This window comes from Actinomadura sp. B10D3 (genome assembly GCF_039871695.1).
Classification (GTDB): Bacteria; Actinomycetota; Actinomycetes; order Streptosporangiales; family Streptosporangiaceae; genus Spirillospora; species Spirillospora madurae.
In genome coordinates this window covers 1-57,459 of the sequence record NZ_JBDPLY010000011.1, presented here as the reverse complement: position 1 = coordinate 57,459, position 57,459 = coordinate 1, and the positions used below count along the sequence as shown (strand labels likewise).

Sequence of the window (57,459 nt, the reverse complement as noted above, 5' to 3'; positions counted from 1 at the left end):
CGAGCACCTGCACCATGCCGCGGTGGTTGCGGCAGAGGACGGCCACGCGCGGGGCGTCGCCGAACCGGCCGAGCGCGGCGGCGAGGCGGTCGGTGCGGGCGTCGAGCTCGCCGTAGGTCAGCTCCCCGGCGTCGTCCACGACCGCGACGGCGTCCGGGTCGCGGGCGGCGGCGGAGGCGACCGTCCCGCCGAGCAGGGTGCCCCACCGGCGGAGCGCGCCGAGCTGGCGGGCGACCTTCAGCGGCGGCCCCGGACGCCACAGCCCGCTCCGGGCGAACATGCCGCCCACCCGCGCGACTGACGCCGCGCGGCGCCCGAACTCCGTGCCTCCACTCATGTGACCGCCTCCGGTGCGAGGTTCCGGATACGAACGGTACGGAGGCCGGGCGCCGTCCTCTGCTGATCCGCGCCACCTCTTCGGCCGGTCGATTGTCAGGGAGATGACAACGGGCGGCCCTGTGCGGCGGGGACCGTCCCGGCGTCCTCGTCGCTCGCGGAGGCCTCCAACCCCGGCACGCCCAAATTCATTCCCAATGAGCAACTTTTTCCGGTACGCAGCCCGCCTTCTCGGTAGGCTGGCCTGACCATGGAGAGGACCGGCGGGCTGCGCGAGCGCAAGAAGGAGGCGACCCGCCGCGCCCTGCACGAGGCCGCGATGCGGCTCGCCGTCGAGCACGGCCTGGACGCGGTCACGGTCGAGGCCATCGCGGACGCCGCCGGCGTCTCCCGCCGCACGTTCTCCAACTACTTCGCCGGCAAGGAGGACGCGCTGCTCTACGGCGCCGAGCAGCGCATCCGGTCCCTGGTCGGCACGTTCGAGGCCCGCCCTCCCGAGGAGTCGTCCTGGACGGCGCTGCGCGCGGCGTTCGGCGCCGTGCACGACCAGTTCGGCGAGCCCGACCCGCGGTGGGCCGCGCAGATGCGCCTCGCCCGCGAGCACCCGTCCGTCCTCGCCCGGCAGCTCGCCCAGTACGCCGAGTTCGAGCGCAGCCTCGCCGACCTGATCGCCGCCCGCGACGGCCTGCCGCCGCTGCGCGCCCGCGTCATGGCGGGCGCGTTCATCACCGCGCTCCGCATCGGGACCCTCACCTGGATCGAGCAGCAGCCGCCCCACTCCATGAGCGAGACCGTCGAGGCGGCCCTCGCCGAGATAGCCCGCGAGTTCACCTGACCCCGCCTCCTCCTCGCTCATGGGCGGAGGATGTTGCGGAGGTTGCTGCGGGCCAGGTCGAGCATCTTGCCGACGCCGCCGGTCAGCATGGTCTCGTTCGCCCCGAGCGCGAAGCCTCGGCTGCCGACTGGCGCCAATCGCCGATCGTGAACGTTAGCCGTCCCTCGACGTCGCGCGCCCCACGGGTGGTTTGCCCAACTACTACGCGCACGCCCGCATTCAGCAGCATTTGGCGCCTTTCGGCTGGCTCGGCACCCGCCCACTTCTCGGCATGATCGACCCCCGTGCGTATGCGCTTGGTCCGGGCGGAGACGACCGGCGTTGCGCGCAGCCGTTCGAGGCGATCAGATCGGCTCTGCAACATCCCGGCGACGGCGTCCGCCGCCGGGCCTCGGAGCTTGCTGAGCCGGGCCGCCAGTTCCCGTACCTCGTCCTCCAGTTCGGCGATCTCCCCAGTGTGATCGATCGCAGGAATCGACACCACCTCGATGATCTCCCGGTTCCCGGCGGTGGCGAGGAACTCGCGCTCCACGTAGGCGTCGACAGGCTTTGCAACGACGTACGCCGGTTTGACACATGCTCGCCCATGGGCTTTAGCTGCGCACCTGTACTGCCGCACCGGCGCCTTCCTGTTCGGACCGGGTGATAGCCAGGCCTGGTATAGGCGCCCGCCACACGTGCCGCAGAAGAGGACGCCGAGGAGGGGATGAGCACCCGACCGTCGCCCAGGACCACTCGTCGCACGGGAGTCCATTGCGGCTTGAAGTCGATGCCATACATCGTCATTGAGCAACGCGTCACCCTGGCGCACGACCTCGCCGTCCTCGTTATGAACGGGTCGGCCGTCTTCAAGCACGAGGCCACGCAGCGTCTGTTGGCGAAGCAGCGTCGACACCATTCCCGGATTCCACCGCGCGGCAGGGTTCGTCGGCCGGCCGGCCAGGAGGGCACGATGGTTCGCCGGAGTGACGCCGGGGTGCTCGGCGTTCAACCACGCCGCGACCGCATGATACGACTTCCCAGCGATCACCAGGTCGGCCATGGTCCGGATGATGTCGGCGGTTGCCGGTTCCTCGGCAAGCCACCAACCGGCGGGGCCACCTTCCCGGTTGAGCTCCGTCGGGTGCGGCGCCGGCCGCGTACCGAATGGAACTCGCCCCCCGGACCAACGGCCGACTGACCGCAGGTACGCCGATGCACCCGCAGTGCGATCCCGGATGGCCTGGCCCTCCATCTGCGCGGCGAACGCCAAGATCATCAAAATGAGTTCGGATATCGGCGACCCCATATCCAACTCCAGCCGACCGCCACCGGGTCCTTCAGCGAAGATCAGCCGCTTTCCATGGTCCTTAGCCCAGCCAGCAAGATCGGCCATATCCCGCATTGATCGGACTGCCCGGTCGAGCCGCCACCAGGCGATGGCGTCGAAATCGGACGGCCGTCGAAGCCACGCTCCCAGTTCCGGACGGTCGGACGCCCGGGCCCCAGAGGCCGAGACGTCCATGTCCCGCGCCCATCCGATGACGAAGCCGCCGATGGACGCGGCCACACTCTCGACGGCCGCCTCCTGCCGTTCCGGTGAAGTGCTGCTATCGCGATACCGGGACAACCGGGTCGCGCCGAGGACCCGCACCCCGCAGCGGGCTGACATTGCCATAGCGGCATGCTACATATGCAGGTACGGCGGTATGGAGATTCGAATCATATCCACTCCACGAGTTCAAATCTCAGTGGCGTCCCGCTCGAGGCACGCCCCGGTGGGCAACGCCTGACACCCGCGGCCCGGCGGGGTTAAATAGTCAATCTATGAACCATCGTGGGGAGCGCCGCGTGAAGGATGACGAACTGGACTTCTGGTCGTTCGTCGATCTCGCCGGGGAGCGGCTGGCGGAGGAGTTCGGGTTCCCGCACCGCCTGGCGACGCGGCTGCTGCTGACCCTGAACCGCGCGTCGGCGATCGTCACCTACGACCTGGAGTCCACCGTGCACCGGCCGCGCGGGCACTCGTGGGCGGGCTTCCGGCTGCTGTTCGTGACCTGGCTCGCCGGGCCGCTGGAGCCGGGACGGGCCGCCACGCTGGCCGGGATGAGCCGCGCCGCGGTGTCCAACCTGGCGAAGACGCTGGTCGCGGACGGGATGATGACCCGGACGCCGGGCGAGCGGGACGGCCGGTCGGTGATCCTGTCGCTGACCGAGCGGGGCCGCGCCGCGATGCTGGAGATCTTCGCCGGGCAGCACGAGCGCGAGCGGCGGTGGGCGGGCGCGCTGACCGAGACCGAGCAGCAGATGCTGATCATGTTGCTGGACAAGCTAATCGAGGGCCGGCACCGGTTCGACGTGCGCGAACGGAGCTGACCGCCGGTTCGCCCCCGGATTCTTCCTGACCGGATTGGGCCCTTCCCTGGATGGGAGAACAGTCGTAGTGTCGGCAGAAAGTAGTTAATGCATTAATCATCGGAGGCGATGGACCGTGACCCACTACCGCCGGGTCGGCCACGTGCCGCCGAAGCGCCACACCCAGCACCGCCACATGGACCACGGGGACGGCGCGGAGCGGCTTCTCTTCGAGGAACTGATGGGCGAGGAGGGCTTCTCCTCCGACTCGTCCCTGCTGTACCACCGGGAGATCCCGTCGGCGATCGTCGACTCCCAGCCGTGGGACGTCCCGGACCTCACCACCGCGCCCAACCATCCGCTCAAGCCGCGCCACCTCCGGCTGCACGAGTTGTTCCCGAAGGAGACGTGGGCGGAGACCGACGCCGTCACCGGGCGCCGCGTCCTCCTCGCGAACAACGACGTCCGGCTCTCCTACGTCGTGTCCGCCGCCGACTCGCCGCTGTACCGCAACGCCACCGGCGACGAGATCGTCTACGTCGAGTCCGGCACCGCCACCGTCGAGACGATCTTCGGGACGCTCACCGCGGAGCAGGGCGACTACGTCGTCATCCCGACGTCCACCACGCACCGGTGGCTGCCGACCGGCGACCAGCCGCTCCGCGCGTACGCGATCGAGGCGACCGGCCACGTCGCACCGCCGAAGCGGTACCTGTCGCGCTACGGCCAGTTCCTCGAGAACGCCCCGTACTGCGAACGCGACCTGCACGGCCCGGACGAGCCCTTCACCCTGGACGGGACGGACGTCGAGGTCCTGGTGAAGCACCGCGGCTCGCGCGGCATCACCGGCACCCGCATGACCTACGCCCGGCACCCGTTCGACGTCGTCGGCTGGGACGGCTGCCTGTACCCGTTCACGTTCAGCGTCCACGACTTCGAGCCGATCACCGGCCGCGTCCACCAGCCGCCGCCCGTGCACCAGGTGTTCGAGGGACACAACTTCGTGGTGTGCAACTTCGTGCCGCGGAAGGTCGACTACCACCCGCTGTCGATCCCGGTGCCCTACTACCACTCCAACGTGGACTCCGACGAGATCATGTTCTACTGCGGCGGCGACTACGAGGCGCGCAAGGGCTCCGGCATCGGCCAGGGGTCGGTGTCGGTCCACCCCGGCGGGCTCGCGCACGGCCCGCAGCCCGGCGCCTACGAGCGCAGCATCGGCGTCGACTTCTTCGACGAGCTGGCCGTCATGGTGGACACCTTCCACCCGCTCGAACTCGGCGAGGGCGGGCTGGCCTGCGAGGACGAGGCCTACGCCTGGACCTGGGCGAGGCGGTCGTGATCCCCGCGTTCGCCGCCCGGCTCTGCGACGACGCCGCCGTCTTCCCGCCGGGCCTCGCGCCGCTCGCCGAGGCCGTCCCGGCCCACCGCGGCCACCTGTCCGCGCCCTACGCGGAGCTGGTCGGCCCGCTCGTCGTCCCGGCCACCGCGCTGGACGAGCTGTACCCGCTGCTCGGCCGTGAACCTCTCGGCGTGGAGCCGCTCGACGTGTCGGTCACCGCGCCGAGCGGGCCGTGCCAGGCGGCGAAGGGGGTGGTCGCCGCCGCCGACCTGCCCGTCACCGTGCGCGGGCTGGAGGTCGCCGTCCCGCCGAGCATGGAGCCCGACGAGTTCTTCCGCGTCCTCGGCCGCGTCGAGGCGCCGGTGTACGTGGAGATCCCCCGCGACGAGCGCCGTCCGGCGTTCATCGCCGCGGTCGCCGCACGCGGCCACCGCGCCAAGTTCCGGACCGGCGGGGTGAAGGCGCACCTCTACCCGAGCCCGGACGAACTGGCCGCCGGGATCGCGGCGGTCGTGGACGCCGGCGTCCCGTTCAAGGCGACCGCGGGGCTGCACCATCCGGTCCGCAACACCGATCCGGAGACCGGCTTCCACCAGCACGGCTTCCTGAACCTGCTGCTCGCGACCGACGCCGCGCTGGCCGGACGCCCGGTGGCCGAGCTCGCCGCCGTCCTGGCCGACCGCGACGCGCCGTCCGTCGCGTCCCGCGTGGCCGGGCTCGGCGCGGCCCGCGCGGCCGCCGTGCGCGCCGCGTTCCTGTCCTTCGGGACGTGCGGCATCACCGACCCCCTCGCCGAACTCACCGACCTCGGCCTGCTCGAATCCGCCGCCCTCCAGGAGACCTGCCGTTGACCCGCATCGACATCCCCGAGACCTCCCTCTTCGGGCTCGCCAACCTCCCCTACGGCGTCTTCTCGACCCCGGGGACCGCGCCGCGCGTCGGCGTGCGGGTGGCCGGCGCCGTCGTGGATCTGGCCGCCGGCCTCGATGACGACGTGTTCGCCGGGCCGTCGCTCAACCCCTTCATGGCGCAGGGCCATGCGCGCTGGGTCGAGGTCCGCGAACGGATCACCGGCCTGGTCTCGGGCGACATCCCGGACGGGGCCGTGCATCCCCTCGACGCGGTCACGCTGCACATGCCGTTCGAGGTCGCCGACTACGTGGACTTCTACGCGTCCGAGCACCACGCGTCCAACCTCGGGCGGCTGTTCCGTCCCGGGTCCGAGCCGCTGATGCCGAACTGGAAGCACCTGCCCGTCGGCTACCACGGGCGCGCGGGCACGGTCGTCCCGTCCGGGACGGACATCGTCCGGCCGTCCGGGCAGCGCAAGGCGGACGGCGGCCCCACCTTCGGCGAGAGCCGCCGCCTCGACATCGAGGCGGAGGTCGGCTTCGTCGTCGGCACCGGCTCGTCCCTGGGCAGCCCGGTGGGCACCGACGGCTTCGCCGAGCACGTGTTCGGCGTCGTCCTGGTGAACGACTGGTCGGCCCGGGACATCCAGGCCTGGGAGTACGTCCCGCTCGGGCCGTTCCTGGGGAAGAGCTTCGCGACGTCCGTCTCGCACTGGGTCGTCCCCCTTCTCGCCCTGGAGGAGGCCCGCGTCGCGACCCCGCCCCAGGATCCGGAGCCCCTCCCCTATCTCCACGAAAAGGACCCGTGGGGCCTGGACCTGACCCTCGAAGTCTCGTGGAACGGCCAGGTCGTCTCCCGCCCGCCCTACCGGGAGATGTACTGGTCGCCGGCCCAGATGCTCGCGCACATGACGGTGAACGGCGCCTCGTCCCGAACCGGCGACCTGTTCGCGTCCGGCACCGTCTCGGGCGCGGCGAAGGACCAGCGCGGCGCCTTCATCGAGCTCACCTGGGGCGGCAAGGAGCCGGTCACGGTCAACGGCGAACCCCGGTCCTTCCTGGAGGACGGCGACGAGGTCTCCATCGCCGCCACCGCCCCCGGCCCCGCCGGCGCCCGCATCGGCTTCGGCGAGGTCACCGGCAGGATCCTCCCCGCCGGCTGATCACCGTCGCCCGGCGCGCGTGACCAGGCCGGGGCCTGGCCGCGGGGGCGGGTGAATCGTGGAAATCCTGCGGGACGGTGGACGGATCCTGCATGATCATCGCTTCGGCTTCGTTTCCCGGGGGGATGACCAGGCATGTCCGCATGGGCCGCACGACTCGAGACGGCGGTCGCGCTGTGGCGACGGGGCGACCGGGACGGCGCGGCCGCGGCGCTGCGGGAGATCGTGGTGGCCGCGGACGGCGAGGACGGCTCGGTCGCCGCGGAGGCGTCGCACGTCCTTGGGCTGCTGCTGGCCGAGAGCGGCGACCAGGACGGCGCGCGGGCGGCGCACCGGTCGGTGGTCGCGGGCGGCCATCCGCAGTGGGCGCAGCGCTCGGCGATCGTGCTCGGTACGCTCCTGGCGGACGAGGGGGACGGGGCGTCGGCCTGCCGTCCGCTCCGGATCGCCGCGTCCGGAGCCGACCCGCGGCTCGCCCGGATGGCGGAGCTGTCGCTGGCCCACGTGCTCCGCGACCTCGGTGCCCCGGAGGCGGCCGAGGAGGCCCGGCGGCGGGCCATGGACGGCGGTCCTCCGGACATCGCCGAGATGGCCGGGGAGCTGGGCGAGATCCGGGCGCCGGACGATCAGGACGAGCGCGAGCGGGCGGCCTGGGAGGCGTTCGGATCGGTCGTCACCGTCCTCGACGAGGACGACGAGCCCGAGGCGCTGGACACCCTCGTGACGGCGCTGAACGCGATGCTGTCGGTGGGTTCGCCGGGGCTGTGCACGCAGGCGGCGATGCGGCTGTACTCGATCTACGCCTCGCTGGAGGAGTTCGGCGAGTGCCGCCGGGTCGCGGAGCACGCGATCGCCGTCGGCGACCCCGCGGAGCGCTGCCGGATGGAGAAGCTGCTCGGCGCGGTGCTGTTCGACCTCGGCGAGCGGGCCGAGGCGAGGGCGGCGTACCGGCGCGCGGCGGAGGACCCGCGGCCGGACGTCAGGCTCGACGCGCTCATCGAGGAGTCGAAGCTCACCTGGGAGTTCGGGGACGAGGAGGAGGCCCGCCGGATCCTGTGGCGGGTCGTCGACTCGGGGCACCCGCGGTACGCGATCGAGGCACGCGCGTGCCTCGGGCAGGTCCTCTCCGAGGCGGGCGAGGTCGAGGAGGCGGTGGCGTGCTGGCGGGCCGTCCTCGACTCGGAGTCGGAGTTCCGGGCGGGCGCGGTGGGTTTCCTCGGGACCCTGCTGCACGGCCTGCCGGACGGCGACCCGCGGCGGGCTCCGATCGTCGAGCTGCTCGGCCGCGCCGCGGAACTCGACGACCCGGACGTCTCGTTCCAGGCCAAGATGGTGCTGACGCAGGCCGACTTCGCCGAGCGCGGTCCCGACGCGGAGCACGAGCAGGCCGTCGACGACTGCGACACGGCGCTGGAGCGGCTGCGCGCCGGCGAGGTCGGCGAGGCCCGGGCGCTGCTGCGCCGGGTGATCGACGCCGGCGTCGGGGACCAGTCGTTCCGCGCCGCGCGGATGCTGGCCACGCTGGAGCTGGGCGAGGGCGACCCCGACCAGGCGGACGAGCTGCTGGAGTACGTGGCGGACGGCGCCGACATCGCGAGCGGCTTCGCGGTGACCGTCGAGCGCCTGCTGATCGCGCGCAGCGCGAGCGGGCCCCCGCATCCGGTGCTCACCGGGCTGATCGAGTACCAGCGGCTCGGCCGGGAGATCGGTGTCGCCCGGTACGAGGAGGCGGCGCGGCGGCCGGACCCCGCCGTGTCCGCGCCGGCGAAGAGCGCGCTGGCGCAGGTGTACATGTGGTTCGGCGCGCCGCTGTCGCGGGTCGTGGGGCTGCTGGACGAGGCGGCGGAGGAGGGCGACCCGCTGGGGCTCTCGCACGCCGCGATGCTGTCGTGGCTGGTGCGTCCCGCCGAGGACGCCGACGAGGTGGCGGCGCTGCTGCGGCGCGCGCACGCGGAGGGCGAGCCGGCGCTGGCCCCCTGGGTGGCGCAGGCGCTCGGCGCGGCCGTCGAGGCGCGGGACCCGGACGAGGCCCTGGCCGCCTACGAGAGCGTCTCCGCGTCCGGCCCCGCGGGGCTCGCCGCCGAGGCGGAGTCGGCGATGATCCGCATCCTGGAGGAGCGCGGCGACCTGGCCGCCGCGGCGGCGCTGCACGAGCGGCTGGGGGCCCGCGGCGACGTCCAGGCGGCGCGCCACCTGTGGCTTCTCGGGTTCACCCGCGCGCGGATGCGCGATCTCGGCGCGGCCCGGGCCGCGTTCGCGGGCGTCCCCGAGGACCATCCGGAACTCGCCGCCGACGGCGCGTTCGCCCGCGGCCTGCTCGACCGCGACTTCGCCGGGGCCGCCGCCGCGCTGGCCCGCGTCGAGGGCCCCGGCCTGTCCCTGTGCGTCGTGCTTCTCACGGAGGCCGCGCACGCGTGGCAGGCGGAGGGCGAGAGGGAGGCGGCGGAGGCGTCCCTCTCCTTGGCGGTGGAGCACGGGTCCGCGGACGCCGTCCAGGGGGCGGCCCTGTTCCTCGGCGCGCTGCGCTACGACGGCGGTGACAAGGCGGGCGCGGCCGAGGCGTGGGCCGCGGCGGCGGCCGGCGAGAACGACTTCTTCGCGGTGCGCGGGGCCCTGGAACTGGCGCGGGTGCGCGCTGAGCTCGGTGACCTGGACGGCGCCGCGACCGCCCATCGGCGGGCGGTGGAGGCCGCCGACCCGGACGTCGACGGCTTCGCCGAACTCGTCCAGGACGCCGTGAAGGCGCTCATCGCCGCCGGCCGGACGGCGGAGGCGCGCGACCTCCAGGCGGAGGTGTCCGGCGAGGGCCCGCACGTGGACGTGCTGGTCGGCTGGAACCTGTACGAGCTGGGCGACCACGACGCCGCCGCCGCGCGGTTCCAGGCGGTGATCGCGAGCGGGGCGGAGGAGGGTTTCGAGGCCGAGGGCGTGGCCCGCGCGAGCGTCCTGCTGGCCCGGATCGCCGCCGGGCGCGGCGACGCGGCGGAGGCGGCCCGGCTGGCCCGGCACGCGATCGCGCTGTTCGACCGGCGCCGCGAGGACGGCGACCCGGACGCCGCGTGGCTCGCCGGCGAGGCCGCTCACGACCTCGGCGGGTACCTGACCGCGACGGGCGACGAGCAGGGCGCCCGCGAGGCGTACGAGCGGGCGGCGGCCGACGGGCCCGACCGCGTCGCGTCGCCGGCCCGGGAGCGCCTCGGCGTCGCGAGCCTGGAGGAGCGCGCCGTCATGGCCGCCGAGGGCGGCGACCGCGCCCGGGCGATCGAGCTGCTCACCGAGGAGTACGGCGAGCCTCTGCTCGCCGAGCTGTACCTCGCGCTGTACGAGGAAGACTTCGGGGCGGCCGCGGCCTGGCTCGCGCGGTCGGCCGGCACCGAGTACGCCGGCACGGCGGCGGACTGGGTCGTCGCCATGGCCGTGGAGCGGCTCCGCCGCGGCCTGGACGGCTCGGGCGAGCTGTACGAGGCGGTCCTGGAGTCCGGGCCTCCGGAGCAGGTGGCCGCCATCTGCGAGAGCTTCGGCTACGGGTACGCGGAGCAGGGCGACACCGGCGCCGCGATCGAGGCGCTGGAACGCGGCTCCGCCGTCGACCATCCGGCGGCGCTCGCCTGCCTGCGGCGGCTCGTCGACACCCTGGAGTCATCGGACCACCCCGCGCTGGAGTCCGCCGCCCGGCGCGCCGTGGAGAGCGGCGACCCGGAGACGGTGGGCGTCGGCGCCTGGGCGCTGGCCGACCTGCTGAGGAGACGCGGGGAGCACGCCGCGGCCGTGCCCTGGTACCGGACGGCGCTGGACAACGCGATTCCCGAGAACGTCCAGCTGATCCGCGCCCTCCTCGGCTCCACGCTGTACGCGTTGGACGAGACCGAAGCGGCCTACGCGGAGACGGAGGCGGTGCTGGCCGGCGACGACCACGGGATGGCGGCGCTGGCGGGCGTCCAGCTCGGCGACTGGCTGGTGGCGGACGGCTCGCTCGCCCGCGCGGCCGAGGCGTTCGGGGCCGCCGCGGCGGCTGCCTACCGCAACCCGGATCCCGATGAGCAGGACGGCCGGGCGCACCAGGATGCGCTGAACAAGCTGGGCACCATCGCCGCCCAAGCCGACCGGGAGGGGGACGCGGCGCTCGCGGTCCGCGCCCTGTGGCTGGCCGCCGCCGGCGGCGCCCCCGACGACGCCGTGCGCATCGCCGAGGAGTACGCGGACGCCGCGGACGACCGCGGCGACCGGGCCGCGGCGCGCGCCTACCGGAGGGGCGCCGCGGCCTTCCCGACGGACGGGCCGCCCGAGTCGCCCGGCGCGCAGCACTCGGAACGTGCCGTGCACGCCTACAGCACCGGTGACCACGAGAGCGCCATGCGGCTGTTCGCGCAGGCGGCGGAGGCCGGGGAGCGCGACAGGGTGCTCGAACTCGTCCACGGGGCGGCCCTGGTCTCCACCGCGGAGGCCGACGTCGCCACCGCCCACGCCTACTACGACTTCGGGCTGGGCCTCGGCGGGCCTGCGGAGACCCTCGATCGGATGCGTCTCACCCGAGACGACCTGCCCGCGGCACGACCCGAGCTGACCGCGCTGTACGCGGCGCTGAGCAGTGAAGACGGAGCCGCTGACGCTCTGGCCGCGCTGAAGGGCACGGACCACTTCGAAGCGGCGTGCCGGACGGTCGTCGCCGTCGCGAAGGCCCGGCGTGAAGACGCCCCGGAGAGCGCGAGCGAGCTGCTCCGGCCGGTCGCGGAGACGGCGCCGCCGGAGCAGGCCGCCCGGGCATGGGACGAGATCGGCTCCCTCGCCGACGACCCGGACGAGGCCGTCCGGGCGTACGAGCGGGGCGCGGCCGTCGACCACCCGGCCGCGCACGCCGCGCTCCGCCACCTGATCCGGACGCTCTTCCAGCTGGAGCGCCTGCCGGAGGCCGAGGCCGCCGCGGGCCGCGCGGTCGCGACCGGCGATCCGCTCACGCTGGCCCACGGCCACCGGCTGCGGGGCCTGATCCGCGAGCAGCGGGAGGACCTGGACGGTGCGGCGCGCGAGTTCCGGCTCGCCCTGGTGGCGGCTGAGGGCCTCGGCGAGCCCGCCTTCGCCGGCGATCTGCGCCTCGACCTCGCCCGGACGCTCCAGCGGCGGGGAGACGCGGACGGCGCCGCCGCGGCGGTGCGGCAGGTCCTCGCCGAGGCGGAGACGGATCAGCTGCGGGGCAAGGCCCGGACCTACCTCGGCAACATCGCCGTTCTCCGGGGCGACCTCGCCGCCGCCGCCGAGGCGTTCGCCGAGGTCGCCGCGATGGGGCCGGACGACGGCGACGTGGCGCAGATGGCGGAGGGCGCCGCGGACAACCTGCTCGGCATCGCCAACAGCGCCTACGCCGACGGCCGGCATGACCTGGCCGTCCGCGCGCTCACGCTCGCCGCGGGGACGAGCAGGGCGGACCTCGCGATCGGAGTCGTCGAGGCGCGGGCGGCCGAGCTGGCCGGGGCGGGCGACCACGCGGCGGCGCGCCTCTACGTCGACGCCGGCCTGGGGTCCCCCCTCGATCCGGACCAGGAGGCCCGGCCGGCGGGACTGTCCGCCACGGCGGGCGAGCCGGGCTCCGGCGTCGGCACCGCGCTCGATCCCGCCCAGCTGTGGGTGCGCGGTGACGACCTGGTGGACGCGGGCAGGCACGCGGAGGCCCGGGAGATCCTGGCCCCGCTCGCCGAGGACGGCTCGGCCGTCGCCCGGCACGCCCGGGTCTCGCTCGGCCGGACGTACCACGACGAGGACCCGGCCCGGGCCCGCGACCTGTACCTGGCCGCGATCGAGGGGCCCGGCGAGCAGGGCGCCCTCGCCACCGAGCTGGCGAAGATGTACCTCGGCTCGCTGGCCAAGGCGCGGCGCGACTGGCCGGAGGCGCTCCGCTGGTACCAGGCGGTGATCGACTCCGGCACGGCCCGGAACGGGCCGATGGCCGCCGCGCACCTGGGCGAGCTGGCGTACTGGCTGGGCGACCAGGACGCGGCCGTGCGGTTCTACGAGCTGTGCCTCGCCATCGGCACCGACAGCGCGGAACTGATCGGCGAGTCGGCCTACCGGGCCGGAGAGATCCGGTTCGCCCAGGGGGATCTCCCGGCCGCCGCCGCCCTTCTCGGCCGGGCACTGGAGTCGGGGCACGAGGGCTTCGCCGAGCAGGCGCGGGTGCTGCTCGCCAAGCTGGGCTGAGGGCGGTTGCGGTCAGAGGCCGGCGAGGAAGGCGAGGACCGCGGCGTTGACCTCGCCGGCCGCCTCCATCTGCACGAAGTGGCCCGCTCCTTCGACCATGTGGACGTCGCGAAGCCCCGGCACCGTGGTCTCCATCTGCTCCAGGGCGTTGGAACCCGTCATCTGGAGGACGGGATCACGCTCGCCCACGAGGAACAGCGTCGGAACGGTGACGGGCTCGTCCGGACGGCGTTGTTTCTCCTCCCAGACGTGGTCGTAGGCCCGATACCAGTTGAGGCCGCCGGTGAAGCCCGTCCGCCGGAACTCGTCGACGTAGTGGGCGAGTTCGTCCTGTGACAACCACGGCCATGGCAGGGGCGGGGCTTCGGGCAGCACATCGAGGTAGCCGCTGCCCTCGCTGGGGTGCCGCCAGATGTCGAGGTACCGGTAACCGCCGCTGAGCGCCCAGAACACGTTCGCCAGGAAGCGCTCCGGCGCCGCGCCCAACTCCTCGTCCGCGGGCCCCTCCTCCTGGAAGTAGTGCACGTGGACGAAGTGCCGCTCGGCCATGCGCGCATAGATCTCGGTGGGCGGACGCTTCGAGACGGGCATGCGCGGCACGCTCAGCTGCACCAGCGCCTTGACCCGTCCGGGAGCCCACTGGGGCAGGTCCCAGGCGAGGGCGGCACCGAAGTCGTGCCCGGCGAAGACGGCCTCCTCGATCCCGAGCCCGTCCAGGAGACCGACCATGTCGGCGACGGTGTGCCGCCGGTCGTACGCCTGGGGGGAGGCGGGACGATCGCTGCGTCCGTACCCGCGCATGTCGGCCGCGATCGCCCGGTACCCGGCCTCCGCCAGCGCCGGAAGCTGACGCCGCCAGCTGTACCAGAGCCCCGGGAACCCGTGGCACATGACCACCGGAGGCCCGCTCCCCTGCTCGGCCACGTGCAGCGCGACGTCGCCGACGTCGAGCATCCGATGCCGGACCTCCTGATCGCCAAGGCTCATGCCGACGATCCTCGGCGTACAGGACGGCGTGAGCCTCTCCCCCTCCCGTTCACCGGGACGTCCCTGGACGGGACGTCCCCGATGGCCGAGGGTCGATCACCATGGCGGACCCGTCCGACCTCGCCGAGCGCATCGCCCGGCTGGAGGCCATCGAGGAGATCAAGGCCCTCAAGCACCGCTACCTGCGCGCCTGCGACGCCAAGGACCCGGCGGCGTTCCGGGACTGCTTCGTCGCCTCGGGCGCCTCGATCACCCGCCCGATCGGCGATGGCTGCCGCGTCGACCAGGCGGGCGACTTCCCGTAGGTCAAGGACGGACCGCGACCGCGTCCACCTCGAACAGCATGCCGGGCAGCGCGAGCGCGGCGACACCGGTCAGGGTCTGCGCGGGGGGCTCGTCCTTCCAGATCTCGCGGATCTGCTCGGCGAGGACCGCCAGCTTCCCGGCGTCGTGCTCGACGATGTGGGTGCGCAGCTGGACGACGTGCTCGAAGCCCAGCCCGACGGACGCGAGCGCGGTCTCCAGGTTGGTCAGCGACCGCCGGACCTGTCCGGCGAAGTCCTCCGCGACGACCTCGCCCTCGATGCCGGAGGCGTACTGCCCCGCGATGAAGACCAGCTCGCCGGAGGCGGACGCGACGTGGCTGTAGCCGAAGCGGACCGGGTCGTGCAGCCCGAGGGGGTTGGTGATGGCGTGCGGCATGGTCTTCTCCTCAGCGGGACGCGGCGGGGTTGCGGACGGTGACGTTGATCCGGTTCCACGCGTTGATCGCGGCGATCACCATGACGAGGGCGGCGAGCGACTCCTCGTCGTAGTGGTCGGCGGCGTCGTTCCAGACGTCGTCGGGGACTCCGTCCGGGTTGTCGCCGATCCGGGTGGCGGCCTCGGCCAGGGCCAGCGCGGCCCGCTCCTCGTCGGTGAAGAACGGCGCCTCGCGCCAGGCCGCGACCGACCAGAGCCGCTCGTCGGTCTCGCCGGCCTTCTTGGCGTCGGTGGCGTGCATGTTCACGCAGAACGCGCAGCCGTTGATCTGGCTGACGCGCAGCCTGACCAGCTCCAGCGTGCTCTGCGGGACGGGGCCGCCGTTGATGTACGACTCCAGCGCGAGCATGGCCTTGTACCCCGCGGCGGCGGGCTTCACGACGTTCATTCGTGCCTGCATGGTGCTTCCCTTCCATCAATCTGGATGTTTGATATCCAGAATTAGCCGATGGCCGGACGCCCTCCCAGGGGCCGGCCGTGATCAGGTGCGCAGGTTCGCGAACCAGGCGCGGGTCTCGCCGGGCGTGGCCGGACGGTGCCGCTCGACCGTCTCCCGGATGTCGGCGAGGGTCTGCGCGGCCAGCTCTTTACGCCAGGCCGTCTCGGCCCGCCGCATGGCCTGGGAGACGAAGCACCGCCTGCGGTAGTCGATCCCCTCGTGCTCGCCGGGCCCCTGACGCAGGATCTCCTCGCAGCGGAACGCCTCGTCCGGCCCCTCGATCGCCGTCACGATGTCGAGCAGCGTGATGTCCTCGGGGCTCCGCGCGAGCCGGAACCCGCCGCGCGGCCCCGGGGTCGAGGCGACGATGCCGGCGCGGGCCAGCGCCTGCAGCTGCTTGTTCAGGTAGGCCGCGGGCAGCGCGTAGAACGCCGCCATCCGGGCCGCCGGCATGGCCTCGCCCGGCTCCAGCCAGGTGAGGTTGAGGCAGCTGTGGATCGCCCATTCGACCCCCTCGCTCATCCGCATATTCTGGATACTAGACATCCAGGATCATCCGGGGCAACCCCCGACCGAGCCAGGGCATCGCCGGCCCGAGGCTAGAGTCCCGGCTGTGAGCACTCCGAACTTCACCTTCCGCTCGGCGACGCCGGCCGACGTCCCGGCGCTCGTCACGCTCGTCGAGTCGTCCTACCGCGGCGACTCCGCCCGCACCGGATGGACATCCGAGGCCGACATCCTCGGCGGTCAGCGCACCGACGCGGACATGGTCGCGGACGCGGTGAGCGGACCCGGAAGCCGGATGCTGGTCGCCGAGACCGGCGACGGCCCGGTCGCCTGCTGCCAGCTGGAGAACCGCGACGGGCACGCCCACTTCGGCATGTTCGCCGTGGCCCCCGCCGCCCAGCGCGGCGGGCTCGGCTCGAAGGTGCTGGCCGAGGCGGAGCGCCTGGCCCGCGAGGAGTGGGACGCCGACGAGATGCGCATGACGGTGATCAGCGTCCGCGAGGAGCTGATCGCCTGGTACGTCCGGCGCGGATACGCCCGGACCGGCGAGAAGCATCCCTTCTTCTACGGCGACGAGCGCTTCGGCATCCCGAAGCGGGACGACCTGGAGTTCGAGCTCCTGGTGAAGCCGCTCCGCTGACGTCCGGCTGCCCGTGGTTTGAGGTTTTACTTCGAGCAGTCTCCATCGACCTGCACTGATCGCCCGGCTGACCCTGCCGGAAGGTCACCGGGGAGCCGGGACGAGGCGGAAGGCCAGGAACGCCGGGAGGGCCTCCAGCGTGGCGTGGTCCTCCGGGTAGCGGTCCGCCATCTCGGGGACCGGGCGGGGCTCCAGAAGTTCCTCGATGAGGAAGCCGGCCTCGCGGAACTCGGCGCAGATCGACGTCAGCGGCCGCCGCCAGGCCCGGATGGGCCAGTCCCGCTCGTCGCTCAGCGACTCCTCCACCGGCTCCTCGGTGAAGTAGGAGCCGCCGAGGCGCACCCATCCCATCGTCGGGTGCTCGGTGGACAGCACCAGCGCCCCCGACGGCCTCAGGATCCGCCGGAACTCCTTCAGCAGGGCCACCCGGTCGTCGATGTAGTGGATCGCCAGCGCCAGGACGACGAGGTCGGCCGAGCCGTCCGCCACCCAGGTCAGCGGCCGGGAGAGGTCGTGCACGCGCAGGTCGGCGCGGCCCCCGGTGCGGGCGCGGGCCAGCTCGACGAAGGTGGGGCTCACGTCGCAGCCGGTGACGCGCGCGCCGCGGTCCAGGAGCTCCCGCGCGTAGAGGCCGGGTCCGCAGGCGGCGTCGAAGACGCTGCGGCCGGCGACGTCCCCGGCGAGACCGAGCACCGCGGGACGGTCGTAGAGGGCGTTGTAGGCGCTGGCCTCGGCATGGGCCGCGTATTCGCGGGCGAAGCGCTCGTACATGTCCCCGATCGTGCCAGAAAGGATCAACTGGTCGTGTCAGGAGGGCGGCCGCTCTCGGTCAGATCGGCGGGGATGGTCGGCAGCACGGACGCGAAGTAGTCCTGGGCCGCCGTGGACGTGCCGACGTCCCGGCCCGACCTCTCCGACAGGTACCAGCGGTGTTCGAGGACCTCGTGGAACAGCTCGACGTCGTCCAGGCGGTCGCGGAGATCCGGCGGGATCGCCTTGATGACGGGTTCGTACACCTCGGCGAGCCACTGGTTGGACGCCACGACCTCCGGCACCGGGCCGCCGTGCAGGCGTTCGAGATGCCCGCGGAAGGCGGCGATGTCGTTGAGCAGGCGCCGCGCCTGGTTCTCCTGCGCGTCCAGCCCGGTGCGGGCCAGGAGGATGCGGCGGTGGTGGCCCGGCTCGGCGACGCGGGTGCGCACGCGCAACCGCGCCCCCTCCGGCCCGGCGTCCACCAGCTCCACCTCATCCACGTCGAACCCCAGGGAGTTGATGCGGCGGAGCCGCTCCGCGATGCGGTAGCGCTGGTCGGACGGGTGCAGGATCTCCTCGCGGGTCAGCTCGTCCCAGAGCCCCTCGTACCGGCGGACCACGTCGTCCGCGACGTCGATCGGGTCGACGTCGTCAGGGAGGGTGCCCGCCGCCGCCAGGTCGAACAGCTCCCCCGCGATCCGCTCGCGCGCCAGCGAGACGTCATAGTCGCGCTGCCCCTCGGAGAGGGCCGGGTGCAGCTCGGCGGTCTCCGCGTCCACCAGGTAGGCGGCGAACGCGCCCGCGTCCAGGCGGAACAGGACGTTCGACAGCGAGCAGTCGCCCCACATGAAGCCCGCCAGGTGGAGCCGGACGAGGAGCTCCACCAGCGCGTCCAGTAGCCGGTCCGTGGGATGGGAGTACCGCGCGTTGGCGAACAGCGCGCGGTAGGACGAGGAGTGGTCGAGGAAGCGCGTGACGAGGATGGCGTCCTGCCGGTCGGGACGGTCGACCACCACGCCGATCACCTCGACCGCGGGCAGGCCGAGGGAGCGCAGCTCACGCAGCAGCCGGTACTCCCGGCGCGCCAGCCGCGCGTCCAGCTCCTTCAGCGCGTAAACCGCCCCGCCCTCGGCCACGAACCTGACCGTGTGGCGGGACAGGCCGCGCTGCCTGATCTCGACCAGCCGCGCGTCGTCCCACTCGGCGAGCGGCACCGTCCACGGCAGGTCGAGCAGACCGGCCGCCGACTCCCCGGGCGGGGTGAAGACGAAGTGCATCGGTCACGGTTCCGCGACGGACACCCCGCCTTCGTCCCCGTCCCCGGACACGCCGCCCGCCGGCTCCTGCTGCGCCTCCCGGCCCGCGACCCGCGCGTCCTCGGCGATGCGGCCGAGCTGCGTGACGCGCTCCTCGTCCCGGGTGAGGTTCTCGCCCGTGGCCGGGTCGAAGATGTGCGCGCGGGTGGTGTCGATCCACAGCTCCGCCTCGCGCCCCGGCGCGATCAGGCTGGCCGCGTCCAGCGACACGACGGCCTGCGTGCGGAGCTGGTCGCTGTCGAGCTCCCGGGACAGGTCGCGCAGCTGCGCGGCGAGGTCCTCGGGCGCCTCGTAGGGGACGTAGGCGTACAGCTCGTTGCCCAGCCATTCCGTCACGTCCACCCGGGCCCGGACGACGCTGCCCCGCCCCTTCTTCTCCTCGCCGACGAGGGAGGCGTCCTCGAAGTGCTCGGGACGGATGCCGACGAGCACGACGGACCGATCGCCGATGGCGGCGACCTTCCGCTCGTCGCGCAACTCGAACCGGCCGAGCGGCGTTTCCAGGAACGCCCCGTCTGTGCTGCCCGAGGGGGGGCGACCCCCCGCGCCCCCCGCGCCCCCCGACTCGCCTCCGGCTCGGTTCACGGACGCGGGCAGGAAGTTCATCGACGGCGACCCGATGAACCCCGCGACGAACAGGTTCACGGGCTCCTCGTACAGCTCGCGCGGGCTTCCGACCTGCTGCAGGACGCCCTTGCGCAGCACCGCGACCCGGTCGCCGAGCGTCATCGCCTCCGTCTGGTCGTGCGTGACGTACACGGTCGTGGTGCCGAGCCGCCGCTGGAGGCGCGAGATCTCGGTGCGCATCTGCCCGCGCAGCTTCGCGTCCAGGTTCGACAGCGGCTCGTCGAACAGGAACGCGTCCGCCTGCCGGACGATCGCGCGCCCCATCGCGACCCGCTGCCGCTGCCCGCCGGACAGGTTCGCCGGCTTGCGGTCCAGGTGCTCGGTCAGCTCCAGCAGTTCGGCGGTCTCCTTCACGCGGCGCTGCACCTCGTCGTCGGAGGTCTTGGCGAGCCGGAGCGGGAACGCGATGTTCTCGAACACGGTCAGGTGCGGGTACAGCGCGTAGTTCTGGAACACCATCGACAGGTTCCGCTCGCGCGGCGCCACCTTGTTGACGACCCGGTCGCCGATGACCATCTCGCCGGACGTGATGTCCTCCAGCCCGACGATCATCCGCAGCAGGGTGGACTTCCCGCAGCCGGACGGGCCGACCAGGATCATGAACTCGCCGTCCCGCACGTCCAGGGACACGTCGTTCACGGCCGGGAAGCCGTCGCCGTACTGCTTGACGATGTTCTTCATGGTGATGGCGGCCATGGTCTTCCCCTCAGCCCTTGACGGCGCCGGACGTCAGCCCGGCCACGATGCGACGCTGGAACAGCAGGACGATGATCACGACCGGGACCGTGACCACGACGGCGGCGGCACAGATCGCGGTCGTGGGCTGCTCGAAGTAGGACTCCCCGGTGAAGAACGCCAGCGCCGCCGGCACCGGTCTCGCGTTGTCGGTGGACGTCAGCGAGATGCCGAAGACGAAGTCGTTCCAGCAGAAGAAGAAGGTCAGGATCGCCGCGGTGAACACGCCGGGCGCCGCCAGCGGGACGATCACCTTGCGGAACGCCTGCCAGCTCGTGGCCCCGTCCACCTGCGCGGCCTGCTCCATCTCCCACGGGATCTCGCGGAAGAACGCCGACAGCGTCCAGATCGCGAGCGGCAGCGCGAACGAGATGTACGGGATGATCAGGCCCGGCCAGGTGTCGTACAGGCCGACGTTGCGCCACAGGTCGAACAGCGGCCCGACCAGCGACACGACCGGGAACATGGCGATGGCCAGCGCGAACGACAGGATGATCTTCTTGCCGGGGAACTCCAGCCGGGCGATCGCGTAGGCGACCAGCGTCGCGAACACCACGCCGACGAACGTGGCGATCAGCGAGATGCCGATCGAGTTGATCAGCGCCGAGGTGAACAGGTCGGTCTTGAACACCGTCTCGTAGTTCTGCCACGTCCAGTCCTGCGGGAAGAACCCCTGGACGTTGCCGATCTCGCTGGGCGTCTTGAACGACAGCATCACGATCCACAGGATCGGGAACGCCGTCCACACCAGGATCAGCAGCGAGGCGACGATCCACAGCGACCTCGAACGCGTCGTCTCCATCAGCGGTCACCTCGCACTTGGGACAGGTCCACCCGGAACCCCTTGATGAACAGCGCCGCGATCAGCACCACCGACAGGAACAGCAGGACGCCGACCGCGTTGCCGAGGCCGAGCTCCGTCCGGGTGATGATCTGCTGGTAGGTGAGGAACGACAGCACCTGGGTCTTTTCCTGGCCCGCCGTCATGATGAACACGTTGTCGAAGATCCGCCACGCGTCCAGCGTCCGGAACAGCACCGCGACGAGGATCGCGGCCTTCATGTTCGGGATCGTGACCCGCTTCAGACGCTGCCACGCGGTGGCGCCGTCGACGGTCGCCGCCTCGCCGAGGTCGCGCGGCACCTGCGCCAGCCCGGCGAGCAGCAGCAGCGACACGAACGGGGTCGTCTTCCAGATCTCCGACAGGATGATCACGAACAGCGCGGCCCAGCGGTCGGAGAACCAGGCGAAGTCGCCGAGCCCGAACCAGGAGTTCACGAACCCCGACTGCACGTCGAAGGCGTACTTCCAGGCGAACGCGGAGATGACCGTGACGATGCCGTAGGGCAGCAGGATCGCGGTCCGCACCGTCCGGCGCCCGAAGACGGCGCGGTGCATCACCATCGCCAGCGCGAATCCGATGACCAGCTCGACCCCCACCGTGATCACGGTGATGACGAGGGTGGTGAACACGGTCTGCCAGAACAGCGGGTCCGACAGGGCGGTCGCGTAGTTGCCGAGGCCGACGAACCGCCGGTCGTCGGGCGCGGTGATCCGGTAGCTGAACAGCGACTGGTACAGCGCGTTGAGCAGCGGGTACGCGGTGACCGCCAGCATCACGATCACCGCGGGCGCCGACAGCAGCAGCCCCAGCCTGCGCTCGGCCCGGCCGCGGTCGGAGATCTCCGCCCGGGCGGGGGCGCCGGCCGGACGCTTCAGCGTCGTATCTGCGGACGTCATCCCGACACCTCCGTTAGAGCAGGGCCTTGCCTTGCAGGACCTCCCGGATGAACCGGGCCGACGCGCCGGGCGTGGTGGCCGGGTTCACCGACGCCGGCGGATGCCACCGGTTCTGGATGGCGCCGGAGACGTCCGTGTAGTAGGGCGTGGCGGGACGGGGGGACGCCGCGGCGATGGAGTCCCGCATCAGCGGGGCCATCGGGAACTCCTTGAGGATGTCGGGATCGTCGAAGATCGCCGGCCGGGCGGCGACGTTGCCCTCGTCGAGCATGTACTGCTTCATGTTCGCCGGTGAGGTGATGCAGCGGACGGCCTCCACCGCCAGGTCGTGGTGCTTGCCGTACGCGCCGACGCCGATCTCGATGCCGCCGAACGGCGGCTTGCTCTCCTGCTGCGGGTTCACCCTCGGATACCGCGCCCAGGCCAGGTCGTCGACGATGCTCTTGCTGATGGTGCCCGCCTCGGCGTCGCTCTTCTCGGACCGCCAGACGTAGCCCCAGTTGAGCAGGAAGCCGCCGCGCGGCCCGTTGATCGTCGACAGGGACTGCTCCTCGATGTCGGTGGACAGCGTCGGGCTCGCCGCGGACGACCGGGCCAGCTTCCGGATGATCGACGCCGCCTGCCGCCCGGCGGGCGAGTCGATGTCGATGGTGGCCTCGTCGCCCTTCTCCACGTCGCTGATGACCCGGCCGCCGGCGGACGCGATCAGGGCGTTGATCCACACCATGTAGCCCTCGTACCGGTTGCCCTGGACCCCGATCGTGGTGTTGGTGCGGATGGCCGCGTCGATCAGCTTGTCCCAGGTGAAGTCGGGCGCGTTCGGGTCGATGCCCGCTTTCTGCGCCACCGACTTGCGGTACCAGAGCAGCTGGGTGTTGGCCCAGAACGGCGCCGCGTAGAGCTTGCCCTCCCACGTGGAGCTCTGCACCGCGGTCTCGAACACGCCCTCGGTCAGCGGCGCGGCCTCGCTCTGGGTGAACGGGCGCAGGAACCCGGCGTTGGCCGCCTCCGCCACGAACACCGGGTCGAGGCTCATCAGGTCGAGCCCGGAGTCCTTGGCCGCCAGCCGCCTGATCAGCTGCTCGCGCTGCTGGGTCGCGTCGTTCGGCAGCAGCGACGTCTCGATCCGGTACTTGCCGCCCGCCGCCTGCGTGCAGGACTTCGCGATGGCCGCCTGCCCGCCGTCGTCGGGGTTGATGTACCAGGTGAGCTTGGGCGCCCCGCCGCCGCCCCCGCAGGCCGACAGCCCTCCGGCCACCAGGGCCAGGGCCAGCGCCGCCCGCAACCGTCCCGGCGGGCCGTGCCGCCCGGTGGCCCTCGTCCGCCGCCGGGCGCGTCCCGGCCCGTCCAGCTTCGCTCGTCCGACTCGCTCGACCATGGGGCCTCCCGCAGCCACCCGCCGCACCGCGGCACTTCGCCGGACCGCGGCCCGGGCGGGATGGATCTCCATTCGAACACCGGACTCGGTGACTGTCGAGATCCAAAGAGTAATCGGACGGCAAAGCAGACCACATGCGGACCACCAACCACAAGGGTCACGCCGGGACGCGTCCCGGGTCGTACAGCCAGCCCGCGTGCTGGACTCCCTTGATGACCGTCCTGACCTGCCGGAACAGGGTCGGCGGGAGTGCGCAGAGCCCGCTGTCCACCACGTCGTGGTAGATCAGGTCCGAGACGATGAGCGCCACGTTCCGCTCCGGATGGGCGTCCAGGTACCGGCGCACCGGCCGGGCGTCGAGGAGGCGGCTCACGACGACCGGCGCGTGCCCGGCCGGCCCCAGCACCGCCGGCCATCCGATGATGAGCGCCCCGTGGTGGAGCGCGAGCCGCACCCGCAGCCGCCGCCCCGGGCCGCCGCGCTCCTCCAGGGCGGCGAGCGCGCGTTCGAGGGCGGGGGCGAAGACGCCGGTGACGGTGACGATGTCGGCGTCGTCCGGCAGCACCGCCAGCACACCGTCCCCGGCGACCTGCTGCGCCCAGGCGGCGCGGTCCAGCCCGGCGTCCGCCGCGGCCCGCTCCATGGCGTCCAGCAGGTCGAGCTGGGCCGCCACCTGCATGCGCGGCGTGCGGAGGCTGTAGCCCTGGATGTCGACGGCGAGCAGCAGCCGGAACGTCAACCGGATGTCCACGGGACGCTCCGGGACCCGCGGTTCCGGGACGGGTGCTGGGACGACCGTCATGATGCCCTCCGCCTCGTGCATCCCCTGGACCGGCTTCCCGGGCCGGCCGGGGTTGCATTCAGAATGGCACCCGGGAGAGCATGACAGAAGCCGGATAAATGGGCGCCGAAAGCAGAATGCCAGGTGGCGCGGAGCGATCCGGCAATGAGCAACGGAGCAAACTGGAGCACGTTCCCGCCAGCCGTCGGAAAGCTCCTGCTAAAGGCTCACCGATCGAATGTTCCCTGCCCTTCTGCTACGTGGCAGAACGGCATATGGGGGCGACCTGTCCTCGACGTTACATTCTTCTTGTCGGCCGGTATGAAGAAGGCGCGGAGAGATCGCGGACCCCGACCGACCCGCGAGCCCTCCGCGCCTTCGCCTGTGGGGCGGTGGCGCGGTGGCGGCCTAGTAGCCGCCGCCCGACCCGTAACCTCCGCCGCTTCCTCCGTCACCGGTCCCCGAACCGGAACCCGAGCCGGTGGCGCGCTTGCCGGACGGCTGCGTGGCCCACCAGACGCCGCCGACGCCCTGGCCCTTCGTGTCGCCCGGCTGCTCGTCCTTCTCGTAGTAGTACATGGGCCAGCCGTCGATGGTGAGCTGGCACTTGCCGTCGTCCTTGCGCTCGATGAAGTCGACGAGTTTCTTGGAGACGCCTTCGACCTTGAGTTTCTTGAACCCGTTGAACACGACCGGCGGCCACGCCTTCTTGCACGAGCCGAAGCAGGTCGTCGTGGGCGGCTTGTCGGTGTCCTTGTCGAACCGGTAGAGCGTCCGGCCCTTGCCGTCGGTCAGGATCATCCCGAGTTTCGGATCCCGCCTGGCCTTGACGACCGTCCAGCCCTTCCAGCGGTTGTCGTTCGCCTTCTTGACCGGCGCGGCCTTCTTGCCGGTCGGCGCCGCCGCGTACCAGGTGCCGCCGACGCCCTGCCCCTTGGTGTCGCCGGGGCTCTGGTCCTTCGCGTACCGGTACAGCGGCCATCCGGCGAGCGTGACCTGCCACTTCCCGTCCGGGCGCTTCACCTTGCCGACCAGCGACTGCTCGACGCCCGTGACCTCGGTCTCCCCAGAACCGGCCTCCACCGGCGGCCACGCCTTGGCGCACGCCCCGGCGCAGGTGGACGCGGGCGGGCGGGCGGTGTCGTTGTCGAAGCGGTAGAGCGTCCTCCCCGCGCCGTCGGTGACGACCTTGCCGAGTTCGGTGACGCTGGCGACCTCCAGGGCGGACGGCTTCGGCACCGGCGACGGCGACGGCTCGGTGGACGGCCGGGCCTGCGCCTGCGATCCCGCGGCGTTCTGCTTCCCCCCGGCCTTCTCCTGCCCGCACGCGGACAGCACCAGTCCCGTCGCCGTCAGGGCGGCCGCAGCGGGGATCGCCCAACGTGGGAATCTCATGTCGTGGTCCTCCAGGTCGTCAGGGCCCCGGCTCCGGTTCCGGGTCCCGCACGTCGATCACGGGGAGCCGCCGCACCGCTCTCCTGGATCGTGGAACAGTACGGTGAAGCCCGCGGACCGGGTTCAACGCCGCGGAACCGGTCGGATGCGTACCGAGTCGGATACGTACGGCGATCGTGAGGAAGGCAGCGGTGACCACCGGAAACACACCCCCCGGCGGACGGGTCGACCTGAGCAAGGATCCGCGCAGGGACCTGCGCAAGGACCTGCGCGACGGTGGGCCCGAGCCGCGCCCCGGCCCGGCGTGGATCGTCGTCCCCGCCCGGATCGTCGCGCTGATCGTGGTGGTGCCGGTCCGCCTCGTCCACGACCTGCTCGTCATCGTGGGCCGGGGCGTCCGGGCCGGGTGGAACCGGCTGATGCGGGGCCTCGCCGCCATCGGGCGCGGGATCGGCGCGGTGTTCAACCTCCTCGTGATACGGCCGCTGCGGTGGCTGGCCGTCGTGGTGGTCCTCGGCTTCCTGCGCCGGCTCGGGCGCGGCTCCGGACGGCTCGCACGCTGGTTCCACCGGGTACTGCTCGCGCCCGTCGGACGGTTCATCGCCCTGACCGGGCGCGGTCTCGGACGTCTCCTGGAACTCGTCCTCCTGCGCCCGCTGCGGGCCCTCGGGCACGGGCTCGCCTGGTGCCTCGGCCTCGTCGGCCGCGGGCTCGTGCTGCTGATGAAGGGCATCGGGCTGCTGCTCGGCGTACTGGTGATCATGCCCGCCGGCCTGCTGTGGCGCTACGTGCTGCGCCCGCCCCTCCTCGGCCTCGTGTGGCTGCTCCGGGGGATCTGGAGCGTCCTCGCCTGGCTGGCCCGCGGTGTGTGGAGCGGCCTGACCTGGTTCGGGCGGGGCTGCGTCGCCGTCCTCGCGGCGATCTGGGGCGTGATCGCGGCGGGCCTCGGGCTGCTGGCGGTGGGCGTGGCCCTGCTCGGCCGCGGGATCGCGTGGCTCGGGCACGTCCTGATCGTCGTGCCCCTCCGCGCCCTGTGGCGGTTCGTGCTCGCACCGATCGTGGCGGCGCTCGTCGGAACGTGGCGGCTCGCGGGCCGCATCCTGCGCTGGCTGTGGCGGACGCTCGTCGTCGCGCCCTTCAGGGTGCTGGTCGTCGCCCCGGCGCGCTGGGTGGGGGTGACCGTGCTGCGTCCCATCGGGCACGGCATCCGCGGGACGTGGCGGGTCGCGGTGCGCGACCCCGTCCGCGCCGCCCGCCGGACGATGCGCGAGGCGCGGCGCGACGTCCGGCTCCAGCTCCGCCGCGTCTTCCGCGGACACTGAACCGCACCGGACACTGAAGCTCCCTGGACAGCGGACCGCGCCGGCCTCCCGGAAGGGAGGACCGGCGCGGGAGCGTGTCGCTCAGACGCCGATCGCGTCCCGGCCGGACCCGCCGGCGGGACGGCCGCGGTACACGCGCTGCGGAGTGGGCCACCACGCGGTGGCGTCGTCATTGATCAGCACGCGGCCAGGGTAGGCACCGCTCCGCGCCCCCTCAACGGGTTTTCGCGGGCGCCGGCTGCGATACTGGCGGACGATGTATCGACTCCTGTTCTCACTGGTCATCGCCCGTGTCCCCGCGGAGACCGTCCACCACCTGACGATCCGCGGGCTGCGCGCGATCCAGGCGGTGCCGGGCGCCGTGCGGCTGCTGCGGCTGCTGCTCGTCCCGCGCGACCCGGCGCTGGCCGTCCGCGCGTTCGGCCTGGACTTCCCGAGCCCGCTCGGCCTCGCCGCCGGGTTCGACAAGGACGCCGTCGCCTACGAGGCGCTCGGCGCGTTCGGGTTCGGCCACGTCGAGATCGGGACGGTGACCGGGCGCCCGCAGCCCGGCAACCCGCGCCCCCGGCTGTTCCGCCTCGTCCCCGACCGGGCGGTCGTCAACCGGATGGGGTTCAACAACGAGGGCTCCGAGGCGGCCGCCCGCCGCCTCGCGGGGCGGTCCGCCCGGACGGTCGTCGGTGCCAACATCGGCAAGACCAAGGCCGTGCCCGAGGCCTCGGCCGCCGCCGACTACGTGGCGAGCACCGAGCGGCTGGCGCCGCACGCCGACTACCTCGTCGTCAACGTCAGCTCCCCCAACACGCCCGGCCTGCGGAACCTGCAGGCCGTCGAGCATCTGCGCCCGCTGCTGACCGCGGTCCGCGAGGCCGCCGACCGGTCCGCGCCGCGCCGCGTCCCGCTGCTGGTCAAGATCGCGCCGGACCTGGCGGACGACGACATCGACGCGGTCGCCGACCTCGCCCTCGACCTCGGCCTGGACGGCATCATCGCGACCAACACCACCGTGAGCCGCGACGCCCTGCTCAGCCCGCCCGCGCTGGCCAAGGAGACCGGCGGGCTGTCCGGCGCACCGCTGAAGGACCGGTCGCTGGAGGTCCTGCGCCGGCTGCGCGCCCGCACCGGCGGGCGGCTCACGCTCGTCTCGGTCGGCGGCGTCGAGACGGCCGACGACGTGTGGGAGCGCGTCCGCGCGGGCGCGACCCTCGTCCAGGGCTACACCGGCATGATCTACGGCGGCCCGCTCTGGGCGCACCGCGTCAACCGCGGCCTCGCCCGCCGCCTGCGCGCCGGCGCCTTCCGCACCCTCACCGAGGCACGCCGCTAGCCGCACCGCCCACGGGCGCCGGTCACGGCGACTCCGGAAGGACGAAGAAGCCGTCGGCGATGAGTTCCGGCAGGACGGCGTCGGCGTGCGCGCGCACCTCGTCCGGCTCCATCCCGGTGAGCTGGGCGATGGCGTCGAGGAGCGGGGCGAGGGGCAGGCCGCCGTCGCAGACCCCGGCGAGGCCGGCCTCGACCGTGCCGACGCCGGCGGCACGGCGGAGCCGCCCGGTCTGCCGGAGGACGATCCGCTCCGGATCCTCGGCGCCGGGAGCCCCGATCTGTTCCTGGACGAGACCGGGCGCCGCTGACAGCGTCCGTCCACAGCCTGTGGAAAACTCCGCGCCCGCGGCGAGGCCGTCCAGCACCTCGGGAACGTACGCGCCGACGGGCTCCTCCACCGCGTGCCGAAGCTCCTCGATCCGGACGGCCGGGCGGTCGCTCCGCCGCAACGTGATCCAGCCGAACCCGATCCCGGTGACGCCGAGCCGGTCGAAATGATCGAGCCACGCCTCGTAGCGCACCCGGTATTCGGGAGTGCCGGCCTCGCACGAATCCCGGAGCCACAACTCGGCGTACTCCGCCGGATCCTGGACGTCCCGCTGGACGATCCACGCGTCGCAGCCGTCCACCCACGCCCCGACGCGCTCCTCCCACGGAACCCCGCCGACATGCAGCCAGTTGGCCAGGAGCTGGCAATATCCACCGTCGTTCAGGTACCGCGCGGCGCCCTCCACGAGCCGCCGACAGAAGTCGTCGCCCGGCATGCCCGACTCCCGGTAGGTGAACCGGGGGCCGGCGGACGGCGCCACGACGAACGGCGGATTGGACACGATCAGATCGAACCGGCGCCCCCGGACGGGCTCCAGCAGTGACCCGCGCAGGAGTTCGGCGCCCTCCACTCCGGACGGCGCGAAGCTCATCGCGGCGAGGTCCAGAGCGCGCGGGTCGACGTCCGTCGCGGTGATGCGCGCGCCCGGAGAGCGGCCCGCCAGATGCACCGCCTGGACGCCGCATCCGGTCCCGAGGTCGAGCACGTTGTCCACAGGCCTGTGGACAACCAGCCGCGCCAGATTCCCGGACGCGCCGCCCGCACCCACCACGTGATCGTCCGCCGGGACGCCGCCGGCCCCCGGCCGCACCGACAGATCGGACACGGCGTATCCGGCGTGCCCGTCCCCGCCGACCGCCTCCAGCGGCTCGACGCGCAGCAGCGCCCGCGCCTCTCCGCCGGACCTCTCCGCGAGTCCCGCCGCGACCAGCTCGTCCGGGACGGCCCCCGCCTCCACGGGCACCTGCAGCCAGAACAGCCGCGTCAGCACCTCGACCGGCGACCCGCCGCGCGTCGCGCGCAGCGCCGGGACGATCTCGTCCCGGGCCAGCGCCCCGCCCGCGACGGGGCCGAGGAGCTCGCGCACCCCGGCGACGGTGTAACCGCTCCCCAGCAACAGCTCACGCACACGACGAAGATCAGGCACCCGCCCATCCTCCCCGAGACGGCTAGCCCTGGGTCAGGTACTTCTGGAAGCCCTTGGCCAGGGATTCGGCGATCCGCTGCCGGAACGCGGCGCTGGACAGCTTCGCGGCGTCGTCCTTGTTCTGCATGTTGCCGCACTCGATGAAGACCTTCGGGACCGTCGACATGTTGAGGCCGCCGAGGTCGTCGCGGCGGTCGATGGCCTTCTTGCCGAGGTAGTTGGAGTAGGCGATGCCGGTGCCGTCGTGGTAGGCGTCCCGCAGGGCCTTGCCGAGCTCGGCGGACCTGGACACCATCGTGGCGTTGCGGCCGATGGAGATCGGCTCGATGATGTGGAAGCCGTGCCCGGACGAGGACGCGCCGTCGGCGTGGATCGACACCGCGGCGTCGGCCTTCATCCGGTTGCCGAGCGCGGCGCGCTCGGTGATGCACGGGCCGACGCCCTTGTCGTCCTTGCGGGTCAGCGCGACCTTGGCGCCGCGGGAGCGCAGGATCTTGGCGAGTCGGTTGGAGACGTCCCAGGTGAAGGCGTGCTCGGCGTAGCCGCCCTTGGTGGCGGTGCCGGCCGTGTCGCACTCCTTGCTGCCGTTGCCGATCTTGACCTTCTTGCGGATCTCGGCCGGGTGCGAGGCGTTCCCGCCGTTGTGGCCGGGGTCGATCACGACCACCTTGCCGTCCAGCGACGGCGCCCCGCCGCCGCCCTCCGCGGTCGACCCGCCGCCTCCGGGCGCCGCGCCGGCGGTCGGCGGCGCCGCCTGGCCGGCCCCTCCGGCCTCCCCGGAGGAGCCGCCGCACGCGGTGAGCGCGCCCAGGCACAGCGCGATACCGGCGACCGCCGGGCCGCCTTGATGGATTCGCACAGGCCGTTTCCTCCGTGACGCCTTCGTTACCGACCCTGACAGTCTGCACGCCGCGGGAGGTACGTCAAACGAACTCCGCCGAACCCGTCCCGCTCAGCGGAGCGGGTCCTCCTTGCCGAGCAGCGCGGCGAGGGCGCGGGCCTCGTCCGCGTCCAGGCCGAGGACGACCCGGGGACGGCCCCACGGGTGGTCGATCGAATGGGCCACGTAGCTGGCGACGGACTCCGACACCTGCTCGGCCAGGCCGCGCGCGTGCCGCCACTCCGACCACGCGCGTTCCAATTCGCTCGCCGCGCGCTGCGCGCACGACACCAGTTCCGGATCACGCACGAGCTGAACCCCCCTGGGTGGACACGACTCTCCGGTCCGCCGGCGGGGTCCCGTCCGGGCGGCCTGCGCCGAGGCCGCCCGGGACCGCCCGCCGGCGATGAGTCCCATTAACCCCCCGCCGGCGGGGCGCGGGCCGCTGAATACGGCAGGTTTGGCCGCCCCCTTACCCGGCGCGTACCCAAGCCATACCGGCGGTGGGCACGCGGCCGCGCGCCCGCGCCGTTCATGGACCGGGACGGGTGGGGTGCTGCGGGAAGCGAGATGAGGCGGGGGGACGTCCTGCGGCGCGCGGGCGGACTACGGGGCGGTGGGAGCGGGCCCCGTCGTCGAGCGGACCACCAGGTGCGGGACCACCAGGTTCTGCCGGGCTGGCCGGGACGGGTCGCCGATGCGCGCGGTGAGCAGCTCGGCGGCCACGCGTCCCATGTCGCGGCGCGGCTGGTCCACGCTCGTGAGAGAGATGTGCCGGATCGCGGCGAGATGGGTGTTGTCGTACCCGACGATCGACAGGTCCTCGGGGACGCGCATGCCGAGCTCGTCGGCGGCCGACAGCGCGCCGGTGGCGACCAGGTCGTTCGGGGCGAAGATCGCGGTCGGGCGGGGGTCGCGGCGCAGCAGCGCGCCCGCGGCGCGGTAGCCGCCGTCCTCGGTGAAGTCGCCGGGCTCGGCGACGATCTCCTCGCCCAGCCCGTGCCGGCGCATCGCCTTCTCGTAGCCTGCGCGGCGGTAGCGGGCGGTGGTGGAGCGGGCGCCCTCGATGTGCGCGATGCGGCGGTGGCCGAGCTCGACGAGGTGGTCGACGGCCAGGCTGGCGCCGAGTTCGTCGTCGTCCACGACGATGTCGACGCCGACGACGTCGCGTTCCCCGACGACCACCACGGGGACGCTCGCCGCGGCCTCCTTGAGCGACTCCGGGACGACGCTGAGCAGCACCAGCCCGTCCACCCGCATCTCCAGGAACGCCTCGACCGCCTCGGCCTCGAACATCGGGTCCCAGCGGCCGCTGCCGACGAGCATCCGCAGGCCCGCGCCGTGCAGGGTCTCCTGCAGCCCGTCGAGGAACTCGGCGAAGAACGGGTTGTGCAGGTCGGCGACGATGGCGCCGACCAGCCGGGTGCGCCCCTCGACCAGGCTCCGCGCCACGGCGTTCGGCCGGTAGCCGAGTTCCCGGGCGGCCTGCAGGACGGCCTGCCGGCGCCGCTCGCTCACGTGCGGTGACCCCCGCATCACCAGGGAGACGAGCGACTTCGACACTCCGGCCCGCTCGGCGACGTTGCGGATCGTCGGTTTCGGCGCGGGCACCGCCCTCCCCTCGTCGCGCGGGGCGGGAGAGGGTTCGCTGCGCGGCCGTGGCACCGCGCCCTCTCCCTTCCTGTCGTGCGGGGGATTCGCTTCATCAGCTGACATGGCACTCCGTCCAGGGGGACCTGCAGGATTTGCCGCGACGGCGCGCCGGTGAGGGGTTCGGCGCGCCGCCCTCCGCTCGGGAGGAGATGCCATGATGCCGCGCCTTCCCCCCAAATCGTCGCAACAGTGAGTAACGGGCATACGGCAATGGGGGTTCGGGCCTGTGGTGTCCCGGATCACAGCGGCGCCGGGACGGGATCACGACCCGGTGAAGAGCCTGTTCCGCCGCCCCCCGGCGGGGCTCGCGCGGGCCCGGCTCGGGATACGCTGCCCAGGTGGGAGATCGTGCGGTGGCCGGTGCGAAGGTGCCCGGTGAGAAGGTGCGGGGCCGGACGGGCGGCGGACGGGGCCGTCGCCGGCTCAGCGTGGACGAGCGTCGGGACGAGCTGATCGAGGCGGCGCTGCAACTGTTCAGCACGCGCTCACCCGAGGACATCTCGATCGACGACGTCGCGGCCAAGGCGGGCGCCTCGCGGGCGCTGGTCTACCACTACTTCGGCGGCAAGTACGAGCTGTACATCGCGGCCCTCGGCAGCGCCGCGAAGAAGCTGTCGGTGCTGCTGGAGCCGCCCACCGAGGGCAAGCCGCTGGAGCGCCTGCGGATCTCCCTGAAGCGGTACTTCGACTTCGTGGAGAGCCACGCGGCCGGTTACACCGCGCTGCTGCGCGGCGGCCCGGCCGACCGGTCGGGCGAGGCGGGCGAGATCGTCGACGGCATCCGCCGGCTGCTCCTCGACCGCATCCTGCACTCCCTGGACGTGGACGTCCCGCCGCCCGTCCTGCGCATCACGCTGCGCTGCTGGATGGCGACCGTGGAGACCGCCGGGCTGGACTGGCTGGAGAACCGCGACGTGCCCCGCCCCGACCTGGAGCGGCTGCTCGTCGACCAGCTCGTGGTCATCATGCAGGTCGCCGGGCGGCACGACCCGGGCACGGGCGCCCTGTTCGACCGCCTGGCCCAGGAGGAGCTGGGCTCCTCCTGAGACGCGCGTGCCGGCGGAGCCTTCTGGGGCCTAGTGTCCGCTTGTGGACGCACGAGTCTGAATTGTCCGAAATTCCGCCCAGCTCAGCCGGCGTCCGCGACGACCCCGGCGATCGCCGCGCCGTCCTGGATGCCGGGCACCCCCGGCGTCCGGCACCCAAGACGACGCGATGGGTGCTTCCTACTCCGAGCGCTGCTGCGGGATCCCCGCGAGCAGCGCCCGCACCTCCGCCTCGCGGTAGCGGCGGTGCCCCCCCAGCGTCCGGATGGACGTGAGCTTCCCCGCCTTCGCCCAGCGCGTGACGGTCTTGGGGTCGACGCGGAACATCGTCGCCACCTCCGCCGGCGTCAGCAGGGGCTCGGCCTCTGGCGTACGTGCTGACATGTTTGCGGCCTCTCCTCCGTGGACCGATGACAGCGATCCTGCGGTTGTTCCTCGCGCGGTCACTGATGTCCCCTATGGCCCGAAAGAGCCACTATGACATCACAACGTGTAACCTTGCCACCACTCAGCGCAACAAGCAAGTTCTCGGCGGTAGTTGCGTGCAAACATCCCCGCGGATGCGGGGCGCCGCGGCCGTCTGGTGGTCCCTGGGTCACGCTGCGTGATTCTAGCGACACGTATAGTCGTATCGCGCGCAGATTCGGGAAATTTGTTTTAGTTCGCCGACTCCAGCGCCCGGACGGGCCGCCAGCGGGCCAGGAGACGCTTGTACATCGCGACGGTCAGCTCGGCCTCCCCCCGCTCCATGCCGGTGAGCGCGACCGTCATCTCGGCGACCGACTCGTCCGTGCGGAGGGTCTCGTCGGACAGCAGATGGACGAGCCCGCCGTAGTCGAGCTCCACGAGCCCGCGCGGATGGAACTCGCCGAGCCACCGGCCGAGCGTCTCCAGGCGGCCGGCCGACAGGAGGTAGACGTCCCCGGTCCCGTCGCCGAGGTTCTCACGTACCACCGGGAGGGCGGCGGCCACCCGTCGGCGCGCCTCGCCCATCGAGGTGACGTAGATGAGCGTGCGCGTGGGCGCGGCCGTCGCCGGGCCGTGCCCCGGCTGCTCCTCGGGCGCCTCGTCCTGGCGGCGGTACCCGGTGCCGGGCGTGCCGAGCATCAGGCAGCGCTCGCCGCGGGCGAAAGGGACGAACCAGTCCAGCGGGACGTGCCAGGTGCTCGTCAGGATGTGCGGGCGCAGGGACCGGCCGGAGCGCTTCCACTGGTCGAAATCGCCCATCACCCGTGCCGACAGCGGCGGCGGGACGAACGCCGCCGCGACGCCCGCCGCGTGCTCGTTCCTGAACCGCTCGAAGGCCAGCCAGGAGCGCAGCCGGGTCTCCCACGGGCACACGTAGATCATGTCGTCCAGGCGCCGCACGTAGGCGTCCCTGCTCTCCCGCTCCGGGACGACCTCCGGAGGCGAGGCCGTCAGCCTGAGCGCGGCCTCGCGGTGCTCCACCCCGAGCGCGTGGATCCGCCTGGGACGGCGCCTGGACTCGGCGTAGACCGTCCACAGGGTCCGCGCGGGCTCCGGGAAGGCGGTCACCGGTTCATAAACCCGTAGGTACGCGGCGTACGGAAGCACGACCGCATCGTTACACGAGATTCGGCCAGGCGTGGCGCCATCACGCACCCTAGGCTGATCTTAGAGACAGAGAGGAGGGCACTACCGTGCCTAATGTCTTCGGGGCGCCCCACAAGGGCACCGAACCCCGACACGAGCAGGTCGTCTTCTGCCAGGACGAGGCCAGCGGCCTGCGCGCCATCATCGCGATCTACTCCACCGCGCTCGGCCCGTCCCTGGGAGGCACCCGCTTCTACCCGTACGGCTCCGAGGAGGACGCGCTCGCCGATGTGCTGAACCTGTCCCGCGGCATGGCGTACAAGAACGCCCTCGCCGGACTCGACCTCGGCGGCGGCAAGGCCGTCATCATCGGCGACCCGGAGGTCGACAAGACCGAGGCGAAGCTGCGCGCGTACGGACGGTTCGTCCAGTCGCTGAACGGCCGGTACTACACCGCGTGCGACGTCGGCACCTTCAGCGAGGACATGGACATCGTGGCGCGCGAGTGCCGCTTCGTCACCGGCCGGACGGTCGCGCACGGCGGTGCGGGCGACTCGTCCATCCTCACCGCGTTCGGCGTGTTCCAGGGGATGCGGGCGGCGGCGGAGACGGCCTGGGGCTCCCCCACCCTGCGCGGCAAGCGCGTCGGTGTCGAGGGGGTCGGGAAGGTCGGCCACCGCCTGGTCGAGCACCTGCGCGAGGACGGCGCGGACGTCGTCATCTGCGACGTGAACGAGGCCGCCGTCGACCGCGTCCGGTCCCTGCACCCGGAGGTGGAGGTCGTCGCGGACGCCGACGCGATGGTCCGCCTGAATCTCGACGTGTACGCCCCGTGCGCGCTCGGCGGGGCCCTGAACGACGACACGGTGCCCGTACTGGGCGCCAAGGTGGTCTGCGGGGCCGCGAACAACCAGCTGGCCCACACCGGTATCGAGAAGCGTCTCGCCGACCGCGGCGTCCTGTACGCGCCCGACTACGTGGTGAACTCGGGCGGCGTCATCCAGGTCGCCGACGAGATCGAGGGCTTCAACTTCGACCGCGCCAAGGCCCGCGCGACCGGGATCTACGACACCACCCGGAAGATCTTCGCGCTGGCCGCCGACGAGGGCGTCCCGCCGGCGGTGGCCGCGGACCGGCTCGCCGAGCGCCGGATGTCCGAAATCGGGAGACTTCGCGGCATTCTTCTTTAGTGTCCGACCGATGCCGGTCTGAACGGATGCGCTTCCTAGACCTGTTTAGACCGTTGCAAAACCGTTGCGAGGGCCGCCGCGGGCCGGTGTACGACCGTCCCGCGGTGGCCTTGGCGGGTACTCGTGACCACCGGATACACTGTTGTTATCAGCTACAGGGGCGCCGCCACGTACCGTCGATGTACCGAGCCAGGCGCAAAACGGGTACGGTTGTACCCGTGACTGACGCATGGCTCATCAGGCACCGGTTCGTGTGGTACACGCGCGCGTTGATGGGCCCACGAAAGCCCTGACCATCGAGGGGGTCGAGCCAATGGGTCGCGGCCGAGCCAAGGCCAAGCAGGTAAAGGTTGCCCGGCAGCTCAAGTACAACACCGGCAACACGGACCTCGACCGCCTGAAGGACGAACTGGGAGTCAGCGACTCCGGCGACGACTCCTACGACGAGCTCGCCGAGAAGTACGCCGACTACGCCGATGAGTACGGCACGGAGGCCCGCAAGGACGGCACCTCCGGCTGACAGGCCGACAGTGCGCCACCGCCCGCACGCAGGGCGGTGGCGTTTGTCGTGACCTCCGGATACCGGACGCTCCCTCCGCCGGGCGCGCTCCACACCGGCCGCCGAACGGGCCTCTCGCACGATTTCGGAGGTTCACGGTCCCCGTGTGACCTCTGGGGGGCGTGAGGCGTTCAGCGGGCGGCTCAGCCCGTCGTACGGGCGGCTCCGTCACTCCGGCAGCTCCGCCACTCGGGCAGCCCGTCACGCGAGGCGGGCCGTCACGCGAGGCGGGCCGTCCCGGTGCCTTCGGTGATCTCGCCGAGCCGCCACGACGGCATGCCGCGCGAGGCCAGCAGCCGCAGCGCGGCGCCGGCGGCGTCCGGTGCGACGATCGCGGCCATCCCGACGCCGAGGTTGAACGTCTTGTCCATCTCGGCCTGGGGCACGCCCCCGCGCGCCTGGAGCACGCGGAACACCGCCGGGACCTCCCAGGAGGCCCGGTCCAGGACGGCGTCCGCGGTCGGGGGCAGCGAGCGGGCCAGGTTCGCCGCGAGCCCGCCGCCCGTGATGTGCGCGAACGCGCGCACCCCGCCCTCTCGCGAGAGGGCCAGGCAGTCCTTGGCGTAGATGCGCGTCGGTGTGAGAAGTTCCTCACCCAGCGAGCGGCCGAGCTCGGACGGCCGGGACTCCAGGGTCAGATCCGTCGTCGCCAGGATGTGCCGGACGAGCGAGTACCCGTTCGAGTGGATCCCGGACGACGCCATGGCGATGACCGCGTCGCCCACCTGGACCCGCTCCGGTCCGAGGACCTCGTCGGCCTCGACGACCCCCGTCCCGGCGCCCGCCAGGTCGAACTCGTCCGGCTCCAGCAGGCCGGGGTGCTCGGCGGTCTCCCCGCCGACGAGAGCGCATCCGGCCAGGGCGCAGGCGTCCGCCACACCGCCGACGATGTCGGCGATGCGTTCCGGGACGACCTTCCCGCAGGCGATGTAGTCGGTCATGAAGAGCGGTTCCGCGCCGCACACGGCCAGATCGTCGACGACCATGCCGACCAGGTCGTGCCCGATCGTGTCGTAGACGCCGAGGCGCCGGGCCAGGTCGACCTTGGTGCCGACACCGTCCGTGGACGTCGCGAGCAGGGGCCGCTTGTAGCGCAGGAACGCCGACGCGTCGAAGAGGCCCGCGAACCCGCTGACGTCGTCGACGACCTCCGGGCGCCTGGAACGCGCCACCCGGGACTTCATCAGCTCGACGGCGCGCTCGCCCGCCGCGATGTCGACGCCCGCGGCCTCGTAGGAGGCCGTCCGGCGTTCCGTCATCGGGTGACCTCCAGCAGATGCTTGCCGCGGGCGTTCTCGTCCACCGGGATGGGGTACTCACCGTCGAAGCACGCCCGGCACAGGCGGTCCTTCGCGATGTGCGAGGCGGAGATCAGCTCGTCCAGCGAGATGTAGCCGAGGCTGTCGGCGCCGATGGAGTCGCGGATCTCCTCGACCGACAGGTGCCCGGCGATCAGCTCGGCGCGGGTCGCGAAGTCGATGCCGTAGAAGCACGGCCAGGAGACGGGCGGGCTGGAGATGCGCACGTGCACCTCGGCGGCACCCGCGTCCCGCAGCATCGCCACGATCGCGCGCTGGGTGTTGCCGCGCACGATCGAGTCGTCCACCACGACCAGCCGCCTGCCCTCGATCGCCTCGCGCAGCGGGTTCAGCTTCAGCCGGATGCCGAGCTGGCGGATCGTCTGGGACGGCTGGATGAACGTCCGGCCGACATAGGAGTTCTTCACCAGCCCCTGGCCGTAGGGGATGCCGGACGCCTCGGCGTAGCCGATCGCGGCCGGGGTGCCCGACTCGGGCGTCGGGATGACCATGTCGGCCTCGACCGGGTGCTCTCGGGCCAGCCGCCGCCCGACCTCGACGCGGGTCGCCTGGACGCTGCGCCCGGCGATCGTGGTGTCGGGCCGAGCGAGGTAGACGTACTCGAACAGGCAGCCCTTCGGCCGCGCCTCGGCGAACCGCTCGGACCGCACGCCGGCGCCGTCGATCGCGACCATCTCGCCCGGCTCGATCTCCCGGACGAACCGGGCGCCGACGATGTCGAGACCGGCCGTCTCGGACGCCACCACCCAGCCGCGGTCCTCCAGGGCGCCGAGGACGAGCGGCCGGACGCCCTCGGGGTCGCGGGCGGCGTACAGCGTCCCCTCGTCCATGAAGACCAGGGAGTACGCGCCGCGGGTGGCCGGGAGGATCTCCCGCGCCGCCGCCAGCGGCCCGCCCTCACCCTGGTCGGCGAGCAGCGCCGTCAGAACCTCGGTGTCGCTCGTCGCGGTCAGCACGCCGGGCTCCAGCCGTGCCGCAAGCTCCTGCGTGTTGATCAGGTTGCCGTTGTGGACGAGCGCGAGCCCGCCCGCGTCCGTCGACCGGAACGTGGGCTGCGCGTTCTCCCACGTCGGCGAGCCCGTCGTGGAGTACCGGCAGTGGCCGACGGCGATGTGGCCGCGCAGGGTGTTCAGCACCGACTCGTCGAAGACCTGGGCGACGAGGCCCATGTCCTTGAACACGACGATGCGGGAGCCGTCGCTCACGGCGATGCCCGCCGACTCCTGCCCGCGGTGCTGCAGCGCGTAGAGGCCGTAGTAGGTGAGCTTGCTCACTTCGGCCCTGGCCGCCTGGTCGGCGGGGACCCAGACGCCGAAGACCCCGCAGGCGTCCTGCGGAGCGCGGTCAGTGGGATCGATGTCGTGGCTCAGACGTCCGTCACGGAGAGGCACGTTGGCCAGTCTAGATGGCGGGTTCACCTGCTCCGATCGGTGGCATCTCCTTAACGGACCTTTACCCCTGCGAACCATGGGCATCACACGGTGCGGGGGACTCTGAGGACGGACACGTGGAGGAAATGCATGACGCTGCCCGGGTACCGGATGTACTCGCCCCCTGCACCGCCCAGGAAGAGCACGCTGGCGCGGGCCTCACAGGTCCTCGGAATCGTGGGCCTGGTCGGTCTCGCCGCATGCTTCGCCGGTCTGGTGCCGGCCATCGTCGGCCTCATCCTGGGCACGGTCTCTCTGGTCCGGCGTGATCCTGACCGGCGCCCCGCTCTCGTGGGGGTCGTCTGTTCGGGCCTCGCCGTCGTCATCGGTGCCCTGGCGCTCTCCTGGCTGCTCAGCAAGGCCGCCCAGTGCGGGGACGAGGCGCGGTACCCGGACGACCTGTCACGCCGAGGCTGCGTCGAACGCGAGTTCCCGTTCGCCCAGGCGAACCCCTAGCCCGCCGGGTCCGCGAGTGCGCGGACGGCCTCCCCGTCCAGGGCGGAGGCGTACACGCGCAGATCGTCCATGAGACCGCCGAAACCCGGCTTGGTGGGTTCGCGGCCCAGGTAGATGGGGCCGGCCGGTGTGACGACGGGATGCTCCAGCGGGAGGGACGCGTCCTGCCTGCCGTCGATGTAGACGTACATGCCGGCGGCGTCCACGACGAACGCCACGTGCGCCCACTCGCCCACGGTCAGCCTGCTGCGGCTGTCGACGAAGTCCGGGCCCTTGATGGTGAAGAGCTGGACGCGCAGCCTCATCGCGTCCGGGTACAGCCAGAGGCCGAGGCCCCGCGCGTCGTTCTCGGCGACCGGCTTGTAGAGGAGGCTGCGCCATTCACCGGTCGGCTCCTCGGTGACCTGGACGAAGAAGGCCACGCTGAACCCGAAGATCTGGCTGAAGACGAGCTGGGGCGCGGCCGGGATCACCACGCGGTCGTCCCCGGCGAGCGACAGCGCCGTCCCGTCCCGCGCGGGGACGATCCGGGCCCGGCCGCCGAGCTCGGCGGCCGGGGCGGCGCCCGCCGCGACGGCGACCGTTCGGCCGTCCACGGTGTCGGGGTCGAACGTCCAGTGAGCGATCAGCACGGGACCACCTCCGGTAGGGCGGAGGCTATGCCCGCCGTGCCGCTCAGTCGAGAGGTATGGGAAGGTACTCCGTCAGGTCCGCGCGCGCGCCGCTCGCCCGGACCCGTCCATCGGCGACCGCGTCCGCCCAGGCCAGCCGCCCGGTGGCCAAGGCGATCCATGTGGCGGCGTCCATCTCCACCACATTCGGTGGCGTACCCCGGGTATGGTGCGGGCCGTCGATGCACTGAACGGCGGCGTGAGGTGGCACCCTCACCTCCACCGATCGTCCGGGGGCCAGCTCGGCAAGCCGGTCGAGCAGGTACCGCACCGCTCCCTTGACGATCGGCCGGGACGGCTCGGCGCCTCCCGCCCCGAGTCCGGCGACGACCGTGTCCAGGGCCGCGCGGCGCAGGTCGCCGGGCTCGTCCGTGCCGGTGTACGGCGGGAGGCCGAGCGCGGTGCGCTGCTCGTTCAGTACGGCGGGGGAAAGCGGTGTTCGCGGCATCGCGGACGACGCTACCGGGTCCGCCGCGGTACCGGCAGGCGGTAGAAAGGACCCCGGTGCCAGGCATGGGGGAGTGGAGTGGACGGGGAGGCCGGGGACGCTGTCCCCGGGGAGACGGAGGTTCGTCAGATGCCCGAGGCGCTGCCCCTGCAGCCGGGTGACCCGCGCAGACTCGGCTCGTACGAGATCGCGGGACGGCTCGGCGTCGGCGAGCAGGGCGCCGTCTTCCTCGGCAGGGACCCGTCCGGCGTGCCCGTCGCCGTGAAGGTCCTGCACGTGCGGCTGAGCGGCGAGCCCGTCGCCCGCGCGCGCTTCGCGGAAGCGTTCACCTCCGCCCGGAAGGTGTCCGGGTTCTACACGGCGGCGATTCTGGACGCCGACGTGGAAGACGACCTTCCCTACGTGGTGAGCGAGTGGGTCGGCGGCCCGACGCTCCAGCAGCTCGTCAACGAGGAGGGCCCGCGCGGCGGCGTCGTCGTCGAGCGCGTGGCCGTCGGCGTGGCGATCGCCCTCGCGGCCGTCCACCGGGCGGGTGCCGTTCATCACAACCTGAAGCCTGGGAACGTTCTTCTCAGCCGGAGCGGGCCCAAGATGGGCGACTTCGGCATCGTGCACGCCATGGAGGCCGTGAACGTCTCCTTCAGCGGGCACATCACCGAGGACCCGGCCTACCGGTCCCCCGAGCAGCTGAGCGGCACGGGCATCGGCCCCGCGACGGACGTGTTCGCCTGGGCGTCGACGCTGCTGTTCGCCGCCACCGGCCGCCCGCCGTTCGGGGAGGGCTCCCCGTCCGAGGTGATGCAGCGGATCATGTACGAGGACGCGGACCTGTCGGGCGTCCCGATGTCCCTGCGTGACGCGCTCACGGGCGCTCTCGCGAAGAACCCGGCCGAGCGGCCCACCGCGAAGGAGCTTCTCGCAAAGCTGCTGGACGCGAAGGGTGCGCTCGTGACCCGCCTGCCGTTCGGGATGGTGGAAGAGGGACGTGCCGTCCTCTCGCCCCCGCGCGCCACCCCTGACGTCCCGTCTCCCGCCGCGTTCGCCTCCGCCCCCAGCACGCCTCCCCCGGTCCCGAGCACGCCTCCGGGGCCGCCCCGGGAGGAGGCGTCCCCGTCCTTCCCCTTGTTCGGGAAGCTCTCGCGCTCCCGGCGCTACAACTCCGAGCCCGGCGCCGAACCGTCCGCCGCCGATCTCGACCCGTCCGCCTTCGAGGCGACGGCGACGTTCGGCGCCCTCGGCTCCGAGCCGCAGGCCGAGCCCGGCGGCACGGACCGGACGGCGACGTTCGACGCGGTCGGCGCCGACTCGACGGCCCGGTTCGACGCCGTCGACCTGCGGAGCGACGCGAACACGGCCGAGCCGTCCCCGCAGCTGATCCCGGGGCTGGGCCACGGCCGGGAGGGCGGCGGGCACCGCTCCCCGTCGACGCCGTCCTTCATGCGGATGCGGCGGCCCGGCAACCACGTCCTCGGCCTGGCGCTGTCGCTGGTCATCGGGGTCAGCGTCGGGATCGCCATCATCGCGCTGGTCCTGTGGCCGCAGCTCAAGAGCGACGACGGGTCTCCGCCGGACAGCACCAACTCGTCCAACAACCGCCCGGTGACGACGATCCCGGCCTCGTTCGCGGGGACGTGGAAGGGGACGCTGGTCAACACCAACCGCAACGCCTCCTTCCCCGTGGAGATCACGTTCGCGGCCGGCGGGACGACCGGACGCGCCGTGTACCCGCGGGAGAAGTGCAACGGCACCCTGCGGATGACCAGGGGCACGGAGAGCGCGCTCAAGATGAACCTGGACATCGGCAAGCCGTGCACGTCCGGGATCGTCCAGATCACGCGGCAGCCGGACGGGACGCTCCAGTACACGTGGAGCAAGCCGGGGACGGCGCTCGCCTACGGGGGCCGCCTGCGCCGCGGCTGATCCGGCGAGACGTCCAATTTTTGGTCTAATTTCAGGACAGTTCCGCTAAGGTTCCCCTCGATCGAGGCCATCGATCATGTGAGGGCCCGCACCGCGGTCCCCCCCGGCAGAAGGAGAAGCCTTGCGGGCTGTCCACCGAAGGCTGCTGCTCGTCGGCACGGTCGCGACCTGCCTCGGCGCCGCCGCGACCCTCCCGGTGCTCGCCGACGACTCCGCCGCCCTGGTGAAGGTGACGGCGGCGGAGGGCACCCCGGTCCCCGGCCAGTACATCGTCACGCTGAAGTCCGGAACGTCCCCCGACGCCGCGGCAAAGAAGGTCAGGGCCGCCGGAGTCAAGCGCTTCGACGGCGTCCTGAACGGGTTCGCCGCCCGGCTGAGCCAGGACCAGCTCGCCGAGCTGCGCCGGGACGGCCGCGTCGCCGCGATCGAGCAGGACCAGGTCGTCTCGGCCAGCACGACCCAGCGCGCACCGCTTCCCTGGGGGCTCGACCGCATCGACCAGCGGTCCGCGAAGCTCTCGAAGAGCTACTACTACAAATCCTCCGGAAGCGGCGTCAACGCCTACGTCATCGACACGGGCCTGGACGTCGGCCACAAGGACTTCGGGGGCCGCGCCTCCGTCGCCTGGGCCGCGAGCAGGTTCGGCGGCGACGGGCGGGACTGCAACGGACACGGCACCCACGTCGCGGGCATCATCGGCTCCAAGACCTACGGCGCCGCCAAGTCCGTCAAGCTGCGCGCCCTGCGCGTCCTGGACTGCAAGGGCGAGGGCTCGATGTCGGACGTGGTCGCCGCCGTCAACTGGCTGCGCACCCACGCCGCCAAGCCGGCCGTCGCGAACCTGTCCCTCGGCGGGCCCAAGTCCGCGGCACTGAACACCGCGGTGATGAACCTGTCCAAGTCCGGCGTGTTCGTGTCCGTCGCCGCCGGCAACGACAACGCCGACGCCTGCAGGTTCTCGCCCTCCGGCGCGGGGTGGGTCATGACCGTCGGCGCGACCACCAAGTACGACAACCGGGCCACGTTCTCCAACTGGGGCAAGTGCGTCGACATCAACGCACCCGGCTACGGCGTCTACTCCACCTGGCCCGGCGGCGGCCACAAGGGCCTCAGCGGCACGTCCATGGCGGCCCCCTACGTCAGCGGCGTCGCCGCCCTCTACCTGTCCACCCACAAGAAGGCCACCTTCCCGCAGGTGCAGAAGTGGCTGAACGACAACTCGACACACACGCTCAAGAGGCTGAAGCAACAGGCGAACCGGCTCGTCTACAAGGGCAAGCTGTGAGGCCTGTCACGTAAGATGGCCCGGCTCCCAGCAAGGAGCCGGGCATCTCGCACTTCGCGCCGTCCCACGCACGCCAGGGGTTTACTCTTGGCGAGGCACAGACGGTTCTTTAACGTCTATTGACCCTTGGCCATGACGAGAGGAGAACACGTGGAGACCCCCGCCTCCACCCGTCGGCCCACCGATCGCCGCCGGGGCGGACGACGCGCCGCTGCGGCTCTCGTGGCCGTCGCCGCCGCGCTGCCCCTGCTCGGCACGGCGACGCCGTCGGCCGGCGCCGCGCCCGCGTCCCTTCCCCTCGACCCGGGCGACAGCAGCAAGTTCGCCAAGCTGAACCGTCAGATCGAGCAGCTCGACAAGGAGTACGGCGGCGACCTCGCCAAGCTGAAGGACGCCGAGTACGCCGCGAAGAAGGCGCTGGACAAGTCCAACGACCTCCAGCACGACCTCCAGGAGGCCCGCGGCCTCGTCGCGCAGCTCGCCGCGAACCAGTACATGACGAACGGCGAGGACCCGACCGTCACGTTCCTGGCCGACGCGAACCCGTCCGACCTCCTCAGCAACGCCACCCTGGTCAGCCACCTCGCCCAGAACAAGGCCGCGAAGGTCGCCCAGATCCAGAAGCTCGTCGACGCCCAGCTCCAGGCCCGCAAGCAGGCCCAGCAGAAGATGGCGGACCTCAAGAAGGAGATCAAGGACCTCAAGGCCCGCAAGGCGAAGATCCAGGCCTTGGTCAAGAAGTACAAGCCGGAGTCGCCGAGCGTCGGCCTGGGCGGCGTCACCCCCCGCATGCTCAAGGTCAAGAACACCATCGACCTGGAGGCGGGCCCCTTTCCCACGATCGGCTGCGTCCGCCTCTCCGGCGACCCCCAGGACCACGCCAGCGGCCACGCCTGCGACTTCATGGTCACCACCGGCGGCGTCATGGCGTCCGGCAGCGCCAAGGCCCAGGGCGACCGAGCGGCCGAGTACGCCATCTCCCACGCGAGCGCCCTCGGCATCAAGTACGTCATCTGGCGCCAGCGCATCTACGACATGCGCAGCCCCGGCTGGCGCTCGATGGAGAACCGAGGCGGCGTGACCGCCAACCACTACGACCACGTCCACATCTCGGTCTTCTAAACGTGAGGGCCCTCCGACCAGGGCCACACCTCACAAGCTCCTCCCCGGGAATCGCTCCCCACGTGTCATCGATCGCCATGCGCGCATCCGAGGGCGTGCCGTCCAGCGACGGGCAGCTGTTGCAGACCCTGCCCAACAAGAAGGCCACCAAGCGGGAACAGCCAAACGTTACGACGCATGCGCGGGGTGTGAAGCGAGAACAAGGGCCCGGCAGCATGCCGCCGGGCCCTTGCAGGTCGTCTTGCAGACTAACGGTCGCGCCAAGGCCAGGCTACGAGAAAGCCCGCCACGCCCATGGAGCAGGCACACCAGAACCCGTACGAACCGCCGGCGAAAAAGTTGGAGAGGAGACCGTGAGGGAAGATGCGGTCGAAGAATGCAAGACCGCAGACACCCCCGACGCCGATCCCGATCAGAATGATCTCGACTAGAATTTTGGGGGCCGCTGTGTCGGCGACGTCCCGCAAGGCGAGCTTACGAGGCGGGCAGTCGACGCCGTCGACCACGTTGACGATGCCGCTGACAACAGTGACGATGATGCCGCCTGCGACAGCGCAGATGGCAAGGCCGACGTGGCCCGAGAAGTCGAACATGCCGCCTCGGTCGCCGTTGTTCATGATGGCGACGCAGACTACGGCCATGACGGCGCCCGCGATGGCACGGACAGCACGGATGACAACACCTCGGTTGAACGCGGCCCTGCGGATGGACATGAACTTCGTCATTGGATGACTCCCGATTTGTTGCACGCGCAAGAACGCGCGACTCGATTCGGGATCTACCGTCCTGAGACGGGACGAACATGCATGGACGCCGTGGCTACCCGCCGACACACCCCCGCCTGGAGTCATGCCTTTGCGCGGGTTCTCAGGCTGCACGCCGTAGCGCAGCCGGTCGCGCAGGTCGGCAAAGCCCTTGACCAGGTATTTCGCCAGGTAGGCGATCAGCTTGCGCGACTGCGGGGCGTGTACTCCACAGGCGGAGCCGGAGGCTTCGCTCTCTCGAAGCTCCGCCGGGTCGGCTTCCGCGATCGCAACGATCGTGGACTTGATCACGATGACGAATCGTGGACGGTTCTTCCCGACCAGCGACCGCAAGGTCGCTCAACCAAGACGGAAGGACCGAATCATGGCGCCTCGAGGACCTCATGGCCGCCCTGGGCCCAGCCCGCAGGGACCGGCCGGCCCCCGCCCCGGAGGTGGCGACGGACCGACGCCTCCGCGGCCGATCCAGCCTCCGACGCCCTGAACAGGCGTTCGGCATAAGCTGAACTCTCACAATATGATCCCGGCGGGAGCGGCTCAGGCCGTCTCTCCGCCGGGATTCTTCGTCTGAGACGGATGCACATCGGGGGCAGTCGGGGCCACGATCAGGTACGAGACGTTGAGAGCCACCGAGGGGACGAGTCCCAGGCCAATGGAGTCGGGCGGGACGATCTCGCTGGTCGTGATCTTGGCAGGTTCAGAACTCGGTCTTCTGGCCGGACCGCCCTCCGACCAGAGGCGGCGTCATGCTCACCGCACGCGCCCGGGGCCTCGGCACCACCTGGACCACCGCACAAGCTCCTCGAACGCGAACTCGCCGCTGCGCTGGGCGTCCCCTACGACGAGGTGATGCTCGCGGCATTCATTCCGCTCGCCTATACGATCGGCACCGATTTCAAACCCGCGCCTCGTATCCCGCGCGACCAGGTCCTGCACTGGGAGCGATGGTGAACGGCTGTTAGGTGGGCGTCCAGCCTTGGGCTTGGAGGCGGTCGAGGGCGCGGTCGAGGATCGCGCGGCCCGGGGCTTCCTTTTCCCACCAGAGCGACCAGCCGACGCTGATGATGAGCTGGGTGAAGGTGTCGAAGTCTCCGTGGTCGAGGTGCCCCGTGTGGTTGTACGCCTGCATGGAGAACGGCGGCCAGGTGACCATGTCGGCCCGGTGGGCCCACAGCGTGCCGTCGTCCACGGGTATCAGCGGGATGTGGACGTCGGCATTGCGGTTGTCGTGGTCGTCGACCACCAGGTGATCCGCCTGCAGCGGCACGCGGGCCATGGTGTCGTGGACGTACATCTCCTGCCATTCGACCCACTGGCCGTCGGAGACATCGTCGGGGTCGTCGAGCGCGCGGGCGGCCAGCTCGAACATGCTCGCCTCGTCGATCGTCTCGGCCTCCGCCTCCACAGAGTCGACGTAGGCGGAGTGCGCGTACGAGGGCGTGTCCGGAGACGTCAGGTACCAGTTCCAGCGGGCCGGGACGTGGCCGCCGATGCCGGGGATGCCGTCGATCTCTTCCACGACCAGCCGGGTGATCCCGAATTCCAGGGGGCGCGCCAGGTCGCGTGACAGTTCACCGAGCGCGCCGATGACGGATCGGGCGGTCACCCGTTCGAAGGCCTGCCACGACAGATCTCCGCGCTTGTGTCCCCGTTCGAGCGCGATTCCCTTGCTGTCCTTGTAGACCCAATGCTCGGCGGGGGTGATCATCTGCGCTCCGGGTTCTACGGGTCGGGGATTATCGTGGCGGTCAGGAAACGGCCGTTCGCGGAGCGGGCGTACGTCACTTCATCGCCGTACGGGATGACGGACGCGAAGGGGATCTCCGTGGGATAGGCGGCCGTGCGGAGATCCGCCAGGTAGGCGTCGTCGGGGAGGTCGGCCGCGGCCGCCGCGATTTCCGGGTCGTCGGACGTGCGCGCCGTGGCGGCCGGCACCGGTTGGACGGCGTTCTCGGGGTGGCGGGACAGCGATTCCTCGTCGCCGAAGAACCAGTCGCTGAACGCCTTCCCCAGGTCGCCATCGGCGCGCAGGGCGGCCTCCAGGCCCGATGCCAGGTTGTCCGCCCAGCTCAGCAGGCTCGGAGCCACCAGGCGAGCGTAGGGCTCCTCCCAGAAACTGAAGACCCGGCCCCAGGAACCGTCCTCCACGTCCACGTAGTACGTCGTCGCGGAACCGTCGCTGTGCAGAAGCCAGTAGGTGGAGGAATCGGCGCCCAGCGGCCAGCTCTCGTTCACCACCGGGACGTGATTGTCGGGCTGGTTGAAGTCGAAGACGTACCGGTCGCCGATCCTGAAGCCGCCGACGGCCCCGAACAAGGCGCGGACGTCTTCGGGGACGGAAATCGCCCACGGAGACATCGCGTCGTCCGGGACGGCCGGTAGTAGCTCTATCCGGCCGTCCGAGATCCTCGCCAGCTCCTGAAAGCGGGCGGCCACTGCGTGCGGCATCCGGTGCGCCTCCTCAAGATCCCTGATGAGGGATCGTAGCCCGAGGAGGCGCCGGTCAGTCGGCGTAGCTGGGAAGCATCCGCTCGTGCGCCTCGCGCAGCTCGGACAGCGGGATGCTGAACAGCTCCTGCTGGTCGCCGTCCGCGCCGCGTCCCGTCACGTTCAGCGCGTCGCCGCCCGCCATGCCCAGTTGGGTGACCGGGACGCCCGCCGACTCGCAGAGGGCCGCCAGGCGCGCCTCGGCGCCCGGACGGACCGCCACCATCGCGCGGGCCACCGACTCGCTGAACAGCGTGACGAACGGGTCGCCCGGCAGGGTGATGCGGGCGCCGAGGCCGCCGCGCAGGCACGACTCCACCAGCGTCTGCGACAGCCCGCCGTCGGACAGGTCGTGCACCGCGGTGACCAGGCCGTCCCGGATGGCGGCGACCATCACCGACGCGAGCGCGGCCTCCGCCTTCAGGTCCACCAGCGGCGGGAGGCCGCCCAGGTGGCCGTAGACGACGTGCGCCCATTCGGAGCCGCCGAACTCCTCGCGGGTCTCGCCGAGCAGCGCGAGCGTGGCGCCGTCGGACGTCAGCGACATGTTCACCCGGCGGCGCACGTCGTCGTGGACGCCGAGGACTCCGATCACCGGGGTCGGGTTGATCGGGGTGTCGCCCGTCTGGTTGTAGAAGCTGACGTTGCCGCCCGTCACCGGGATGCCGAGGTACTGGCAGCCGTCCGCGAGGCCCTCCACGGCGCGCGCGAACTGCCACATGACGCCCGGGTCCTCCGGGGAGCCGAAGTTGAGGCAGTTGGTGACGGCGAGCGGCCGCGCACCGGTCGCGGCGACGTTGCGGTACGCCTCCGACAGCGCGAGCTGCGCGCCCGAGTACGGGTCGAGCCGCGTGTAGCGGCCGTTGCCGTCCAGGGACAGCGCGATGCCCAGGCCGGACTCGTCGTCGACGCGCACCACGCCCGCGTTCTCCGGCATGGCCATGACGGTGTTGCCGAGGACGTACCGGTCGTACTGCGACGTCACCCACGTCTTGCTGGCGAGGTTCGGCGCACCGGCCAGCCACAGGACCGTCCGGCGCAGCTCGTCGCCGTTGGACGGGCGGGTGAGCCGCCCGGGAGTGTCGGACTGCAGCGCGCCGAGGTCCTTCGGCGGCTCCAGCGGCCGGTTGTAGACCGGGCCCTCGTCGGCGGCCGTGACCGGCGGGATGTCGACGATCGTCTCGCCCCGCCACGTCATGACCAGGCGGCGGGTGTCGGTGACCGTGCCGATGACGGTCGCGGGGATCTCCCAGCGGGCGCAGATCTCCATGAAGCGCTCGACCTTGGCGGGCTCCACCACCGCCATCATCCGCTCCTGCGACTCGCTCATGAGGATCTCCTCGGGGAGGAGCGTCTCGTCGCGGAGCGGGACGGCGTCGAGGTCGACGTGCATGCCGCCGGTGCCGGCCGCGGCCAGCTCCGTCGTCGCGCAGGACACGCCGGCCGCGCCGAGGTCCTGGATGCCGACCACGAGGTCCTCGCGGAACAGCTCCAGGCAGCACTCGATGAGCAGCTTCTCCATGAACGGGTCGCCGACCTGGACCGACGGCCGCTTCTGGTGCGACTCCTCGTCGAACGTCGCCGAGGCGAGGACGGACGCGCCGCCGATGCCGTCCGGGCCGGTGAGGGCGCCGAACAGGATCACCTGGTTGCCGGGGCCGGGGGCCACGGCGCGCTTGATGTCCTCGTGCTTCATCACGCCGACGCACAGCGCGTTGACGAGCGGGTTCTGCTCGTAGCAGGCGTCGAAGACCGTCTCGCCGCCGATGTTGGGCAGGCCCAGCGAGTTGCCGTAGCCGCCCACGCCCGCCACCACGCCCGGCAGGACGCGCTGGGTGTCGGGGGCGTCCGCCGGGCCGAACCGGAGGGAGTCCATGACGGCGATCGGCCGCGCGCCCATCGACATGATGTCGCGGACGATCCCGCCGACGCCGGTCGCGGCGCCCTGGTACGGCTCGACGTAGGACGGGTGGTTGTGCGACTCCACCTTGAAGGTGACCGCCCAGCCCTGGCCGATGTCCACGACCCCGGCGTTCTCCCCCATGCCGACCAGGAGCTTGTCGGTCTTCGGGGCCTTCTCGCCGAACTGGCGCAGGTGCACCTTGGAGCTCTTGTAGGAGCAGTGCTCGCTCCACATGACCGAGTAGATCGCCAGCTCGGCCGACGTGGGGCGGCGCCCCAGGATGTGCCGGACGCGCTGGTACTCCTCGTCGTTCATCCCCAGCTCGGCGTACGGCTGCGGACGGTCGGGGGACGCGGCGGCGATGGCGACCGTGTCCGTGCCGTGGTCGGCGGGCCCGATCGCGGGCTGCGGGCCGGTGCCCCGTCCGATGGCCGGCTGCGGCCCCGTCCCCGCGCCCACAGCGGGCTGCGGGCCGGTACCGCGTCCAATGGCCGGCTGCGGCCCCGTCCCCGCGCCCACGGCGGGCTGCGGGCCGGTACCGCGTCCAATGGCGGGCTGCGGGCCCGTCCCGGCGCCCACAGCGGGCTGCGGACCCGTCCCAGGGCCTACGGAAGGCTGGGGGCCGGTGCCGGGGCCGACCGGAGGCTGCGGGCCCGTACCGGGGCCCTCGGCGCCGAACCGGACCAGCGGACCCGTGTTCAGGTCGACGAGCGGCTGCGGGCCCGTCCCCGGGCCGCCGGGCCCCACGGCGGGCTGCGGACCCGTCCCGGAGCCGACGACGGGCTGAGGGCCGGTACCGGGGCCGACGGCGGGCTGCGGACCCGTACCGGTCCCGACAGCGGGCTGCGGACCGGTTCCGGAACCCACGGTGGGCTGCGGGCCCGTGCCGGAGCCGACCCTAGGCTGGGGGCCCGTCCCTGGGCCGACCGCAGGCTGAGGGCCCGTCCCAGTACCGACCGCAGGCTGCGGACCGGTGCCCGTGCCGACGGCGGGCTGCGGGCCGGTGCCCGGCGCGACCGGAGCCTGCGGTCCGGAGTCGGACGGAGGCAGCGGAGCGGCGAAACCGCTCAGGTCGGGCACGGTCAGCGAGGGGTCCGCCGCGGTGACGTTCGGGTCACTGGCGGCGCGTTCCTCCTCCAGCGCACGCGCGAACTCCTGCTCGGGGCCCGGAGCGGGCACCGACGGGACGTCCGACGCCGACTGCTCGCCGTCCAGCACCGGAATGGGCCCGGTGAAGGGCCCCGGCGAGCGCTCGGCCGGAGGCTCCTGCCGGGACGGCCGGACGACGGGCATGTCCTCGTCGACGATGGCCTTGAAACCCTGCGTCACCGCGGGGTTGACGGGCTGGAGCTCAGGGTCGTCGGCGTCGGACTTGAGCTCGCCGAGCCACTCCATCGACGGCTCGTCACTGTCCCGGGTCGCCCGCCCCGAACCATGGGGCCTCTGCTCACTCATGCGTCCTCCTTGTGGGGGACGATCCCCCACACCCCCTGGCCCGCCGTGCTCATGCGTTGACCAATCTCTTAACTACCGAAGCAAAGAACCCGAGACCGTCAGTGGAAGGCCCTGTGAGGGATTCCACGGCGTGCTCGGGATGGGGCATGAGCCCGACCACGTTGCCGGCCTCGTTGCAGATCCCGGCGATGTCGTCGAGGGAGCCGTTCGGGTTCAGGTCGAGGTACCGGGCGACGATCCGGCCGGAGTCGGCCAGCTCGATCAGGGTCTCCCGGTCGGCGGTGTAGCGGCCGTCCCGGTTCTTCACCGGGATCACCAGCTCCTGCCCCTCGGTGTACTCGCTGGTCCACGCGGTGTCGGTGTTCTCCACCCGCAGGCGCTGGTCGCGGCAGACGAAGTGCAGGCCCGCGTTCGGGAGCAGCGCGCCCGGCAGCAGGTGCGACTCGCACAGCACCTGGAAGCCGTTGCAGATGCCGAGGACGGGCAGGCCGTCGTCGGCGGCGGCCGTCAGTTCGGTCATCAGCGGCGCGAACCGGGCGATCGCTCCGGCCCGCAGGTAGTCCCCGTAGGAGAACCCGCCGGGCAGGACGACCGCGTCCACGCCCTGCAGGTCGTGGTCGGCGTGCCAGAGCGCGACCGGTTCGGCGCCGGCGAGCCGCACGGCGCGTGCGGCGTCCCTGTCGTCCAGGGATCCAGGGAAGGTGATGATCCCCACCCGGGCAGCATCCATCTGTTCTGTTCCTCCGAAATGAGGTGCGGCCGGGACGGTCGGGATCTCCTCCGCCGATCACCCCGCTGCGCGTCGCATTCCCCCCGCGCGCGTACCAATCTACCCGGCGCTGTGCATGAGGTCGCGGTCGAGGCGGCCTATCAGTGCCCCGTCGCGCCAGGTCAGCCGCTTCCGCAGGTGAACGACGGTGCCCCGGTCCGGCGCGGAGTCGATGTCGAGGTCGTCCACCAGCGCGCGCATGATCCTAATGCCGCGCCCGGACTCGCTCAAAACGCCCCGATCCTCCGGGGCCGGCCGTGGCCCGCGGCCCCCGTCCGTGATTTTGAACTGACCCATACCCGCGTGGACGTGCCCCGTGACCTCGTAGCCCCCGGTCGTCCGCACGTGCTGGACGACGTTGGTGCACGCCTCGGAGACGGCGACCAGGAGGTCGTCGACGCAGCCCTCGGCGACGCCCATCCCGCGCAGCGCGTCCCCCACCACCCGGCGGACCACCGGGATGCTCCGCACGTCGCGCGGCAGCGCGAGCGAGAACCTCAACTCCACCCGGACACCTCGTGTCACTGCCCCGGGCTTCCCACCGTTCCCCCGGCCCCGGAGCGTGCTCGATGACTCGACGCAGCTAACACTTCCCCGGCGGAATCTCGCGTAACCGCCATACTCGCCGGTGGTTACAGAACGTGAACCTCGTAGTTCTCGATGACGGGGTTCGCCAGCAGCGTCTCGGCGATCTTGCCGACCTGCTCCAGGGCGGCCTCGTCGGCGTCCCCCTCCAGTTCCACCTCGAACCGTTTGCCCTGCCGGACGGCGACGACCCCGTCGTAGCCCATCTGCGGCAGCTTCCGGGCGATCGCCTGGCCCTGCGGGTCGAGGATCTCCGGCTTGAGCATGACGTCCACGACGACACGCGCCACGGTCGCCCCCTCACTGATCAGCGCTTTTCCTTACGATCCAGAAGCGTACGGCACCATTGCCGAGCAGGACCCATCCGCACCCCCGGAGCCGCACGATGAACATCGATGACCTGACCCCGCCGGAGCGCCGTCTCTGGGAGGCCTTCCCCAGGGGCGAATCGATCGATCTGTCCTCCGGCGACCAGGCACTCGACGACATCACGCGGTCCGACCGCTGGGGACACGACCGGGTGGTCAGGGCGGAGGTCCTCGTCGCGCTGCTCGTCGGCGCCGTGGAGGCCGAGCCCGGGCAGGTCGCCGCCGTCCGGCTCGGCGGGGCGCGCATCACCGGCTCGCTGAACCTCGGGCACGCGGAGGTGCGCGTCCCGCTGGCGCTCACCGGCTGCGACTTCGACGAGGCGCCGCACCTGTACTGGGCGACCATGAGCAGCGTCCACCTGATGCGCTGCCGCCTGCCGGGCCTGATCGCGTCCGGTACCCGGGTCGACGGGCACCTGTGGCTGGAGGGCAGCCGCATCAACGGCGGCCTGTGGCTGGACGGGGCGAACATCACCGGCATCCTGAACATGTCGGGCGTCCACCTGTCCAACCCCGGCGGGGACGCGCTGCTGGCCGACCGCCTGTCGGTCGAGGCGAACGTCTACTGCGACCAGGGGTTCACGGCCAACGGCGAGGTCCGGCTGCCGGGCGCCCGCGTCGGCGGCCAGCTGATCTTCCGGGGCGCCCGGCTGCACAACCCGTCCGGCGCGGCCCTGTACGCCAGCCGGCTGGACGTGGCCGCGAACGTGTTCTGCGACGGCGGGTTCGCCGCCGAGGGCGAGGTGCGGCTGCGCGGCGCCCGCGTCGGCGGCTACCTCTCGTTCGTCGGCGCCCGCCTGGCCGCGCCCCAGCGGACCGCGCTCAACGCCGACGATCTGTCCGTCGAGACCGACATCTACTGCTCGGACGGCTTCACCGCGACCGGGGCGGTCAGCTTCTCCGGCGCGCGGGTCACCGGCCAGCTGAGCCTGCGGGACGCCCGGCTGCGGCACGACCAGGGGACGGCGCTCAGCCTCCAGCGCGTCCAGGCCGAGGAGCTGCTCCTGCGCACCGCCGAGCCGGTCAGGGGCACCACCGACCTCTCCTACGCCCGGATCAGCCTGCTGCGCGACGACGCCGCCTCGTGGCCGGAGCGCCTGCAACTGGACGGCCTCCAGTACGAGACGCTCGAACCGCCGCTCTCCGCCCGCGAGCGCCTCGCCTGGCTGCGCCGCGACACCGATGGTTACGCACCCCAACCGTACGAGCGGCTCGCGCAGACGTACCGCTCGCTCGGCCTGGACGCCGACGGCCGCTCGGTGCTGCTCGCCAAGGCCCGCGACCGGCGCAGGACCCAGGGCGTCCCCCGCAAGATCGTCGGCTGGCTGCAGGACGCCCTGGTCGGCTACGGCTACCGCCCGTTCCGCGCCGCGAGCTGGCTCGTCGGCCTGCTGGCCTTCGGGACGATCGTCTTCTCCCTCCACAAGCCGGCCGTCCTCGACGACGGGCACCACCCGAACTTCAACCCGTTCTTCTACACGCTCGACCTGCTCCTGCCCATCGGCAGCCTCGGCCAGGAGATGGAGTTCGCCCCGAAGGGCGTCTACCAGTGGATCGCCAACCTCATCGTCGCGGCGGGCCTGCTCCTCGGCCTGACCGTCGCGGCCGGCGCGACCCGGGCGCTCTCCCGCGAGTGATCGCGGAGCGGGCGGCGACCCCCCGGAACGGCGGCGTCAGCGGGCGGGAGCGGGGTAGGGACCTCGATGCCGGGGCTTGCATCACAGGGTGTGATGTCTGCCACGATGGGATTGCGGCTTTTGTCCCTTACCGGGGAGCAAGGCCGCTGACATCGGCCGGCTGCGCGGCGATCCCGCGTAACGGCCCCGAACGAGGAGTGTCCATCGATGACGATCGACTCCGTGCGCGGCGCGCCCGGCACCCCCGAGCTCGCGCAACCCGAGCTCGTCCAGTTGCTCACCCCCGAAGGGGAGCGCGTCGAACATCCTGACTACCCCCTGGACCTCAGCGCCGAGGACGTCCGCGACCTGTACCGCGATCTGGTGATCGTGCGGAAGATCGACCTGGAGGCCGTGGCGCTCACCCGGCAGGGCGAGCTCGGCATCTGGGCGTCCCTGCTGGGGCAGGAGGCGGCGCAGATCGGGTCGGGGCGCGCCCTGACCGAGAACGACATGGTGTTCCCGACCTACCGGGAGCACGGTGTCGCCTGGTGCCGGGACGTCGAGCCGCTGAAGCTGCTCGGCCTGTTCCGGGGCGTGAACCACGGCGGCTGGGACCCCGCGGAACACATGTTCCACCTCTACACCATCGTGATCGGCAGCCAGACGCTGCACGCGACCGGGTACGCGATGGGCATCCAGCGCGACGGTGTCCTCGGCACACCGTCGGCGGGCGCCACCATCGCCTACTTCGGTGACGGCGCGACGTCGCAGGGCGACGTGAACGAGTCGTTCGTGTTCGCGTCCGTGTTCAACGCGCCGATCGTGTTCTTCTGCCAGAACAACCAGTGGGCCATCTCCGAGCCACTGGAACGCCAGTCGAGGATCCCGCTCTACAAGCGCGCGCAGGGCTACGGCTTCCCGGGCCTGCGGGTGGACGGGAACGATGTGTTCGCCTGCCTGGCCGTGACCAGGAAGGCCCTGGAGAACGCCAGGACGGGCCAGGGCCCGACGCTCATCGAGGCGTTCACGTACCGGATGGGCGCCCACACCACGACCGACGACCCCACGCGCTACCGGCTGAAGGCCGAGGAAGAGGCCTGGAAGCTCAAGGACCCGATCGAGCGCGTCAAGGCGTACCTGGTGCGCGGCGACCTGGCGGACCCGGCGTTCTTCGACAAGATCGACGAGGAGGCCAAGCAGATGGCGCGCGAGCTGCGCGAGGCGTGCCTGGCGCTGCCCGACCCGGAGCCGCTGTCGATGTTCGACCACGTGTACGCCGACCGGCATCCGCTGATGACCGAGGAGCAGGAGCAGTTCGCCGCCTACCTGGCGTCGTTCGAGGAGGAGGCGAAGTGACCACCCTGACCCTCGGCAAGGCGTTGAACGAAGGCCTGCGCAAGGCCATGGAGAACGACCCGAAGGTCCTCGTCATGGGCGAGGACGTCGGCAAGCTCGGCGGCGTCTTCCGGATCACCGACGGCCTGCAGAAGGACTTCGGCGAGGAACGCGTCATCGATACCCCGCTCGCCGAGTCCGGGATCGTCGGGACGGCGATCGGGCTGGCGCTGCGCGGCTACCGGCCGGTCGTGGAGATCCAGTTCGACGGGTTCGTGTTCCCCGCCGCCGACCAGATCATCACGCAGCTCGCGAAGATGCGGATGCGCTCGCTCGGCAAGGTGTCGCTGCCGGTCGTCGTCCGGATCCCCTGCGGCGGCGGCATCGGCGCGGTGGAGCACCACTCGGAGTCGCCGGAGGCGTACTTCACGCACACCGCCGGCCTGCGGGTGGTGGCCTGCTCGAACCCGGTGGACGCGTACGCGATGATCCAGCAGTCGATCGCCTCCCCCGACCCGGTGATCTTCTTCGAGCCCAAGCGCCGGTACTGGGAGAAGGCCGAGGTCGATCTTGAGGGTGGTGTCGGCTCCACCGACTGGGCCCCGCTGCACGAGGCGAAGGTCGTCCGGCCGGGCGAGCACGTCACCGTGCTGGCGTACGGGCCGGCGGTGAAGACGTGCCTGGAGGCGGCCGCCGCGGCGTCCGAGGAGGGGCGCTCGCTGGAGGTCATCGACCTGCGCTCGCTCAACCCGCTCGACATCGGCGCCGTGACGGACTCGGTGAACCGGACCGGGCGCTGCGTCGTCGTCCACGAGGCGCCGGTCTACAGCGGTTTCGGCGCCGAGCTGGCCGCGCGGATCACCGAGCGGTGCTTCTACCGGCTGGAGTCGCCGGTGCTGCGCGTCGGCGGGTTCTCCACTCCGTACCCGCCGTCGCGCATGGAGGACCAGTACCTGCCCGACCTCGACCGCATCCTGGACGCGGTCGACCGGACCTTCGCGTGGTGACGCCGGTGAGCCAGCCGAAACTGTTCAAACTGCCGGACGTGGGCGAGGGCCTGACCGAGGCCGAGATCGTCAAGTGGCACGTCCAGCCCGGCGACACCGTCGAGGTCAACCAGACGATCGTGGAGATCGAGACGGCGAAGGCGATCGTGGAGCTGCCGTGCCCGTTCGAGGGCGTGGTGTCCGAGCTCCTGGTCACCGAGGGCCAGACCGTGGACGTCGGCGTGCCGATCATCGCGGTGGACGCCTCGGTGGACGCCTCGGTCGACAGTGGGGGCTCGGGCGGGGTGGCGACCCCGGTGTCCGAGCCGCCGGCGCAGGCCGCGGCGATGCGCGAGGAGGGCGTGCCGACGGTCAACGAGCCCGGCATGGTGACGCCCGAGGAGCCGCCGAAGCGCCAG

The 57,459-nt window shown here is 71.9% G+C and carries 52 protein-coding genes (1 of these 52 only partly in view); 21 read left to right on the top strand and 31 right to left on the bottom strand.

Features of this window, described 5'->3' with window-relative positions:
- A protein-coding gene (locus tag ABGB11_RS18210; RefSeq protein ID WP_347634212.1) for an AMP-binding protein crosses the window boundary here: on the bottom strand, positions 1-337 show its beginning. The gene continues 1,271 nt to the left of window position 1, outside the view; the window shows 337 of its 1,608 coding nt (coding positions 1-337); it begins with the start codon at positions 335-337; its stop codon lies off the left edge, out of view.
- Positions 338-586: 249 nt separating this feature from the next.
- Here ABGB11_RS18210 and ABGB11_RS18205 point away from each other — a divergent pair, with 249 nt between their 5' ends.
- Positions 587-1,171 (top strand): TetR family transcriptional regulator, encoded by a 585-nt coding sequence (locus ABGB11_RS18205; RefSeq protein ID WP_347634210.1) that lies wholly within the window; start codon positions 587-589, stop codon positions 1,169-1,171.
- Between the two features lie 82 nt (positions 1,172-1,253).
- On the opposite strand, the gene ABGB11_RS18200 is transcribed toward ABGB11_RS18205, so the two are convergent.
- The gene (locus ABGB11_RS18200) at positions 1,254-2,822 is read right to left on the bottom strand and encodes a recombinase family protein (RefSeq protein WP_347634527.1); all 1,569 of its coding nucleotides are present in this window, start codon (positions 2,820-2,822) and stop codon (positions 1,254-1,256) included.
- 179 nt (positions 2,823-3,001) lie between these two features.
- Between ABGB11_RS18200 and ABGB11_RS18195 the strand changes: the two genes are divergently transcribed.
- The 5 genes from ABGB11_RS18195 to ABGB11_RS18175 all read left to right on the top strand — a co-directional run bounded on the left by ABGB11_RS18195 (position 3,002) and on the right by ABGB11_RS18175 (position 13,053).
- On the top strand, positions 3,002-3,526 hold the full coding sequence (locus ABGB11_RS18195) for a MarR family transcriptional regulator (RefSeq protein WP_347634208.1): 525 nt from the start codon (positions 3,002-3,004) through the stop codon (positions 3,524-3,526).
- Between the two features lie 115 nt (positions 3,527-3,641).
- Positions 3,642-4,847, top strand: coding sequence for a cupin domain-containing protein (locus ABGB11_RS18190; protein ID WP_347634206.1), 1,206 nt, complete (start codon positions 3,642-3,644; stop codon positions 4,845-4,847).
- Positions 4,844-5,698: a hypothetical protein gene (locus tag ABGB11_RS18185; protein WP_347634204.1), complete on the top strand. Its 855-nt coding sequence runs from the start codon at positions 4,844-4,846 to the stop codon at positions 5,696-5,698. The genes ABGB11_RS18190 and ABGB11_RS18185 overlap by 4 nt, the downstream gene beginning before the upstream one ends.
- Entirely contained in the window at positions 5,689-6,861 is a 1,173-nt protein-coding gene (gene fahA / locus ABGB11_RS18180; protein WP_347634525.1) for a fumarylacetoacetase, read from the top strand. The genes ABGB11_RS18185 and fahA overlap by 10 nt, the downstream gene beginning before the upstream one ends.
- A 135-nt stretch (positions 6,862-6,996) precedes the next feature.
- Positions 6,997-13,053: a tetratricopeptide repeat protein gene (locus ABGB11_RS18175; protein ID WP_347634202.1), complete on the top strand. Its 6,057-nt coding sequence runs from the start codon at positions 6,997-6,999 to the stop codon at positions 13,051-13,053.
- A 12-nt stretch (positions 13,054-13,065) separates the two neighbouring features.
- Here ABGB11_RS18175 and ABGB11_RS18170 read toward each other — a convergent pair whose 3' ends face one another.
- Positions 13,066-14,040: an alpha/beta hydrolase gene (locus ABGB11_RS18170; RefSeq protein ID WP_347634200.1), complete on the bottom strand. Its 975-nt coding sequence runs from the start codon at positions 14,038-14,040 to the stop codon at positions 13,066-13,068.
- A 101-nt stretch (positions 14,041-14,141) separates the two neighbouring features.
- On the opposite strand from ABGB11_RS18170, the gene ABGB11_RS18165 reads away from it, so the two are divergent.
- Entirely contained in the window at positions 14,142-14,345 is a 204-nt protein-coding gene (locus tag ABGB11_RS18165; RefSeq protein ID WP_347634198.1) for a nuclear transport factor 2 family protein, read from the top strand.
- Between the two features lies 1 nt (position 14,346).
- Here the strand turns inward: ABGB11_RS18165 and ABGB11_RS18160 are convergent, their stop codons facing one another.
- The 3 genes from ABGB11_RS18160 to ABGB11_RS18150 form a co-directional block, all read right to left on the bottom strand.
- Positions 14,347-14,742, bottom strand: a complete 396-nt coding sequence (locus tag ABGB11_RS18160) for a RidA family protein (protein WP_347634196.1) — start codon at positions 14,740-14,742, stop codon at positions 14,347-14,349.
- A gap of 10 nt (positions 14,743-14,752) precedes the next feature.
- A complete protein-coding gene (locus tag ABGB11_RS18155; protein WP_347634194.1) occupies positions 14,753-15,202 on the bottom strand; it encodes a carboxymuconolactone decarboxylase family protein in 450 nt (149 codons plus the stop codon).
- Between the two features lie 81 nt (positions 15,203-15,283).
- The gene (locus tag ABGB11_RS18150; RefSeq protein WP_347634192.1) at positions 15,284-15,763 is read right to left on the bottom strand and encodes an Rrf2 family transcriptional regulator; all 480 of its coding nucleotides are present in this window, start codon (positions 15,761-15,763) and stop codon (positions 15,284-15,286) included.
- Positions 15,764-15,854: 91 nt separating this feature from the next.
- Between ABGB11_RS18150 and ABGB11_RS18145 the strand changes: the two genes are divergently transcribed.
- Positions 15,855-16,388, top strand: coding sequence for a GNAT family N-acetyltransferase (locus ABGB11_RS18145; protein WP_347634190.1), 534 nt, complete (start codon positions 15,855-15,857; stop codon positions 16,386-16,388).
- An 84-nt stretch (positions 16,389-16,472) separates the two neighbouring features.
- Here ABGB11_RS18145 and ABGB11_RS18140 read toward each other — a convergent pair whose 3' ends face one another.
- The 8 genes from ABGB11_RS18140 to ABGB11_RS18105 form a co-directional block, all read right to left on the bottom strand.
- Complete coding sequence (locus tag ABGB11_RS18140) at positions 16,473-17,159, bottom strand: class I SAM-dependent methyltransferase (protein ID WP_347634188.1); 687 nt, start codon at positions 17,157-17,159, stop codon at positions 16,473-16,475.
- 23 nt (positions 17,160-17,182) lie between these two features.
- Positions 17,183-18,418 (bottom strand): DUF4032 domain-containing protein, encoded by a 1,236-nt coding sequence (locus ABGB11_RS18135; protein WP_347634186.1) that lies wholly within the window; start codon positions 18,416-18,418, stop codon positions 17,183-17,185.
- 3 nt (positions 18,419-18,421) lie between these two features.
- Complete coding sequence (gene ugpC / locus ABGB11_RS18130; RefSeq protein ID WP_347634184.1) at positions 18,422-19,780, bottom strand: sn-glycerol-3-phosphate ABC transporter ATP-binding protein UgpC; 1,359 nt, start codon at positions 19,778-19,780, stop codon at positions 18,422-18,424.
- Between the two features lie 10 nt (positions 19,781-19,790).
- Positions 19,791-20,621: a carbohydrate ABC transporter permease gene (locus tag ABGB11_RS18125; protein ID WP_347634182.1), complete on the bottom strand. Its 831-nt coding sequence runs from the start codon at positions 20,619-20,621 to the stop codon at positions 19,791-19,793.
- Positions 20,621-21,559 (bottom strand): sugar ABC transporter permease, encoded by a 939-nt coding sequence (locus ABGB11_RS18120; RefSeq protein ID WP_347634180.1) that lies wholly within the window; start codon positions 21,557-21,559, stop codon positions 20,621-20,623. Before ABGB11_RS18120 ends, ABGB11_RS18125 begins: the two co-directional genes overlap by 1 nt.
- A gap of 13 nt (positions 21,560-21,572) precedes the next feature.
- Positions 21,573-22,937: an extracellular solute-binding protein gene (locus ABGB11_RS18115; protein ID WP_347634178.1), complete on the bottom strand. Its 1,365-nt coding sequence runs from the start codon at positions 22,935-22,937 to the stop codon at positions 21,573-21,575.
- A gap of 157 nt (positions 22,938-23,094) precedes the next feature.
- Positions 23,095-23,739 (bottom strand): hypothetical protein, encoded by a 645-nt coding sequence (locus tag ABGB11_RS18110; RefSeq protein ID WP_347634176.1) that lies wholly within the window; start codon positions 23,737-23,739, stop codon positions 23,095-23,097.
- A 387-nt stretch (positions 23,740-24,126) separates the two neighbouring features.
- Complete coding sequence (locus ABGB11_RS18105; protein ID WP_347634173.1) at positions 24,127-25,113, bottom strand: hypothetical protein; 987 nt, start codon at positions 25,111-25,113, stop codon at positions 24,127-24,129.
- A 191-nt stretch (positions 25,114-25,304) separates the two neighbouring features.
- Here ABGB11_RS18105 and ABGB11_RS18100 point away from each other — a divergent pair, with 191 nt between their 5' ends.
- Both ABGB11_RS18100 and ABGB11_RS18095 read left to right on the top strand, forming a co-directional pair.
- Positions 25,305-26,435 carry a hypothetical protein gene (locus ABGB11_RS18100; RefSeq protein WP_347634171.1) on the top strand — a complete coding sequence of 377 codons (1,131 nt, stop codon included), beginning with the start codon at positions 25,305-25,307 and terminating at the stop codon, positions 26,433-26,435.
- A 256-nt stretch (positions 26,436-26,691) separates the two neighbouring features.
- Positions 26,692-27,762, top strand: coding sequence for a quinone-dependent dihydroorotate dehydrogenase (locus ABGB11_RS18095; RefSeq protein WP_347634169.1), 1,071 nt, complete (start codon positions 26,692-26,694; stop codon positions 27,760-27,762).
- A gap of 22 nt (positions 27,763-27,784) precedes the next feature.
- Here ABGB11_RS18095 and ABGB11_RS18090 read toward each other — a convergent pair whose 3' ends face one another.
- The 4 genes from ABGB11_RS18090 to ABGB11_RS18075 all read right to left on the bottom strand — a co-directional run bounded on the left by ABGB11_RS18090 (position 27,785) and on the right by ABGB11_RS18075 (position 31,727).
- Positions 27,785-29,218 carry a methyltransferase gene (locus tag ABGB11_RS18090; RefSeq protein WP_347634167.1) on the bottom strand — a complete coding sequence of 478 codons (1,434 nt, stop codon included), beginning with the start codon at positions 29,216-29,218 and terminating at the stop codon, positions 27,785-27,787.
- Positions 29,219-29,258: 40 nt separating this feature from the next.
- On the bottom strand, positions 29,259-30,095 hold the full coding sequence (locus ABGB11_RS18085; RefSeq protein WP_347634165.1) for an N-acetylmuramoyl-L-alanine amidase: 837 nt from the start codon (positions 30,093-30,095) through the stop codon (positions 29,259-29,261).
- Positions 30,096-30,188: 93 nt separating this feature from the next.
- Positions 30,189-30,425 (bottom strand): hypothetical protein, encoded by a 237-nt coding sequence (locus tag ABGB11_RS18080; RefSeq protein ID WP_024934223.1) that lies wholly within the window; start codon positions 30,423-30,425, stop codon positions 30,189-30,191.
- Between the two features lie 297 nt (positions 30,426-30,722).
- Positions 30,723-31,727, bottom strand: a complete 1,005-nt coding sequence (locus ABGB11_RS18075) for a LacI family DNA-binding transcriptional regulator (RefSeq protein ID WP_347634162.1) — start codon at positions 31,725-31,727, stop codon at positions 30,723-30,725.
- A 380-nt stretch (positions 31,728-32,107) separates the two neighbouring features.
- On the opposite strand from ABGB11_RS18075, the gene ABGB11_RS18070 reads away from it, so the two are divergent.
- Entirely contained in the window at positions 32,108-32,815 is a 708-nt protein-coding gene (locus ABGB11_RS18070; RefSeq protein WP_347634160.1) for a TetR/AcrR family transcriptional regulator, read from the top strand.
- Between the two features lie 180 nt (positions 32,816-32,995).
- Here ABGB11_RS18070 and bldC read toward each other — a convergent pair whose 3' ends face one another.
- Complete coding sequence (bldC, locus tag ABGB11_RS18065; RefSeq protein ID WP_012850682.1) at positions 32,996-33,199, bottom strand: developmental transcriptional regulator BldC; 204 nt, start codon at positions 33,197-33,199, stop codon at positions 32,996-32,998.
- A gap of 273 nt (positions 33,200-33,472) precedes the next feature.
- Positions 33,473-34,390: a hypothetical protein gene (locus tag ABGB11_RS18060; protein WP_347634156.1), complete on the bottom strand. Its 918-nt coding sequence runs from the start codon at positions 34,388-34,390 to the stop codon at positions 33,473-33,475.
- Between the two features lie 86 nt (positions 34,391-34,476).
- On the opposite strand from ABGB11_RS18060, the gene ABGB11_RS18055 reads away from it, so the two are divergent.
- Entirely contained in the window at positions 34,477-35,559 is a 1,083-nt protein-coding gene (locus ABGB11_RS18055) for a Glu/Leu/Phe/Val dehydrogenase dimerization domain-containing protein (protein ID WP_347634154.1), read from the top strand.
- A 313-nt stretch (positions 35,560-35,872) separates the two neighbouring features.
- A complete protein-coding gene (locus tag ABGB11_RS18050; protein WP_347634152.1) occupies positions 35,873-36,079 on the top strand; it encodes a DUF3073 domain-containing protein in 207 nt (68 codons plus the stop codon).
- A gap of 257 nt (positions 36,080-36,336) precedes the next feature.
- On the opposite strand, the gene purM is transcribed toward ABGB11_RS18050, so the two are convergent.
- Positions 36,337-37,377 carry a phosphoribosylformylglycinamidine cyclo-ligase gene (purM, locus tag ABGB11_RS18045; protein WP_347634150.1) on the bottom strand — a complete coding sequence of 347 codons (1,041 nt, stop codon included), beginning with the start codon at positions 37,375-37,377 and terminating at the stop codon, positions 36,337-36,339.
- A complete protein-coding gene (gene purF, locus ABGB11_RS18040; protein WP_347634148.1) occupies positions 37,374-38,828 on the bottom strand; it encodes an amidophosphoribosyltransferase in 1,455 nt (484 codons plus the stop codon). The genes purM and purF overlap by 4 nt, the downstream gene beginning before the upstream one ends.
- A 129-nt stretch (positions 38,829-38,957) precedes the next feature.
- Between purF and ABGB11_RS18035 the strand changes: the two genes are divergently transcribed.
- The gene (locus tag ABGB11_RS18035) at positions 38,958-39,323 is read left to right on the top strand and encodes a DUF4190 domain-containing protein (protein WP_347634146.1); all 366 of its coding nucleotides are present in this window, start codon (positions 38,958-38,960) and stop codon (positions 39,321-39,323) included.
- On the opposite strand, the gene ABGB11_RS18030 is transcribed toward ABGB11_RS18035, so the two are convergent.
- Positions 39,320-39,955: a LamG domain-containing protein gene (locus ABGB11_RS18030; protein ID WP_347634144.1), complete on the bottom strand. Its 636-nt coding sequence runs from the start codon at positions 39,953-39,955 to the stop codon at positions 39,320-39,322. The two genes, ABGB11_RS18035 and ABGB11_RS18030, sit on opposite strands and share 4 nt — an antisense overlap.
- A gap of 43 nt (positions 39,956-39,998) precedes the next feature.
- Positions 39,999-40,442, bottom strand: a complete 444-nt coding sequence (locus ABGB11_RS18025; protein ID WP_347634142.1) for a sterol carrier family protein — start codon at positions 40,440-40,442, stop codon at positions 39,999-40,001.
- A gap of 129 nt (positions 40,443-40,571) precedes the next feature.
- Here ABGB11_RS18025 and ABGB11_RS18020 point away from each other — a divergent pair, with 129 nt between their 5' ends.
- The 3 genes from ABGB11_RS18020 to ABGB11_RS18010 all read left to right on the top strand — a co-directional run bounded on the left by ABGB11_RS18020 (position 40,572) and on the right by ABGB11_RS18010 (position 44,769).
- Positions 40,572-42,362, top strand: coding sequence for a serine/threonine-protein kinase (locus ABGB11_RS18020; protein ID WP_347634140.1), 1,791 nt, complete (start codon positions 40,572-40,574; stop codon positions 42,360-42,362).
- Positions 42,363-42,483: 121 nt separating this feature from the next.
- A complete protein-coding gene (locus tag ABGB11_RS18015; RefSeq protein WP_347634138.1) occupies positions 42,484-43,647 on the top strand; it encodes a S8 family peptidase in 1,164 nt (387 codons plus the stop codon).
- 150 nt (positions 43,648-43,797) lie between these two features.
- Positions 43,798-44,769 (top strand): hypothetical protein, encoded by a 972-nt coding sequence (locus tag ABGB11_RS18010; RefSeq protein ID WP_347634136.1) that lies wholly within the window; start codon positions 43,798-43,800, stop codon positions 44,767-44,769.
- 248 nt (positions 44,770-45,017) lie between these two features.
- Here ABGB11_RS18010 and ABGB11_RS18005 read toward each other — a convergent pair whose 3' ends face one another.
- The 7 genes from ABGB11_RS18005 to purS form a co-directional block, all read right to left on the bottom strand.
- Positions 45,018-45,824, bottom strand: a complete 807-nt coding sequence (locus ABGB11_RS18005) for a hypothetical protein (RefSeq protein ID WP_347634134.1) — start codon at positions 45,822-45,824, stop codon at positions 45,018-45,020.
- 667 nt (positions 45,825-46,491) lie between these two features.
- The gene (locus ABGB11_RS18000) at positions 46,492-47,241 is read right to left on the bottom strand and encodes a hypothetical protein (protein WP_347634132.1); all 750 of its coding nucleotides are present in this window, start codon (positions 47,239-47,241) and stop codon (positions 46,492-46,494) included.
- A 14-nt stretch (positions 47,242-47,255) separates the two neighbouring features.
- Complete coding sequence (locus ABGB11_RS17995; RefSeq protein ID WP_347634130.1) at positions 47,256-47,981, bottom strand: hypothetical protein; 726 nt, start codon at positions 47,979-47,981, stop codon at positions 47,256-47,258.
- Between the two features lie 55 nt (positions 47,982-48,036).
- Positions 48,037-50,322, bottom strand: coding sequence for a phosphoribosylformylglycinamidine synthase subunit PurL (purL, locus tag ABGB11_RS17990; RefSeq protein WP_347634523.1), 2,286 nt, complete (start codon positions 50,320-50,322; stop codon positions 48,037-48,039).
- Between the two features lie 1,105 nt (positions 50,323-51,427).
- Entirely contained in the window at positions 51,428-52,108 is a 681-nt protein-coding gene (gene purQ, locus ABGB11_RS17985; protein WP_347634128.1) for a phosphoribosylformylglycinamidine synthase subunit PurQ, read from the bottom strand.
- A gap of 99 nt (positions 52,109-52,207) precedes the next feature.
- Positions 52,208-52,654 (bottom strand): ATP-binding protein, encoded by a 447-nt coding sequence (locus ABGB11_RS17980; RefSeq protein WP_347634126.1) that lies wholly within the window; start codon positions 52,652-52,654, stop codon positions 52,208-52,210.
- 125 nt (positions 52,655-52,779) lie between these two features.
- Positions 52,780-53,022: a phosphoribosylformylglycinamidine synthase subunit PurS gene (gene purS / locus ABGB11_RS17975; protein WP_021599207.1), complete on the bottom strand. Its 243-nt coding sequence runs from the start codon at positions 53,020-53,022 to the stop codon at positions 52,780-52,782.
- Between the two features lie 95 nt (positions 53,023-53,117).
- Between purS and ABGB11_RS17970 the strand changes: the two genes are divergently transcribed.
- From ABGB11_RS17970 to ABGB11_RS17955, 4 genes are all read left to right on the top strand, one after another.
- Positions 53,118-54,737, top strand: coding sequence for a hypothetical protein (locus ABGB11_RS17970; RefSeq protein ID WP_347634123.1), 1,620 nt, complete (start codon positions 53,118-53,120; stop codon positions 54,735-54,737).
- A gap of 207 nt (positions 54,738-54,944) precedes the next feature.
- The gene (gene pdhA / locus ABGB11_RS17965) at positions 54,945-56,075 is read left to right on the top strand and encodes a pyruvate dehydrogenase (acetyl-transferring) E1 component subunit alpha (RefSeq protein WP_347634121.1); all 1,131 of its coding nucleotides are present in this window, start codon (positions 54,945-54,947) and stop codon (positions 56,073-56,075) included.
- A complete protein-coding gene (locus ABGB11_RS17960; RefSeq protein WP_347634119.1) occupies positions 56,072-57,061 on the top strand; it encodes an alpha-ketoacid dehydrogenase subunit beta in 990 nt (329 codons plus the stop codon). The genes pdhA and ABGB11_RS17960 overlap by 4 nt, the downstream gene beginning before the upstream one ends.
- Before the next feature lie 5 nt (positions 57,062-57,066).
- A partial coding sequence (locus ABGB11_RS17955; RefSeq protein ID WP_347634117.1) for a biotin/lipoyl-containing protein occupies positions 57,067-57,459 on the top strand: 393 nt, incomplete at its 3' end.

Coding starts and splice junctions, on each gene's coding strand:
- ABGB11_RS18020 (WP_347634140.1), top strand. CDS start 40,572: ATGCCCGAGGCGCTGCCCCTGCAGCCGGGTGACCCGCGCAGACTCGGC.
- bldC (WP_012850682.1), bottom strand. CDS start 33,199: ATGTCAGCACGTACGCCAGAGGCCGAGCCCCTGCTGACGCCGGCGGAG.
- ugpC (WP_347634184.1), bottom strand. CDS start 19,780: ATGGCCGCCATCACCATGAAGAACATCGTCAAGCAGTACGGCGACGGC.
- purM (WP_347634150.1), bottom strand. CDS start 37,377: ATGACGGAACGCCGGACGGCCTCCTACGAGGCCGCGGGCGTCGACATC.
- ABGB11_RS18165 (WP_347634198.1), top strand. CDS start 14,142: ATGGCGGACCCGTCCGACCTCGCCGAGCGCATCGCCCGGCTGGAGGCC.
- ABGB11_RS18025 (WP_347634142.1), bottom strand. CDS start 40,442: ATGCCGCGAACACCGCTTTCCCCCGCCGTACTGAACGAGCAGCGCACC.
- ABGB11_RS18105 (WP_347634173.1), bottom strand. CDS start 25,113: ATGAGATTCCCACGTTGGGCGATCCCCGCTGCGGCCGCCCTGACGGCG.
- ABGB11_RS18095 (WP_347634169.1), top strand. CDS start 26,692: ATGTATCGACTCCTGTTCTCACTGGTCATCGCCCGTGTCCCCGCGGAG.
- ABGB11_RS17970 (WP_347634123.1), top strand. CDS start 53,118: ATGAACATCGATGACCTGACCCCGCCGGAGCGCCGTCTCTGGGAGGCC.
- ABGB11_RS18160 (WP_347634196.1), bottom strand. CDS start 14,742: ATGCCGCACGCCATCACCAACCCCCTCGGGCTGCACGACCCGGTCCGC.
- ABGB11_RS18110 (WP_347634176.1), bottom strand. CDS start 23,739: ATGACGGTCGTCCCAGCACCCGTCCCGGAACCGCGGGTCCCGGAGCGT.
- ABGB11_RS18150 (WP_347634192.1), bottom strand. CDS start 15,763: ATGAGCGAGGGGGTCGAATGGGCGATCCACAGCTGCCTCAACCTCACC.
- ABGB11_RS18175 (WP_347634202.1), top strand. CDS start 6,997: ATGTCCGCATGGGCCGCACGACTCGAGACGGCGGTCGCGCTGTGGCGA.
- ABGB11_RS18200 (WP_347634527.1), bottom strand. CDS start 2,822: ATGTCAGCCCGCTGCGGGGTGCGGGTCCTCGGCGCGACCCGGTTGTCC.
- ABGB11_RS18000 (WP_347634132.1), bottom strand. CDS start 47,241: ATGATCACCCCCGCCGAGCATTGGGTCTACAAGGACAGCAAGGGAATC.
- ABGB11_RS18035 (WP_347634146.1), top strand. CDS start 38,958: ATGACGCTGCCCGGGTACCGGATGTACTCGCCCCCTGCACCGCCCAGG.
- ABGB11_RS18050 (WP_347634152.1), top strand. CDS start 35,873: ATGGGTCGCGGCCGAGCCAAGGCCAAGCAGGTAAAGGTTGCCCGGCAG.
- ABGB11_RS18125 (WP_347634182.1), bottom strand. CDS start 20,621: ATGGAGACGACGCGTTCGAGGTCGCTGTGGATCGTCGCCTCGCTGCTG.
- ABGB11_RS17995 (WP_347634130.1), bottom strand. CDS start 47,981: ATGCCGCACGCAGTGGCCGCCCGCTTTCAGGAGCTGGCGAGGATCTCG.
- ABGB11_RS18115 (WP_347634178.1), bottom strand. CDS start 22,937: ATGGTCGAGCGAGTCGGACGAGCGAAGCTGGACGGGCCGGGACGCGCC.
- ABGB11_RS18135 (WP_347634186.1), bottom strand. CDS start 18,418: ATGCACTTCGTCTTCACCCCGCCCGGGGAGTCGGCGGCCGGTCTGCTC.
- ABGB11_RS18140 (WP_347634188.1), bottom strand. CDS start 17,159: ATGTACGAGCGCTTCGCCCGCGAATACGCGGCCCATGCCGAGGCCAGC.
- ABGB11_RS18170 (WP_347634200.1), bottom strand. CDS start 14,040: ATGAGCCTTGGCGATCAGGAGGTCCGGCATCGGATGCTCGACGTCGGC.
- ABGB11_RS18155 (WP_347634194.1), bottom strand. CDS start 15,202: ATGCAGGCACGAATGAACGTCGTGAAGCCCGCCGCCGCGGGGTACAAG.
- purQ (WP_347634128.1), bottom strand. CDS start 52,108: ATGGATGCTGCCCGGGTGGGGATCATCACCTTCCCTGGATCCCTGGAC.
- ABGB11_RS18205 (WP_347634210.1), top strand. CDS start 587: ATGGAGAGGACCGGCGGGCTGCGCGAGCGCAAGAAGGAGGCGACCCGC.
- ABGB11_RS18120 (WP_347634180.1), bottom strand. CDS start 21,559: ATGACGTCCGCAGATACGACGCTGAAGCGTCCGGCCGGCGCCCCCGCC.
- pdhA (WP_347634121.1), top strand. CDS start 54,945: ATGACGATCGACTCCGTGCGCGGCGCGCCCGGCACCCCCGAGCTCGCG.